Origin of the sequence: Pseudomonas oligotrophica (assembly GCF_021726475.1) — a bacterium.
Classification (GTDB): domain Bacteria; phylum Pseudomonadota; class Gammaproteobacteria; order Pseudomonadales; family Pseudomonadaceae; genus Stutzerimonas; species Stutzerimonas oligotrophica.
Map to the genome: position 1 here is coordinate 729,760 of NZ_JAKJRU010000001.1, position 55,755 is coordinate 785,514.

The window sequence follows — 55,755 nt, forward strand, 5'->3', positions numbered from 1 at the left end:
GCTCCGCCAATTGGCGCAGGAGCTGGGCGTGGCCGGCCAGGTGCGCTTTCTGGGGCAGGTGCCGCAGGGCCGGCGCTACTTCAAGGCCTTCGACCTGTTCGCCCTGACTTCCGACCGCGAGCCGTTCGGCATGGTGCTGCTGGAGGCCATGGCTGCTGGGGTGCCGGTGATTTGTTCGGATTGTGGCGGTGGGCGCGAGGTGGTAGAGGGCGTCGGCATTCTCTTTGCTCTGGGCGACGCTGCGGCGCTGGCCAGAGACCTGATGCACATGTCCGGTATGGGACCGGAGCAGCGCAGTCTGTGCGCGCAGCTGATGGTCCAGCGACTGGGCGAGATATTCTCCGATGCGGCGGTGCGCGCCCGTTTCTGGCAACTGGACATGGTTGCCTTTTTGTCAAGACCGGCCCTGGCCTGAGGGCCTGGCGGTTTCTGGTTCAAGGCTGTTTGGGAGTTTCCGGTCGCATGATTGCCCGGCTCAAGAATGAATATTGGAAGCGCTGGATCCGCCGGCATGGCTGCAAGGTGGCCAGTGGAATCATGGCCATGCGCAAGGGCAGCCGTCTCCATATCGAGGCCGGCGCCGAACTCGGGCATGTCCAGATGCTGTTCGGCGAACTGAGCATCGGCGCCCGGACCTACATGCGCAGCGGCGGCGAACTGCAGAATGTCGCCGCCATTGGGCGCTTCTGCTCCATCGGCTCGAATGTGGTGCTGGGCCAGGAGCGCAATACGCACCCGACCGGTTGGGTCAGCTCCCATCCGTTCCAGTATTCCGGAACCGCCTGGCATTACCAGGCAAGCTCTGCTCCGGCCCGTATCGGGCACGATGTCTGGATCGGGCGTGACGTCATGGTCATGGAAGGCGTAGAGATCGGTACCGGCTGTATCGTGGCGGCCCGCTCGGTGGTCACCAAGAGCCTGCCGCCCTATACGATCGCTGCAGGCGTTCCGGCCAGAGTCGTCGCGCAGAGGCATGGGGAATCCATAGCGCAACAGCTGCTGGAGGCGAGATGGTGGGATATTCCCGTCGCTGATCTGGTCCAGCTGCCGCTCAATAGCCCCGAGGCGTTTCTGCGAACACTCGGCGAGAGGAGCTTCAAGGCTAGGGGCGAACTTCCAACACTGTGCATAACCCGGGATGGCTGTCAGGTTCTATGAAGCTCCTATTTCTTGTCCAGGCCGAGCAGCGGGTCATCCTCGATCGCCTGTACGAAGGTGTCGCCAGCCATTGCGATTGCGATCTGCGCTGGCTGAGTCGCGATGATCAGGCGGATCTTCGCGGCTATTTCCGCCGTGAGGTGGATGTCACCCGTTACGATCGAATTTTGTTCTTTCTGCGCTTCAAGCAGGAGATTCGCCAGGTATCGTTCATCAGCAGCGTGCCGAACCTGGCGATCCTCGAGCACGACGCCTACCAGAACTACATTCCCTGCAAGTACACCGGCAAGTTCAGCCGGCACTATGCGAGGCTGCCTTGGGCGCGGGTGATTAGCTCGGGCTATACGGTCAGCGAGCGGCTGCGCCAGGAAGGTTTTGACGCCCACTTCGTGCCCAAGGGCTACGACCAGGCGCTGCTGCGTGATCTGGGGCTGGAGCGGGATATTGAACTGGCCTTTGTCGGCAGCACCAAGAGCGGCGCCTACAGCGGACGCAAGGCGCTGCTGGACGAACTTGGGGAAGTGGAAAACTTGCTTGTGACCCGCACCCAGTCTGGCGAGGACTACCTCAATACCTTGAATCGTATTCGCTTCTTCGTCAGTGCCGATGTGAACATGGGGGAATACATGATCAAGAATTTCGAGGCCATGGCCTGCGGCTGTGTGCTCTTCGCCTACGACCAAGGCGAGACGGAGAACCGCGCTCTAGGCTTCGTCGATATGCACAATCTGGTGCTCTATCGTACGGTGGCCGACATCCAGTCTAAATTGGCCATCCTGCGAGCCGATCCCAGGCGAGCTGCGGCCATCGCCGAGCGTGGGCGCGACCTTGTCACTGAACGATACAGTTTCGCGGTCTTGGGAAAGGCGATTGTCGAGGCGCTGGAGCCACCGCTGTCGAGCCGGCCCGCGTCCAGTTGGCTGGACCGGTTGCGCGCACGCCTGGGAGTTTGAATGGCCTCTCCTCGGATCTGCCTTGTCATTCCTTATTTCGGTCGCTGGCCTTTCTGGATGCCTTTTTTTCTGGAAAGTTGCCGTTATAACCCAAGTATCGATTGGCTGCTTTTGAGCGATTGTGGAGTGCCGGAAGATTGCCCTTCGAATGTTCATGTCCGCGAAATCAGTTTTTCATCTTATTGCTCACTGGTTTCGGCTCGTCTGAATATCGATTTTTCACCAAGTAGTCCCTACAAGCTCTGCGACCTAAAGCCTGCCCTTGGGTATATTCATGAGTCCGAGTTGGCTGGCTATGAGTTTTGGGGGTTTGGTGATATCGATCTGGTTTATGGAGACCTGAGACGATACTTCTCCGACCAACGCCTGCAACGCTATGATCTTTTGTCGACTCATGAGAGGCGGATTTCTGGGCATTTATGCTTGCTGCGCAACGATGCGCAAATGCGTAATGCTTTTATGCGTGTTCCTGATTGGCAAAGTAAGCTGGCTTTTGAGCTTCATCTGGCTTTCGATGAAAAAGCGTTCAGTCGCTTGTTCGTTCGAGGTAAAAACTGGCCGGGCCCGATTCGAAGCCTAAGAGATAAATTAAATACGCTCAGGCGCCGCAGCGAGTTCCTAGAGGCGTTCAGCACGCCCTATACTAGAATTCGATGGACCGACGGCAGCATGCAGTTTCCGCGGAGATGGATCTGGAGCAAGGGCAGCTTGCGCACGGATTTGGATGGTGAGCGTGAATTTCCATATTTTCATTTTATAACTTGGAAAAATACTCCGTGGGGGGGGCTTTCCGAGTCTGAACGTATTGGCTCGCCTGATTTGGCCCGGGAAGGCTGCTGGAGCATAAGCGAACAAGGCTTTCATCCATGCTGATTGAATAGGCAAGGGAGATGAGCAGTTGGAGAGGTGATGCTGGTTAATATAATGTGGTGTTCCGGGTCGGACTATACCTCTGTTCATAAGGTGCATGAGCAACTGCTTATTGCGGCTGGATATGAAGGTGGATACGAAGACTGGGTTCTTCAAGGCGACCCTTGCCGTGGCTTCCGTGCTTGGAATGTTCCACGGCGGGTGCTGAAGGGGCGAGGCTTCAGAAAGCTAGCGCAGTGGTGTTGGCGAAGACGAATCCTGCAAGAACTGCAAGCGGTTGATGCTCGAGTTCTCTTGATAGATGGTTTGGGTGTTGCGCGCTTTGTCCTGCCGTTGCTGAAACAGAGCAAGAAACTAAAGGCTGTTGTGCTGTTTCACGGAGAGGTTCGTATCCGCTCGACGGACAACGCCATGTTCTCGGGGGTTCCGGCTGATAGCCTGCGCTTGGCCGCCGTTTCACAAACGCTTGCCACTGTAATTGCTGAGGGCTCTCGCTTGCCAGTGGCGGTGCTACGTAGCGCGTTGGATCCCGAGCAGGTTGTCCAGCGCCTTCGAAGCCGATCTGCCGCGCGCAGTCGTTTGGGTCTTCCGTGCGACGCCGTAGTCTTTGGTGCGTTGGGTCGGTTGGTTACGGAAAAGGGATTCGATGTCCTGATCGAGGCTTTTGCCAAGATCGCATGCGAACAACCCCGATTGCAGTTGGTAATTCTGGGGGAAGGAGAGCAGCGGTCGCTGCTGGAACAGCGTATTGTCTCCCTTGGGTTGTCTGGGCGCGTGCATCTGCCCGGCTATCTGGAAGATGCAGCGACTCTATATTGCGCTTTTGATTGGATTTTTTTGCCTTCTCACCGCGAAGGCCTGGGGCTGGTTCTGCAAGAGGCGGTAATTTCCAAAGTGCCTGTCGTGGCAAGCAATCTAGTCGTGTTTCGCGAGCAACTCGGAAATTCAGCGACTTATGTCGAGCCAGGCAGTATAGGAGGCTGGCAGGAGGCTATTGAGTTATGTCTCTTGCAATCCCCTGAGCAGGTGGCCAAGCGGCAGGGGCAGGTTCTTGCTGCTCAACGCCGGTGGGAAGAGTATCAGCATGCCGCGCGTGAACTTTTATGGTGTCAATAGGGCCTGGCTGAATTCTGCAAAAGGAAAAGCGTCAGAGAAACCCTCTCGCTCCAGATAGCGATGAAAGTGACTGAGATTTCTCCGTCGTAATTGAGTGGGCAGTGCTCGACGATAGAACTTCATGTCCGCTATGTCGATTAGCCCAAGCTCCCCTGCTGGCGTTTTTATGATGTTCCCAAGGTGCAGCGACCGAAAATAAATACCTTGGGCGTAGAGATTGCGAATAAACGAGGTTAACTTTGGCATGACGTCAGCCCAGTTAAAGTTCGGTGCCTTCGATAATTGGAAAAGTGATTGTCCAGGCAGCGGCTTGTAGTGAACGGCTGTGAGCCCTGCTTGCTCCAAATCGAAAATGGCAATCGGCTCCAGCGTGGGAATCCCAAGTTCCTTGAGACGCTGCGCATTATTACAGAAGCTTTGGGAGTAGGGGCGAAGCAGCGCAGATGAAAGTAATCGCTTGCGGCGGAATATCTTAAGGAAAGTTCCATCGGCGAGCTGATAAACCTTTGGGCCATGGCCGTCCGCCTCAATTAGTCGGGCGCCTTTAAGCATATGGTCGAGTTGAAGCTGCACTAGTTTTTTGCGTTGCATAGTGGCGCGAACTTGATCATGGGGAGCGCATCATACTCCTTTTGCTTCGCGCCGTTGGAGCAAGCATGATCGCCATCCCAGCAGAGAGGGCTGAATGAATGTCAAGGCGAATACACGCATGATGAACGATCTGGCGAGCTTGCCGCGATGGCTGTGGTTGGGGCAGTTCTGGTTTCTCGCAATGCTTGCCTGGGCTCCCAGCAGCAAGCTGTATCAGCAAGGTTTGGTCGTGTTGCTATGGCTCCCTACCCTGGCGGCCGCATGGACCTGGAGAAAGCAATGGGCGCAGCGGTGGCGTTGCTGGCGTTCGGGAGGGGCGCTGATGATGGGCCTGATGCTCTGGGCTGCCCTTACCCTGTTATGGAGTGAGACGTCGCAACCCCTGCGGACGGTGAAACACCTGCTCTACATCGCATTGTTCTGGCTGTCATTCGTATTGCTTTATGGAGACGCCCGCCGAGAAAGATCGCTTTACTGGCTGTTCTGGCTTGCTGGATGGGGGTTGTCGTTGTCCGCGTTAGCGAGTTTGCTGGTTTTCTATGGTGAGCAGGGCAATCCACTGGATCATCGACTACGAGGTAATGGAGGGCTGGAACATCCGATTCTCGGAGGCTACGTGATAGGGGCGGCCCTGGTTTGGTTACTTGCATTGCTCCCAGAGCAGAGCCGAATGCGAGGGCTTACGCTGGTAGCGGTGTTACCCCTGCTCATCTTCGTCGCCATGACCCAAAGCCGGGGCGCCTACTTGGCTTTGGTAAGTGCGCTTGTTGTGCTCGTGCTGCTCGGTCGGACACGCGTCCTCGGCTACGCAGTGGTTGCAATAGTGCTAGCGGGCGCCTTGGGCTGGTGGGCGTTTGAACCTCTATTGATGGCGCGCGGTGCAAGCTACCGCCCGGAGATTCTGCTGTCTGCTGCGCAGATGGTTGTCGAAGCTCCTTGGGGTGTGGGTATTGGAGCCAACTATGACGTCAGGGTCGACACAGTCACTACAGTATTCCAGCACTCCCACAATTTGCCGCTGCATGTTGGAATCGAGCTTGGTTGGCCGGGAATGCTGATCTGGATGGCGTTGTGGTGTGCAGCGCTGCTCCGGGCGTGGAGGGCGCGACGACAGGCTGTTGGGCGGCTGGTATTTGTGCTGCTTGTCTATGCAGGTGTGGCTATGCAGTTCGATGCGGCAAGTCTCTGGGATACGCCTCGGGCGGAATGGTTCATCAGTTGGCTACCGCTTGCATTGGCATTCGCCATTTCGAGCCCCAAAGTGACTCCAGGTCGGTGTGATAGACTCCGCGACCCTTCAATGATTGGCGAAATCTCAAGATGAGTGCGAACGCATCTGTGCCAGAGCAGCCATCCAGCCTGAAAATCTACTTCCGGCTGCTCGGCTACGTAAAGCCATATGCCGGCCATTTCCTGATCAGCATCCTCGGCTTCCTGATCTTCGCCTCCACCCAGCCGATGCTGGGCTACATCCTCAAGTTCTTCGTCGACGGGCTCAACAACCCGGATGCCAGTTTCTTCGCCCAGGTTCCGCACCTGCAGGACGTTGCCTGGCTGGCCGAGCTGAAGCTCCTGCAGGCGGTGCCGTTGCTGATCGTGCTCATCGCGCTGATGCAGGGCATCGGTTCCTACCTGGGCAATTTCTTCCTGGCCAAGGTCTCGCTGGGGTTGGTGCATGACCTGCGGGTGGCGCTGTTCGACAACCTGCTGGTGTTGCCCAACCGCTACTTCGACAGCCACAACTCCGGTCACCTGATCTCGCGCATCACCTACAACGTGACCATGGTCACCGGCGCGGCGACGGATGCGATCAAGGTCGTGGTACGCGAGGGCATGACGGTGATCTTCCTGTTCTCCACGCTGCTGTGGATGAACTGGAAGCTGACCCTGGTGATGGTGGCGATCCTGCCGGTGATCGGGGTGATGGTTTCCAGCGCCAGCAAGAAATTCCGCAAGCAGAGCAAGAAGATCCAGGTCGCCATGGGCGACGTGACCCATGTGGCGTCCGAGACCATCCAGGGCTACCGGGTGGTACGCAGTTTCGGCGGCGAGTCCTACGAGCAGGGGCGCTTCCTCGCCGCCAGCCGCGAGAACACCGCCAAGCAGCTGCGCATGGTCAAGACCAACGCGGTCTACACGCCGACCCTGCAACTGGTCATCTACACGGCCATGGCGGTGCTGATGTTCCTCGTGCTGCTCATGCGCGGCGATGCCTCGGCCGGTGACCTGGTCGCCTACATCACCCTGGCCGGGTTGCTGCCCAAGCCGATCCGCCAGCTTTCGGAAGTCAGCTCGACGATCCAGAAGGGCGTCGCCGGTGCCGAGAGCATCTTCGAGCAGCTGGACGAGGCGCCCGAGGTGGACAGCGGCAGCCTCGAGCGCGAGCGGGTCAGCGGCCGGCTGGAGGTACGCGAGCTGAGCTTCGTCTACCCGGGCACCGACAAGCAGGTGCTGCATGAGGTCAGCTTCACCGCCGAGCCGGGGCAGATGGTCGCCCTGGTGGGCCGTTCCGGTAGCGGCAAGTCGACGCTGGCCAATCTCATTCCGCGTTTCTATCACCACGAGAGCGGGCAGATCCTGCTCGACGGCGAGGATGTCGAGGCCTACACGCTGCGTAACCTGCGCCGGCACATCGCCCTGGTGACCCAGCAGGTCACGCTGTTCAACGATACGGTGGCCAACAACATCGCCTATGGAGACCTCGCCGGTGCGCCGCTGGAAGACATCCAGCGTGCGGCGCGCGATGCCTATGCCGACGAGTTCATCCAGCAGATGCCGCAGGGCTACCAGACGCCGGTCGGAGAAAACGGCGTGCTGCTCTCGGGCGGCCAGCGCCAGCGCCTGGCGATCGCCCGTGCGCTGCTGAAGAACGCCCCGGTGCTGATACTCGACGAGGCCACCTCGGCGCTGGATACCGAGTCGGAGCGGCACATCCAGGCGGCGCTCGACGAGGTGATGAAGGGGCGGACGACCCTGGTGATCGCGCATCGGCTGTCGACCATCGAGAAGGCCGACCTGATCCTGGTGATGGAGCAGGGCCGCATCGTCGAGCGGGGTAGCCACGCCGAGCTGCTCGCCGCCAATGGCGCCTATGCCAGCCTGCATGCCAGGCAGTTCAAGGACGAGGGCGAGGCGTAGCGGCGGCGACCGGGAAGGATCTGTCGGCGGAGGCTGAGTCTTCCGCCCGCCGGCGCCCTCGGCCGCCATGCTATGATCCGCGGCGTTTTCCTGCCCGCCGGAGCCCCTCATGAAGCTGTCCATGCCCCGTTTCGACCGCGCCCCCGTCCTGGTGGTGGGTGACGTCATGCTCGATCGCTACTGGCATGGCGCGACCTCGCGCATCTCGCCGGAGGCGCCGGTGCCGGTGGTCAAGGTCGAGCAGATCGAGGACCGCCCCGGTGGCGCGGCCAACGTGGCGCTGAATATCGCCGCCCTCGGTGCCCCGGTGGCGCTGGTCGGCGTGACCGGCGAGGACGAGGCGCGCCAGAGCCTGGCCGACAGCCTGGCGGCGGCCGGCGTGCAGGCGCACTTCCAGCGCATCGAGCATCAGCCGACCATCGTCAAGCTGCGCGTGATGAGCCGCCACCAGCAGCTGCTGCGCATGGACTTCGAGGAGCCCTTCGAGACCGATGCGGCGGCGATTCTGGCCGAGGTCGAGGCGCTGCTCGCGGGCGTCAAGGTGCTGGTGCTGTCGGACTACGGCAAGGGCGCGCTGAAGAACCACCAGGCGCTGATCCAGGCGGCGCGCCAGCGCAACATCCCGGTGCTGGCCGACCCCAAGGGCAAGGACTTCGAGATCTACCGCGGCGCCTCGCTGATCACGCCGAACCTCGGCGAGTTCGAGGCGATCGTCGGGCATTGTGCCGATGAAGGCGAGCTGGTCGCCAAGGGCGCGGCGCTGATGCGCGAACTGGACCTCGGGGCGCTGCTGGTGACCCGCGGCGAACATGGCATGACCCTGCTGCGCCCCGGGCATTCGCCGCTGCACCTGCCGGCGCGCGCGCGCGAGGTGTTCGACGTCACCGGCGCCGGCGACACCGTGATTTCCACCCTGGCGGCGGCGCTGGCGGCGGGCGAGGAGCTGCCGCAGGCGGTGGCGCTGTCGAACCTGGCCGCCGGCATCGTGGTCGGCAAGCTGGGCACCGCGTGCATCAGCGCACCGGAGCTGCGGCGTGCGGTGCAGCGCGAGGCAGGTTCCGAGCGCGGCGTGATGACCGTCGAGCAGCTGCTGATGGCCGTTGAGGACGCGCGCGCCCAGGGCGAGAAGATCGTCTTCACCAATGGCTGCTTCGACATCCTGCATGCCGGCCACGTGACCTACCTCGAGCAGGCCCGCGCCCAGGGCGACCGCCTGATCGTCGCGGTCAACGACGACGCCTCGGTCGCCCGCCTCAAGGGCCCGGGGCGGCCGATCAATTCGGTGGACCGGCGCATGGCGGTGCTCGCCGGCCTGGGGGCGGTGGACTGGGTGGTGTGCTTCGCCGAGGACACCCCCGAGCGCCTGCTGGCCCAGGTGCGCCCGGACGTGCTGGTCAAGGGCGGCGACTATGGTGTCGACCAGGTGGTCGGTGCCGACCTCGTCCGTGCCCATGGCGGCGAGGTGCGTGTGCTCGGCCTGGTGGAGAACAGCTCCACCACGGCGATCGTCGACAAGATCCGCAAGGCCTGACCGACCGCGCCGCTGCGCGGCGCTGCCTCAGCCCCGCCGCGTATTGGCGGTGGGCTTCGCTGCCCACCAGTCGTTCCAGTGGATGCGCTCGTCGCGCACCAGCCAGCCATCGGCGCGGGCAAAACTCTCCGACAGCCAGAGATCGCCGGTGCCGACCGGCGCCAGCCGGCCGGCCCGCAACTGCAACAGCTCGTTCTCCGGTTCGCCCTGGTGCAGCGGGATCAGGTAGAGGTCAGGCCGTTCGCGATCGAGGCGCGCGACCAGCTGGCCTTTCTCCAGGCGTTCGTCGACGTGGTACAGGCTCAGCTGCGTCGCCCGCTCGGGGACTTCCAGGCACATGTCGTAGACCAGCTGCAGCGAGGCGGTGGGCAGGTGCACGTAGGCGCGCGGCCGCTCGACCAGCGGCTGGCTGCCGCAGCGCACCGGCCGCGCGGCGCCGGTCAGCGGCGAGAGGTGGAAGTGCTCGGTCTCCAGGTAGTCGAGCGAGCTGTCGTAGGGGGTCGGCAGCCAGGTATCGCCGAAGCGCCCGGCGAGCCAGCCCTCCGCCGTTTCCAGCAGGCATTCCTCGGCGATTTCCTGCACTGCGGTGAGCAACGGCAGGTTCAGCTCGTGGGCCGGTACGTAGCCGGAGATCAGCTTGAGCACCACGTCGCCGCGGTCCTCGCGTTGCTGGCGCACCAGCACCCAGAAGGCGCGCCCCTGCCAGCGCAGGGTCAGGCGCACCGAAACCCCGAGGTTGGCCAGTTCGCTGGCGAAGCGGGTCGGGTTGCCGACCTCGATCGGCCGGCGCCGCCGCAGCACCTCGCCGAAGTTCAGCGCGCGGCCGACGCTCTGGTAGCTGAGCCCCTCCGGGCTGGCCTCGACGAACAGCGGCAGCGTCTTGAACGCGGTGGGGTTCTTGCGGACCAGGGTCTGGGGCATCGGCGATTACCTCGTCGCGGGTGGCCGCCGGGCGGCGTCAGTCTTTGCTTCGATCCAGCACCGCGGCCGCGGTACCGACGTTGTGCGCCAGGTGTACCGGGTTGATGGTGCCGATGATGGCGCTGCTGGTGCCCGGATGGCCGAAGATCAGCTCGAAGCTCTTGCGCACCGGATCCTCCCCTGCCGCGAGGCAGACGTGGCCGCTGGCCAGGGCCTTCTTGATCAGGATGCCCTTGCCGTGGCGCGCCGCATAGTCGAGCACCGGCTTCTCGCCCTGTTCGTTGAGGTTGTAGGTGACCATGGCGCAGTCGCCGCTCTCCAGCGCCAGCAGGCCGCCTTCGACGGTCTTGCCGGAGAGCCCGTAGGCGAGGATCTTGCCCTCGCGCTTGAGCTCGGCAAGCGTTTCGTAGACGCCCTGCTGCAGGGCCTCGACATCGTGGCCGTCGGAATGAACCAGCACCACCTCGAGACGATCGGTCTGCAACCGGCGCAGGCTGCGTTCGACCGACTGGCGGGTATGCGCGGCGGAGAAGTCGAAGCGCGACTGGCCGTTGTCGAACTCCTCGCCGACCTTGCTGACGATCACCCAGGCGTCGCGCTGCCCGGCGAGCAGCGGGCCGAGGCGCTCCTCGCTGACGCCGTAGGCCGGCGCGGTATCGATCAGGTTGATGCCCAGCTCGCGGGCCTGGGCGAGCAGCGCACGGGCGGCGCTGTCGTCCGGAATGCGAAAGCCGCTGGGGTACTTGACGCCCTGGTCGCGACCGAGCTTGACCGTACCCAGGCCCAGCGGTGAAACCAGCAGGCCGGTGCTGCCCAGCGGGCGGTGGTGCGCGTGCAGGGTGGCGAGGGTCACAGCAGGCCCTCCCAGAACGGACCGGTCACCGCGGGCCGCGGCAGGTCCGGCAGCGGTGGATGCGTGGCCGGGCGGATGCCGTCGCGGGTCAGTGCTGCCTCGATGCGATCGGCGAAGTCGGGCGACAGCGCGAGCTTGGTCGGCCAGCCCACCAGCAGGCGACCCTGCTCGGCGAGGAAGGCGTTGTCCGGGCGCGCCAGGGCAGACTGGGCGGGTTCCGCGCGGTCGATGCGCAGGGTTGCCCACTTGGCCTCGGTCAAATCGATCCAGGGCACCAACTCGGCCAGCTCCTTTTTCGCCGCGGCGATCTGGCCCGCCTCGTCGCGCGCCACGCCGGCCGCCTCGGCCAGCTCGCCGCCGAGGTACCACAGCCACTGGCCATCGGCGGTGGGGTGGCTGGTGACGGTGATGCGCGGCTTCGGTCCGCCACCCAGGCAGTGGGCGTAGAGCGGCTTCAGGGTCGATGCCTTGACCAGCACCATGTGCAGCGGGCGACGTTGCATCGCCGGTTGCTGCAGGCCGAGCGCGGCGAGCAGTTCGGCGGTGCCGCCGCCGGCGCTGAAGACGATGCGCTGGGCACGGACCGCGCGGCCGTCGATGCGCAGGCCAGCCAGCTCGCCATGTTCGAGCAGCGGCTCGATCTGCCGGCCGGCCAGCAGGCTGTCGCCGGCCAGCTCGGCTAGCCGTGCGATCAGGCTGGGCACGTCCAGCACCAGCTCGGCCAGGCGGTAGACCTTGCCCTTGAAGCGGGGATGCTGCAGCGCCGGCGGCAGCTCGTCGCCCTTGACCTGGCCGACCCGCGAGCGCACCGCCTTGCTGGCGAAGAAGCTGGTGAGGTTGCCGGCCAAGGTGCCCGGTGACCATAGGTAATGGGCATCGGAGAGCAGCCGTACGCCGGTCAGGTCGAGCTCGCCAGCGCCTTCGAGCGCCTCACGCCACCGCCGCGGCATATCGGCGATCGCCTCGGAGGCGCCGGTCAGCGCACCCTGCAGTGCGTACTTGGTGCCGCCGTGGATGATCCCCTGGGATTTCACGCTCTGCCCGCCGCCCAGCGTGCCCTTGTCCACCAGCAGCGTGGAATAGCCCAGCCGGCGCAGGCGTGCGTTGAGCCAGAGGCCGGCGACACCGCCGCCGACGATGAGGATGTCAGTGCTGATGCCTTCGGGCATGGCCAAGCCTCGCAGTTGAACAGGCGGGGAGTATAAGGCCCGCGGCGCGCTGGGGCATAAGCCTGAACGCGCCTGGTGGCTGGCCCGGGGTAGCGCTGCGGCGCCGCGCCGCCCGGGTGCCGGCGCGACCATCGCTTGCAGCACGGCGCTTTCGCGTAAACTGCGCCGCCATGAACCGGACCCTCTATACCCTGCTGTTTCATCTCGGCCTGCCGCTGATCCTGCTGCGCCTGTTCTGGCGCGGGCGACGGGCGCCGGCCTATCGCCGCCGTATCGGCGAGCGCCTGGCCCTCGGCCTGCCACCGCTGCGCCCCGGCGGCATCTGGGTGCATGCGGTGTCGGTGGGTGAAAGCATCGCCGCGGCGCCGATGATCCGCGCGCTGATGGCGTGCTATCCCGAGTTGCCGATCACCGTGACCTGCATGACGCCGACCGGCTCCGAGCGCATTCGCGCACTGTTCGGCGACAGCGTGCAGCACTGCTACCTGCCTTACGACCTGCCTTGGGCGGCGGCGCGCTTTCTCGACCGCCTGCAGCCGAGGCTGGCAGTGGTGATGGAGACCGAGCTGTGGCCCAACCATATCCACCAGTGCGCCCGTCGCGGAGTGCCGGTGGCGCTGGCCAACGCGCGGTTGTCCGAACGCTCGGCGCGCGGTTATGGACGTTTCGCCGGGCTGACCGCGCCGATGCTGGCCGAGCTGGATCTGATCGCCGTGCAGACCGAGGCCGAAGCCGCGCGCTTCCGCCAGCTCGGTGCCCGCGCCGAGTGCGTCGAAGTGACCGGCTCGATCAAGTTCGACCTGAGCATCGACCCGGCGCTGCCGCCACGCGCCGCGCAACTGCGCGGCCAATGGCAGGCGCAGGATCGCCCGCTGTGGATCGCGGCGAGCACCCATCTCGGCGAGGACGAGATCGTCCTGGCGGCGCAGCGCAGGCTGCTGGCGAGCTATCCCGACGCGCTGCTGATCCTGGTGCCGCGACACCCGGAGCGCTTTGCCTCGGTATTCGAACGCTGTCGCCGCGAAGGGCTGGCTGCCGTGCGGCGCTCGACCGGCGAGGCCGTCCAGGCCACGACCCAGGTGCTGGTCGGCGACACCATGGGCGAGTTGCTGTTTCTCTATGCCCTGGCCGACGTGGCCTTCGTCGGCGGCAGCCTGGTGCCCAACGGCGGGCACAACCTGCTGGAGCCGGCGGCGCTGGGCAAGCCGGTGCTCAGCGGCCCGCACCTGTTCAACTTTCTCGAGATCGCCGCGCAACTGCGCGAGGCCGGCGCCCTGCGCGAAGTAGAGGATGCCGAGCAACTGGCGAGCGCGGTTGGCGAGCTCTGGCGCGATGTGGCTGCCGCACAAGGCATGCATGACGCCGGGCTGGGCGTGCTCAAGGCCAACCAGGGCGCGCTGCAGCGCCTGCTGGCAGAACTGGAGCGCTTGCTTGGCCGCTAGCGGCCTGGCGGTTGAACGAGCCTGTGAACGGCTGGGGTGCTCGGGGATGTCTGGTGGGCTGAAGCCCACCCACGCCTTGCGGCCCACCCTGCCGCACCAAGGCGTTGATTGCCGGTTCGGCTGGTAGGGTGGGCTTCAGCCCACTCAATCGCGGTTCAAGCGAACCACCGCAGGCCCTGCCTCAATAATCCACCCGCACCGGCTGGCCGACGCTCTGCGACAGGTCCGGTGGCAGGAAGTCGCGGTCCGGGTCGTAGTCGGGCTTGAGGTAGCCGGACAGTTCGGCAAGGTCGTCGGGGCTCAGGGTGCCGGCGGCCTGCTTCAGCCGCAGGGTGTCGAGGATGTAGTCGTAGCGGGCGTCGTTGTAGTTGCGCACTGCGGCATACAGCCGGCGCTGGGTGTCGAGCACGTCGACGATGTTGCGCGTGCCGACCTGGTAGCCGATCTCGGTGGCCTCCAGCGCGCTCTGGTTGGAGACGATCGACTGGCGCCGCGCCTGGACCTGCTCGATGTCGGTGTTCACTGCCCGGTGCAGGTTGCGGGTGGCCTCGACCACCTGGCGGCGCAGGCTTTCGCGCTGCTGCTCGGTCTGGTCCAAGCGATGGTAGGCCTCGCGGGTCTGCGAGCTGGTCAGGCCGCCGCTGTAGAGCGGGATGTTCAGCTGCAGGCCGATGCTGCGTTGCTCGACATCGCCGTTGTAGCGCGGGAAGTTCGGCAGGGCATCGGCCATGCCGCTGTTGCTGAAGCCCAGCGCATCGTTGTCGCCCCTGCGGTAGGAAGCCACCGCATCGAGGGTCGGGGCATGGCCGGCGCGGCGCTGGCGCAGGGTCTGCTCGGAGGCGTCCACCGCCTGGGCGGCGGCCAGCAGGTTGAGGTTCTGCCGGGTGGCGGTGTCGACCCAGGCGCCGGCATCGTTGGGCACCGGCGGCAGCACCGGCAGGCTGTGCTCGATGCCTTCGAGCGAGCGGTAGTCGCGGTTGGTCAGGGTGTACAGCGCCTGGAAGGCATCGTCCACCTGGCGCTGGGCGAGCATGCGGTTGGCCCGCGCGGTGTCATAGCCGGCCTGGGCCTCGAGCACGTCGGTACGATCCGACAGGCCGACGTCGAAGCGCTCGTTGGCCTGGTCCAGCTGGCGCTTGAACGCGGCCTCCTCGGCCTTGATGGTGGCCAGGTTGTCCTGCGCGCGCAGCACCGAGAAGTAGGCCTGGGCGCTCTGCAGGATCAGGTCCTGCTCGGCCAGCGAATACTGCAGCGCCGCCTGTTCGCTCAGCGCCTGGGCGGCCTTGAGCTGGAACCAGCGGTCGGCGCGGAACAGCGGCTGGCTGAGCACGGCCTGGTACAGCGTGCCGCTGCGCGAAAGGTTGTGATTGCCGAGGCTGGTGTCGACGTCCGTTTCGCTGTCGTTCAGCTCGGCACCGGCGCTGAGGTTGGGCAGCAGGCCGGCGCGGGCCTGTGGCACCACCTCCCGGCTGGCCTGGAACTGCGCGCGCGCCGCGGCGAGATCCGCGTTGTTGTTCACCGCCTGCTGGTAGACGCCGATCAGGTCGGTCCGGGCGGCCAGGGCCTGGTCGGCTTCGGCCGCGAGCGCTGCGCCGGCCAGGGTGGCCAGGGCGATAGCCAGGGGAAGTCTGCGCAGCATGGGTCCGTCCTCGGAGTCCGTCGTTGCGCGAAGGCTAAGCGCCGTGCCGGTGGGGGTCAAGGCGGCCGCGCGGGCGTTGTTTCGGCGCAGATCGCGGCCGAAAAATGACCCGTCGGTCGCCGACCTGACCGCCGGTCGATGGTGTTCGCCATCGCTCTCGTCTAGACTCGACGCGTTCTTGTCGGGGTGCCCAGCGTGGTGGGCTGAGATCGGACGATTCCGGATCCCGTTGAACCTGATCAGGTTAAGGCCTGCGTAGGGAACAAGATGTCCTCGCCCGCGGTTCCGGCGAGTCTCTGGCCGCCACCGCGGCATCCCGCTGCCTTGACCCACCGTGCTGCTCAGGTTCGCTCCGACATTCCCCAGGAGAAGCCGATGAGCGTGCAAAGCAACAAGAATCTGAGCGAAAGCGCCCAGGTCGACCAGCAGTCCATTCAACCCTTCCCGCGTTCGCAGAAGGTCTACGTGCAGGGTTCGCGGCCCGATATCCGCGTGCCGATGCGCGAGATCAGCCTGGACGTGACCCCCACCGCCTTCGGCGGCGAGATCAACGCGCCGGTGACCGTCTACGACACCTCCGGCCCCTACACCGACCCGAACGTCACCATCGACGTGCGCCAGGGCCTGGCCGACGTGCGCAGCGCCTGGATCGAGGAGCGTGGCGATACCGAGAAGCTGCCGGGGCTGTCCTCCGAGTTCGGCAACCGCCGGCTGAACGACGCCGAGCTGGCCGCCATGCGCTTCGCCCACGTGCGCAACCCGCGCCGGGCCAAGGCCGGGCAGAACGTCAGCCAGATGCACTACGCGAAGAAGGGCATCATCACCCCCGAGATGGAATACGTCGCCATCCGCGAGAACATGAAGCTCGCCGAAGCCCGCGAGGCCGGCCTGCTCGACGCCCAGCACCAGGGCCAGAGCTTCGGCGCGGCGATTCCCAAGGAGATCACCCCCGAGTTCGTGCGCCAGGAAATCGCCCGCGGCCGCGCCATCATCCCGGCCAACATCAACCACGTGGAGCTGGAGCCGATGATCATCGGCCGCAACTTCCTGGTGAAGATCAACGGCAACATCGGCAACTCGGCGCTGGGTTCCTCCATCGAGGAAGAAGTGGCCAAGCTGACCTGGGGCATCCGCTGGGGCTCGGACACGGTGATGGACCTGTCCACCGGCAAGCACATCCACGAAACCCGCGAGTGGATCATCCGCAACTCGCCGGTGCCGATCGGCACCGTGCCGATCTACCAGGCGCTGGAAAAGGTCGGTGGCATCGCCGAGGACCTGACCTGGGAGCTGTTCCGCGACACCCTGGTCGAGCAGGCCGAGCAGGGCGTGGACTACTTCACCATCCACGCCGGCGTCTTGCTGCGCTATGTGCCGCTGACCGCCAAGCGGGTCACCGGAATCGTCAGCCGCGGCGGCTCGATCATGGCCAAGTGGTGCCTGGCGCATCACCAGGAGAATTTCCTCTACACCCACTTCGAGGAAATCTGCGAAATCATGAAGGCCTACGACGTCAGCTTCTCGCTGGGCGACGGCCTGCGCCCGGGCTCGATCGCCGACGCCAACGACGCCGCGCAGTTCGGCGAGCTGGAAACCCTCGGCGAACTGACCAAGATCGCCTGGAAGCACGACGTGCAGACCATGATCGAAGGCCCCGGCCACGTGCCGATGCACATGATCAAGGAGAACATGGACAAGCAGCTCGAATGCTGCGACGAGGCGCCGTTCTACACCCTCGGCCCGCTGACCACCGACATCGCGCCCGGCTACGACCACATCACCAGCGGCATCGGCGCGGCGATGATCGGCTGGTTCGGCTGCGCCATGCTCTGCTACGTCACGCCGAAGGAGCACCTCGGCCTGCCGAACAAGGATGACGTGAAGACCGGCATCATCACCTACAAGATCGCTGCCCACGCCGCGGATCTTGCCAAGGGCCACCCGGGTGCGCAGATCCGCGATAACGCCCTGTCCAAGGCGCGCTTCGAGTTCCGCTGGGAAGACCAGTTCAACCTCGGCCTCGACCCGGACACCGCGCGTGCCTTCCACGACGAGACCCTGCCGAAGGAGTCGGCGAAGGTGGCGCACTTCTGCTCGATGTGCGGGCCGAAGTTCTGCTCGATGAAGATCACCCAGGAGGTGCGCGACTACGCCGCCGAGAACGGGCTGACCGAGGAGCAGAAGGCCATCGAGGCGGGCTTCAAGGAGCAGGCCGAGCGCTTCCGCGAGGAAGGTTCGGTGATCTACCGTCAGGTGTGACCGACCAGGTGCGACCGGCGAGGGGGCCTGGCCGATGCGCCAGGTCCCCTAAGCGTGGATGGGTTCTGCCATCCACGCGTGCATCAGCGGGGGCGGTTGCCGCAGGGCAGCCGCCCCCGCCCGCTTTCAGGGACGATAGCGCTCGCGCAGGATGCCCTCGAGCTGGTCGTAGCCGATGATCAGCTCGGGGTGCCCGTAGGAGTAGGGCGCGATGGCATAGACGTCGTACTTGAGCAGTACGCCGCTCTCGAGCAGGGCGACGTGGCCTGTCTCGCGAAACGGCCATTGCTCGAGGAACTGTGCATCGCGCGCCAGGCCGTTCTCGCCGAGCCAGCGCCAGTGGGCCTGCTCGGCCAGCCGCCAAAAGGCGCCTTCCTTGCCGGGCACCAGCATGTCCTGCAGCTCGACGGCGCGGTTCTGCTCGCGAGCGAAGTTGATGAAGCCGCGCCCCGGCATGCCGTGGGCACCGCCGGTGTAGAGATAGCTGGACAGCTCGACCACCAGCAGCCCGTCGTGCTGTTCGCGCAGCTTCGCCTGCAGGTAGCTGGCCCAACCGGGTTCGGCGCGGGCGAGGAACTCGGCCTGGTAGGCGTCGAGCGTGGCCGGCAGGCGGTCGTCCGGCGCGTTGAGGGTCATCTGGCGCAGCCGTCGGTCGACCAGTTCGTCGAGCGCCGGCAGCTCGAAGCGCTGCAGGTCGATGTTCACCAGCGGGCACTGTTCCCCCTCGCAGCCCGCCGGCCGTAGCTCGGTGACCTTGCGGGTCGGCTCCAGGCGCGGGTCGAGCCAGCCGTGCTGGCAGCCGGCGAGCAGCAGCGGCGCCAGCAGCAGGCCGGCGCGCAGGAACGGGGCGAGGGAGGGGGAACGCTTCATGGAATTGCCTATCGATACGGGTGCCGATTCGAGTGCCGGCAGCGGGTGAAGTTCGTCGCGGCGGTGACGGGTGGGGCGGCCGCCCGCCTTGTCGGGCCGAGGCTGCACATGCGCGGCAGGCACGCTAGCATGGCTGCGACGCTGTTACCCGAGCGGGGGCCTGCGTGGCGCCATTTCAACCAAAAGTGAGCAGTAATGAGCGAAACCTTCGAACCCGGCCCGGATGATGTCCAGATCCTCCGGCGAGAGCAATGCTTCAGCGGGTTCTACCGCCTGGAGCGCCTGCACCTGCGCCACCGGCTGTTCGCCGGCGGCATGGGCGCCGAGCTGAGCCGCGAGCTGTTCGTGCGGCACGATGCCGTCTGCGTGCTGCCCTACGACCCGCAGGCCGATGCCGTGGTGCTGATCGAGCAGTTCCGCGTCGGCGCCCTGGGCAAGGCCGGCAATCCCTGGCTGATCGAACTGGTGGCCGGGCTGATCGACAAGGACGAGCAGCCCGAGGACGTGGCGCGCCGCGAGGCGATGGAGGAGGCCGGGCTGACCCTCGGCGAGCTGTGGCCGGTGACGCGCTACTTCCCCTCGCCCGGCGGCAGCGACGAGCAGGTCCACCTCTATGTGGCGCGTTGCGACAGCGCCACGGCCGGCGGCGTGTTCGGCCTGCCCGAGGAGGGCGAGGACATTCGCGTGCATGTCTGGTCGCTCGAACGCGCCCTGCAGGCGGTGCGCGACGGGCGCATCGACAACGCGGCGAGCATCATCGCCCTGCAGTGGCTGGCGCTCAATCGCGACGAGGTGAGGGGGGCATGGTCATGAGGTTGCTGCGCGAGCGCTACCGGGTCGACCTGCTCGAGCTGCAGGCCGCCTGCGAGGCCAACTACCTGCGCCTGATGCGCCTGCTGCCGGGCATGCGCGCGGGCAGCGAGCCACGCCGCATCGCCCTCAGCCAGGGCGAGCTGTCGCTCGGCGTGCTGGTGCTCGAGGTGCTCGAGAGCTGCCCCTATACCACCACGGTGCAGGTCAGCCAGGAGCACTGCCTGAGCTGGTTGCCGGTGCCGAAGATGGAGGTGCGCGTCTACCACGATGCGCGCATGGCCGAGGTGGTGCGCGCGGAAAACGCCCGGCGCTTTCGCAGCATCTACACCTACCCCAACGCGCAGATGCACCAGCCGGACGAGAAGAGCCAGCTGAACCTGTTCCTCGGCGAATGGCTGAGCCACTGCCTGGCCTGCGGCCACGAGCTGGCACCGGTGGTCTAGAGGCCCGCCGGCCGGGCAGCGCGCGGTTCTGTGACCGAGGCACCAAACCCGTGGTTTACCCTGCACCGGGCTGGCCACCATAATTTCAGGCGATTCCGTTCGAGGAGAAGGGTCTTGCCGGGCGCACCCCTTGAAAACACCGAAGTGTCGGCGCTGCTGGTGCAGATCACCGACAGCCATCTGTTCGCCGAGGCGGACGGCCGGCTGCTGGGCCTCGATACGCGCGACAGCCTGAGCAAGGTCATCGACCTGGTGCTGGCCGAGCAACCGGCCATCGACCTGGTGCTGGCCACCGGCGATCTCTCGCAGGACGGCTCCGTCGCCTCCTACCAGTGCTTCCGCGAGCAGTCGGCACGCCTTGGCGCGCCCGCCCGCTGGTGCCCGGGCAACCACGACGAGCTGCCGGCGATGCGCGAAGTGGCCGAGCCGGCGCGGCTGCTGGAGCCGCTGGTCGAGGCCGGGCCCTGGCGCGTGCTGCTGCTCGACACGCTGGTGCCTGGCGCCGTGTTCGGTCGGCTGGCCGATGCGCAGCTGGCGCTTCTTGACGCGACCCTGGCGCAGGCGCCCGAGCGCCACCACCTGATCTGCCTGCATCACCACCCGGTGTCCATCGGCAGCCGCTGGATGGATCGCATCGGACTGCACAATGCCGACGCCCTGTTCGAGGTGCTCGACCGCCATGCCAACGTGCGGGCGCTGCTCTGGGGGCACATCCACCAGGAGTTCGACGGCTGGCGCGCCGGCGTCCGGCTGCTGGCCTCGCCCTCGACCGGCGTGCAGTTCGCCCCCGGCAGCGAAGACTTCCAGGTCGATACCCGCGCCCCCGGTTACCGCTGGCTGCGGCTGCTCGCCGATGGCCGTCTCGAGACCGGCGTGTCGCGCGTCAGCGGCATCGACTTCGAGGTCGACTACAGCGTCAAGGGCTACTGAGCGCGACGTACCGCCGGCCGCCGCGCCAGGCGTCCGGCTTGCGACAGGCGGGCCGGGCCTTGTAGCCTTCCCTGTCCACTTCGGCCCACGATCCCAATGACCCGCGCCCAACCTGCCGTCCTCTACATCCACGGTCTGAACAGCTCGCCGCGTTCGCAGAAGGCCAGCCAGCTGGCGGCGGCCATGCAGCGCCTGGGTCTTGGCCAGCAGCTGCGCGTGCCGGCGCTGCACCACCATCCGCGCCAGGCGATCGTCCAGCTCGAGCAGGCGATCGCCGAGCTCGGCCGACCGCTTCTGGTCGGCAGTTCCCTCGGCGGCTACTATGCGACCCACCTGGCCGAGCGCCACGGCCTCAAGGCGCTGCTGATCAATCCGGCGGTGCTGCCGCATCGCCTGTTCGACGGCTACCTGGGCCCGCAGACCAATCTCTACAGCGGCGAGGTCTGGGAGCTGACGCATGATCATGTCGCCGCGCTGGCCGAGCTGGAGACCGCGCCGCCGGCCGACCCGGCGCGCTACCAGGTCTGGCTGCAGACGGGTGACGAGACCCTCGACTACCGCCGCGCCGCGGATTTCTACAAGGGCTGCGCGCTGCGCATCCAGGCCGGCGGCGACCACGGCTTCCAGGGCTTCGCCGAGCGACTGCCGGCGCTGCTGGCCTTCGCCGGGGTTGCGCCGGAGCGCTGGCTCGGCACCGATTTTTCCGATTCGTAAGGACCGTAGAAGACCCCATGTCCTACAACGCAGAAGCCATTGAAGTCCTCTCCGGGCTCGATCCGGTGCGCAAGCGCCCGGGCATGTACACCGACACCGCACGGCCCAACCACCTGGCGCAGGAAGTCATCGACAACAGCGTCGACGAGGCGCTGGCCGGCCATGCGCGCTCGGTACAGGTGATCCTGCACGCGGACAACTCGCTGGAGGTGATCGACGACGGCCGTGGCATGCCGGTGGACATCCACCCCGAGGAGGGCGTCTCCGGGGTCGAGCTGATCCTCACCAAGCTGCATGCCGGCGGCAAGTTCTCCAACAAGAACTACCAGTTCTCCGGCGGCCTGCACGGCGTCGGTATCTCGGTGGTCAACGCGCTGTCGACGCGGGTGGTGGTCAGCGTCAGGCGCGACGGTAGCGAATACCGCATGAGCTTCGCCGACGGCTTCAAGGCCAGCGAGCTGGAGGTCGTCGGCAGCGTCGGCCGGCGCAACACCGGGACCAGCGTGCATTTCTGGCCGGACGCCAAGTATTTCGATTCGCCGAAGTTCTCCGTCAGCCGCCTCAAGCACGTGCTCAAGGCCAAGGCCGTGCTCTGCCCGGGGCTGGCGGTCAGCTTCGAGGACAAGGCCAGCGGCGAGCGCGTCGAGTGGCATTACGAGGACGGCCTGCGCTCCTACCTTACCGATGCGGTCAGCGAGTTCGCCCGCCTGCCTGACGAGCCCTTCACCGGCAGCCTGTCCGGCACCCGCGAGGCGGTCGACTGGGCGCTGCTGTGGCTGCCCGAGGGCGGCGACGCGGTGCAGGAAAGCTATGTCAACCTGATTCCCACGGCGCAGGGCGGCACCCACGTCAATGGCCTGCGCCAGGGCCTGCTGGACGCCATGCGCGAGTTTTGCGAGTTCCGCAACCTGCTGCCGCGCGGCGTCAAGCTGGCGCCAGAGGACGTCTGGGAGCGCATCGCCTTCGTCCTCTCGATGAAGATGCAGGAACCGCAGTTCTCCGGCCAGACCAAGGAACGGCTGTCCTCGCGCGAGGCCGCGGCCTTCGTCTCCGGCGTGGTCAAGGACGCCTTCAGCCTCTGGCTCAATGCCCACCCCGAGCTCGGCCTGCAGCTCGCCGAACTGGCCATCAGCAACGCCGGGCGGCGGCTCAAGGCCGGCAAGAAGGTCGAGCGCAAGAAGATCACCCAGGGCCCGGCGCTGCCCGGCAAGCTGGCCGACTGCGCCGGCCAGGACCCGATGCGCGCCGAGCTGTTCCTGGTCGAGGGCGACTCGGCCGGCGGCAGCGCAAAGCAGGCGCGCGACAAGGAGTTCCAGGCGATCATGCCGCTGCGCGGCAAGATCCTGAACACCTGGGAAGTCGACGGCGGCGAGGTGCTGGCCAGCCAGGAGGTGCACGATATCGCCGTGGCCATCGGCGTCGACCCCGGCGCCCACGACCTCGGCCAGCTGCGCTACGGCAAGATCTGCATCCTCGCCGACGCCGACTCCGACGGCCTGCACATCGCCACGCTGCTCTGCGCGCTGTTCGTGCGCCACTTCCGCCCGTTGGTCGAGGCCGGGCACGTCTATGTCGCGATGCCGCCGCTGTACCGCGTCGACCTGGGCAAGGAAATCTACTACGCCCTCGACGAGGCCGAGCGCGACGGCATCCTCGAGCGGCTGGCCGCGGAGAAGAAGCGCGGCAAGCCGCAGGTCACCCGCTTCAAGGGCCTCGGCGAGATGAACCCGCTGCAGCTGCGCGAGACCACCATGGACCCGAACACCCGCCGGCTGGTGCAACTGACCCTCGACGATTTCGACGGCACCCGCGAGATCATGGACATGCTGCTGGCCAAGAAGCGCGCCGGCGACCGCAAGAACTGGCTGGAAAGCAAGGGCAACCTGGCCGAGGTGCTGGCCTGATGCGCGGCTGGCTGATCGCCATGGGACTGGCCTGCGCGCCCTGGCTGGCGCAGGCGCAAACCGCCGAGCTGCAACTGGTCGCGGAACAGGCGGTCGAGGGCATGGCGGCGGGCAACCTGTCCGGCCTGGCCTGGTGCGGCGACGGCCTGTGGGCGGTGTCCGACCGCGAGGACGACCGGCTCTACCGGCTGGATACCCGCGGCACGCCCTGGCGCGCCGAGGCCGAGCAGTTCGAGCTGCCGGCGGTCAACGACAGCGGGCTGCCCTGGGGCATGCGCATGCGCGTGCTGGCCAGTGCCGCGGTGCGCGGCGGCGAGATGGACTTCGAAGGCCTGGCCTGCGATGCGCTGGGCAACCGCTACCTGGCCAGCGAGGCGCATGCCGGCGTGCTGCAGCTGACCCCGGCCGGCTCGGCAAAATGGTTGGTACTGCCCGAGGCGCTGGTGCGCCAGGCGCGGGCCAGCGGCATGCTGCTGACCTTCAATGCGATGTTCGAAGGCATCGCTGTGGACCCCGAGGCGAAGGGCCTGTGGCTGGCCGCCGAGCGCGAGCGCCGCGGCTTGCTGGTGCTGCATCGCAAGCAGAACAGCTTCCACTGCAGCGGCGGTTGCGTGCTGCTGGCCGAGGGCGGCAGCGAGTTGCCGCCGCCGGCGCTGGGCAGCGCGCCACTGCCGCGCAGCTTCACCGACCTGGCCTACCATGACGGCGCGCTGTACAGCCTGGAGCCCAATGCCCATCGCATCTGCCGGCGCAACCTCGGCAGTGGCACCAGCGAGCGCTGCTGGTCCTACGCGGCCACCGCGCTGGCCGAGACACGCCGCTATGCCACGCCATTCGGCAATGCCGAGGCGCTGTCGGTGGATGCCGAGGGCGCCTGGGTCGGCGTGGACAACAATGGCCAGGCCCGCGCCGATGGCGAGCAGCGCCCGGTGGTCTGGCGCTTCGCCGCGCCGCCCGGCGGCTGGGGAGCCCGGCCTTGACGCAGAGCGTGGGGCGGCGGGCCGGGCGGGTCATGCTGGTGCTGGCCTGGGGCGCGGGGCTGTTCCTGGCCACGCGCTTTTTTGCCGACTGGGAGGACAACCGCTTCAACCCCAACCGCGAGCCGCTCTCGCGCGTCGAGGGCGGGCACGTCGAGGTGCAGCTGGCCGGCAATGCCAGTGGCCACTTCGTCGCCGACGGGCGCATCAACGGTGAACGCGTGACCTTCCTGCTCGACACCGGCGCGACCGATGTCGCGGTGCCGATCGAACTGGCCAAGCGCCTGGGCCTGGAGCGTGGTGCGCCGGTCATGCTGCAGACCGCCAACGGCCCGAGCACCGGCTACCGCACGCGCCTGGCGCGGCTGGAACTCGGCGACATCGTCCTGCACAACGTGCGCGCCATCGTCGCGCCGGGCTTTCTCAGCGAGCAGATCCTGCTCGGCATGAGCGCCCTGAAACAACTCGAATTCACCCAGCGCGCCGGCACCCTGGTGCTGCGCCAACCTGCCACGGATCGACCATGAGCGAATCCCTCTTGAGCCTGGAAGGCGTGGAGCGCCGCTCCCTCGCCGAGTTCACCGAACAGGCCTACCTCAACTACTCCATGTACGTGATCATGGATCGCGCGCTGCCGCATATCGGCGACGGCCTGAAGCCGGTGCAGCGACGCATCGTCTACGCCATGAGCGAACTGGGGCTGTCGGCCGACGCCAAGCACAAGAAGTCGGCGCGTACCGTCGGCGACGTGCTCGGCAAGTTCCACCCGCACGGCGACAGCGCCTGCTACGAGGCCATGGTGCTGATGGCGCAGCCGTTCAGCTACCGCTACACGCTGGTCGACGGCCAGGGCAACTGGGGCGCGCCGGACGATCCCAAGTCATTCGCCGCGATGCGCTACACCGAGGCGCGCCTGTCGCGCTATTCCGAGGTGCTGCTGTCCGAGCTCGGCCAGGGCACGGTGGACTGGGTGCCGAACTTCGATGGCACCCTCGAGGAGCCGGCAACGCTGCCGGCGCGGCTGCCCAACCTGTTGCTGAACGGCACCACCGGCATCGCCGTGGGCATGGCCACCGACGTGCCGCCGCACAACCTGCGCGAAGTGGCCGCCGCCTGCGTGCGCCTGCTCGACGAGCCGAACGCCAGCGTCGAGCAGCTGTGCGAGCACATCCTCGGGCCGGATTTCCCCACCGAGGCGGAAGTCGTCACGCCGCGCGCCGACCTGCTGAAGATGTACGAGAGCGGCCGTGGCTCGGTGCGCATGCGCGCGGTTTATCGCGTCGAGGATGGCGACGTGGTGGTCACTGCGCTGCCGCACCAGGTCTCCGGCGCCAAGGTGCTCGAGCAGATCGCCGCGCAGATGCAGGCCAAGAAGCTGCCGATGGTCGCCGACCTGCGCGACGAGTCCGATCACGAGAATCCCTGCCGCATCGTCATCATCCCGCGCTCGAACCGGGTCAATGCCGACGAGCTGATGCAGCACCTGTTCGCCACCACCGACCTGGAAAGCTCCTACCGGGTCAACACCAACGTCATCGGTCTCGATGGCCGGCCGCAGGTGAAGAACCTCAAGGTCCTGCTCGCCGAATGGCTGACCTATCGCGTCGGCACCGTGCGCCGCCGCCTGCAGTACCGCCTGGACAAGGTCGAGAAGCGCCTGCACCTGTTGGAAGGCCTGCTGGTCGCCTTCCTCAACCTCGACGAGGTGATCCACATCATCCGCACCGAGGACCAGCCCAAGCCGGTGCTGATGGCGCGCTTCGAACTCTCCGAGCTGCAGGCCGACTACATCCTCGACACCCGCCTGCGCCAGCTGGCGCGGCTCGAGGAAATGAAGATCCGCGGTGAGCAGGACGAGCTGGCCAAGGAGCGCGAGCGCCTGCTGGCGCTGCTCTGCAGTGACGCCAAGCTGAAAAGGCTGGTGCGCAAGGAACTGCTCGAGGACGCCGAGACCTATGGCGATGCCCGGCGCTCGCCGATCGTCGAGCGTGCCGAGGCGCGTGCCCTGTCGGAAAACGAGCTGCTGCCGTCCGAGCCGGTCACCGTGGTGATCTCCGAGAAGGGCTGGGCGCGCTGCGCCAAGGGCCACGACATCGATGCGACCGGGCTCTCCTACAAGGCCGGCGACGGCTTCAAGGCCGCCGCCGCCGGGCGCTCGAACCAGTACGCGGTATTCATCGACAGCAGCGGGCGCAGCTACTCGCTGGCCGCCCACTCGCTGCCCTCCGCGCGTGGCCAGGGCGAGCCGCTCACCGGCCGCCTGACGCCGCCGCCGGGGGCGAGCTTCGAATGCGTGCTGCTGCCCGACGACGAGGCGCTCTACGTGCTCGCTTCGGACGCCGGCTACGGCTTCGTGGTCAAGGGCGACGACCTGCAGGCCAAGAACAAGGCCGGCAAGGCGCTGCTTTCGCTGCCCAGTGGTGCGCGGGTGCTGGCGCCGCGGCCGCTGGCCAGCCGCGACGAGGACTGGCTGGCCGCGGTGACCACCGAGGGCCGCCTGCTGGTGTTCCCGGTGCGCGACCTGCCGCAGCTGGCCAAGGGCAAGGGCAACAAGATCATCGGCATCCCCGGCGAGCGCGTGGCCAGCCGCGAGGAATACCTGGTCGACCTGGCGGTGCTGCCGGCCGGCGCCACCCTGGTGCTGCAAGCCGGTAAGCGCACCCTCTCGCTCAGGGCCGAGGACCTCGAGCACTACAAGGGCGAGCGCGGCCGGCGGGGCAACAAGTTGCCGCGCGGTTTCCAGCGCGTCGAGACGCTGCGGGTGGAAGTCTGACGCAATCTGAGCAAAATTCGCGCTGGAACCCGGGCCGCGATTAACGGAAGATAGCCGCCTTCCGAGCACCGACCCGGCCGCGGGCGGCCGGATGGGAATCCTGGCCGGTTCTCTGTCCGGCGAGCGTGGCCCTGATCGTCATGAAGGTAATGAACAACGTGCTGCGTTTTCCCCTCGTTCTGCTGCTGGCCTGTACCGGCCTGGTGGGTTGTGTCGCCCAGCAGCCCCTGCCGTTGTATCGGCTCGATAACGGCGTCGTCGAAATTCCCGAGCAGCAAGGCGAGGCCGCCGTGCTGCTGGGCCCGGTGAGCCTGGCCGACTACCTGCAGCGCGATGCGCTGCTGCAGCGCCTGCCCGACGGCAGCATCGCCGCCGATCCGCAGCAGGCACGCTGGGCCGGCAGCCTCAAGGAGGATGTCGACCAGTTGCTGTTGCGCCAGCTGGCCACCCAGCTCAAGACGCAGAAGGTTGAAGCCGCGCCGGCCGGCGAAGGCTTCGCGCCGGATGTACAGATCGAGCTGGCCATCACCCGGCTGGATTCCGGCCCGCAGCATCCGGCGGTGCTGGAGGCGCAGTGGCGCCTGATCGACGCCCAGGGCAAGCGCCAGGGCAGCCGCCTGGTGCGCCTGCAGGAAGAGCACCAGGGCAGTGTCAGCGACCAGGTCCAGGCGCAGAGCCGGCTGTTGCAGCGCCTGAGCACCCTGCTGGCGCAGGCCGTGGAGCCGGTGCTGCTGGCGCGCAAGGCACCCAAGCCCCAGGCCAAGGCGCCGGCCCGGCGCAACGAGTCCGATGGGCCGCGGCTGAAGGCGATCGAGCCGCTGCGTACCGATCTGGAAGTGTTCCGCTTCTAATTCCGCGACGCGACTGAAAAGGCCCGACCGGCGAACCCGGTCGGGCCTTTTCGTTTTCGCTGAGGACTGCTTGTATCCGTCAGGCGGTGCGGCTGCGCAGCTCGTGCATGCGCGCCAGCTGGCGCTCGATCAGCGAAGGGTAAGGGTCGAGCAGCCGCTCGACGCAGCAGGCGCCTTCGGGGCTGGCGATCGGACGGATGCGGGCGCGCTGGCGGATCAGCGGGTCGTCGCCGATCTCGCGCTCCAGCAGGACCAGGTTGCGGCTGTACTGCGCCATCTCCAGCGCGGCCTGGGCCGCGTCGCTGAGCAGCAGCTCGCCCTGGCTGAGCTCGACCAGGTCGTCGCCGAGGGTCAGGCCCAGCTGCAGCTGCAGGGTCATGCCGCTGTCGGCCACCTCGATCTGCAGCGCGTGGCCGAGGGCGCGCATCAGCTCGCCGCAGCACACCGCGTGGGTCAGGTAGTTCTGCTCGTCGTCCTGGCTGTGGAACAGCATCAGGCTGCTGCCGTCGTTGAGCGTGTGCAGCTCGGCCTGGTACAGCGTGGCGGCCTGCTGCAGGCAGTCACGGTAGCGTTGCAGCAGGTCGGTCAGCCGCTCGCGGGGCAGGCGCCGGAGCTGCTCCTGGGCGCCGAGCTGGATGGCCAGCACCGCGCTGCGCGAGGGCGCGGCCGCAGGCGTGGGCGGCGTGGGCAGCGGTTCGGCGAAGGCCTCGGGCTCCTCGGCGAAGGGGTCGAAGTCGTCGTCCGCGCAGAGCCGGCCACGGGCGTCCAGCGGCGGCTCGTCGTCGTCTTCCTCGGGTGCGTACGGCAGCGCCGAGCGTGGTGCCGGTGTGCTTCGTGGCGGCGCTGGCCGCGGTTCGGCTTCTACGGCCTCGGGGTAGTCGTCGAGCAGGTCGCCGAGGTCGATTTCCGGTTCCGGCTCGGGTTTCTCCGGGACCAGGCGCGCCTGCAGCTGGCGCGCCAGGTCGCCGATCTCGTCCTGGCGGCCGGCGCCCGGCGCGGGGTCGTCCGGGTCGCGCAGCCACAGGCGCAGCTGCATCAGCGGCAGCGACAGCTGGCGCCCCAGGCGCATGCTCAGGGTCAGCGCCAGGGCCAGCAGGATCAGGCTGAGCAGGCCCATGCTCTGCAGGCTGATGGTCATCGGCTGCTGGAACTGCTGCATGTCCAGGCTGATGCGCAGGTGCCCGGCGATCACTTCCTGGAAGCTGATCGGCGTCGAATAGAGCCCGCGGTCGTCGCCCAGCAGGCCGTGCTGCGGGCGCGAACCCGACTCGGCGAGGACCCGGTTGTCGACGCTGTAGATCGCCGCATGGGCCACCAGCGGATTCTTCACCAGATTGCTGAGCAGTACGTTGAGGCTGAGGATGTCGTTGGCCACCAGCAGGTCGGTGGCCGAGGCGGCGGTCTGCGTCACCAGGCTCTGGCCGAGGGCGTCGGCCTGCTGTTCCATGGCGTGCTTGAACTGCATGCCGATGACCCAGGAGTAGATCACCAGCGCCAGGGCGACCAGCAGCAGCGTATGGCTGGCGATGCGCAGCACCAGCGGCACCCGGTGCTGGCGGATGGCGCGGTAGATGAGCAGGAAGAAATTGTCGGGCTTGACGGATGCGGGCCGGTTCACTGGAGCGCGGCTCTTCTCGAAGGGGAATTGCCGCGCAGTATAGGGAAAGGCCGCTGGGCGTTGAAGGTCTGCGGCCGGCCGCTGACGAAAAGTCATTTCGGCTGATGTGGCGCGGGGCGCTGCACTGCCGGCGGCCGGGGCGCGCCGGCGGGGCTTGATGTAGAATGCCGGCCTGCCTGCCGGGGCCGGCCGCGCGTCATCGCAAGCGCCGCTCGCGCCCGGCCGGGCACCACCATCCGCGCCGCGCGCCCGCCTGGTTGCGCGCGACGCACGAGAACCTCCAACCGACCCGAGGGGAGCTGCGCCTTGCGCGATATCGTCCTGATCAACATCACCGGCGAAGACCGTCCCGGCCTGACCGCCGCCATCACCGGCGTGCTCGCCCAGGGTGGCGTGACCATCCTCGACATCGGCCAGGCGGTCATCCATGACACCCTGTCGTTCGGCATCCTGGTCGACATCCCGGCCACCGAGGCCGCCTCGGCCGTGCTCAAGGACGTGCTGTTCACCGCCTACAAGCACGACCAGCAGGTGCGCTTCACCCCTGTCTCCGAAGACGACTACGGCCAGTGGGTCGCCGGCCAGGGCAAGGCGCGGCACATCGTCACCCTGTTGACGCGCAAGGTCACCGCCGAGCAGCTGCACCGGGTCAGCTCCATCACCGCCAAGTACGGCCTGAACATCGACCACATCGATCGCCTGTCGGGGCGCCGGCCGCTGGATGTGCCCGAGGAGAGCGGCAAGGGCTGCATCGAGTTTTCCGTGCGCGGCGAGCCGGCCGACACCGCGGCGCTGCGCGCCGAGTTCCTCAGCGTGGCGCAGGAGCTGAACGTCGACATCGCCTTCCAGCGCGACTCGGTATACCGACGCAACCGCCGCCTGGCGGTGTTCGACATGGACTCGACGCTGATCGAGGCGGAAGTCATCGACGAGCTGGCCAAGGCCGCCGGGGTCGGCGAGAAGGTTTCCGCGATCACCGAGCGGGCGATGCGCGGCGAACTGGATTTCCGCGCCAGCTTCAAGGAGCGCCTGGCGCTGCTCGAGGGCCTGCCGGAGACGGTGCTGGCCGAGATCGGCGCGAGCCTGCGCCTGACCGAGGGTGCCGAGGTGCTGTTCGCCGAGCTCAAGCGCCTGGGCTACAAGACCGCGATCCTCTCCGGCGGCTTCAGCTATTTCGCCAGGCAACTGCAGGCGAGGCTGGGCATCGATTATGTCTACGCCAACGAGCTGCAGATCGAGAACGGCAAGCTCACCGGGGTCGCCATCGAGCCGATCGTCGACGCCCAGCGCAAGGCCGACCTGCTGCGCGAGCTGGCCGAGCGCGAAGGGCTGTGCCTGGAGCAGACCATCGCCGTGGGCGACGGTGCCAACGACCTGCCGATGCTCGGCCTGGCCGGGCTGGGCGTGGCCTTCCGCGCCAAGCCGCTGGTCAAGCAGTCGGCCAAGCAGGCGATCTCCACCCTGGGCCTGGACGGCATCCTCTACCTGCTCGGCTTCCGCGAGCGCGACGGCGCCGAATAGCGGCCACGCACCTATTGGCGGAACAACGAAGCCCCGGGCCGGCCCTGCCGCCCCGGGGCTTGTGCTTGCCGCTCTGCGTTCAGGGCTTGATCGCGACCTTGAGCACGCCGTCGCGCTGGTGGGCGAAGAGGTCGTAGGCGGCCTCGATGTCGTCCAGGGCGAAGCGGTGGGTCACCAGCGGGCCGAGGTCGACCCGCCCCGATTCGACCACCTTGATCAGCCGGCGCATGCGTTCCTTGCCGCCCGGGCACAGCGAGGTGACGATCTTGTTGTCGCCCAGGCCCGCGTGGAAAGCGCCCAGCGGGATGCTCAGGTCGCTGGAATAGACGCCCAGGCTGGACAGGGTGCCGCCGGGCTTGAGTACCCGAAGCGCGCTTTCGAAGGTGCTCTGCAGGCCGAGGGCCTCGATCGAGGCGTCCACACCGCGGCCGCCGGTGAGCTTGAGGATCTCGTCCACCACGTCGACGTTGCGGAAGTTCAGCGTGACGTCGGCGCCCATCTTGCGGGCGATCTCCAGCCGCGCATCGACGCCGTCCACCGCGATGATGGTGCCGGCGCCGCGCAGCCGGGCGCCGGCGGTGGCGCACAGGCCGATCGGGCCCTGGGCGAAGACCGCGACGATGTCGCCGATCTTGATGCTCGCCGCCTCGGCGCCGGCGAAGCCGGTGGACATGATGTCCGGGCACATCAGCACCTGCTCGTCGCTCAGGCCGTCCGGCACCGGCGCCAGGTTGGCCTGGGCGTCGGGCACCAGCACGTATTCGGCCTGGGTGCCGTCGATGCTGTTGCCGAAGCGCCAGCCGCCCATGGGCTTGTAGCCGTGGCAGCTGCAGCCGCCATCCTGGGACGGGAAGCCGTCCTGGCAGGCGTAGGAAGTGAAGCTCGGGCAGATGGCGCCGGCGATGGCGCGCTGGCCTTCGCGGTAGCCTTTCACGTTGCTGCCGAGCTTCTCGATGATGCCGACCGGCTCGTGGCCGATGGTCAGCCCCGCGGCGACCGGGTACTCGCCCTTGAGGATGTGCACGTCGGTGCCGCAGATGGTGGTGGTGGTGATGCGCAGCAGCGCATCGTTCGGGCCGACCTCCGGGATCGGCTTGTCCTGCAGTTCGATGCGACCCGGTTCGACGAACACGGCGGCTTTCATCATGGCCATGGTGCTGCTCCTTCTGCGTGGCGAAAGATCAGCACACTCTAGTCGAGCCGGATGACGCCTGGCTGACCCTGGTCAAGGCTGGCGAGCATCGCCCGCCGGTCAGGTTTCGTCGGAGGAGAAGTCGTAGTTCATCGACTGGCTGGGGCCCTGCAGGTAGTGGCCCTGGATGTAGCTGACGCCGGCCTGCCAGAGGGTCGCCAGCACGGTGGCGCTCTCGACGAACGGCACGATGGTCTGGCGCTTCTGCTCATGCAGCTCGGCCAGGAGCGCCTTGAGCGCATCCTGGTTCTCCTGCTCGCTGAGGTCCTGGGTGTAGGAGCCGTCGACCTTGATGAACGGCGCGTCCAGATGGCGCAGCGTGTTGAACGGGTTGAGCGCGCAGCCGAAGTTGCCGATGGCCATGCGGCAGCCGAGCTCGCCCAGCCCCTGGTTGAGTGTCTTGGCAGCGGCGAGGTAGGCGATGGCGTCCGGCTCGGACAGCTCGAAGACCAGCGCATCGGCCGGCAGGCGCGCGGCCTTGAGGACCACGCCGAGCCAGGCCAGCAGGCCCGGGTCCTGCAGGCTGGCACTGGAGAGGTGCAGGAACAGGCGGGTGCGATGGCCCTTGGCGCGGTGTTCGGCCAGCAGCTTGATGGAGTTGAGGATCACCCAGCGATCGATCTTCGCCGCCAGGCCGGCCTGGTTGGCCGCCTGGATGAACTCCGCGGCCGGGACTTCCTGCTGCTGCGCGTCGAGCAGGCGCAGCAGCACCTCGTAATGCTCGTGGCTGTCGCCGCGCAGGCTGATGATCGGCTGGAACAGCAGGCGGAAGCTGTTGGTGTCCAGGGCATGGCGAACCATGGCCAGGAGGTTGCCACGGCTGGCCTGGGCGGCCAGCTCGTCGGCGGGATCGAAGATCTTCAGCGCATTGCCGTCCAGCTCGTCGGCGCAGCGGTGGGCGCGCTCGATGGCCTGCTGGGTACGCGCGGTCTTCTCGTCGAGTGCGGCGACGCCAATGCTCAGCGAGGTCTGCACGGTGCGCCCGGACACCTCGAACAGCTGGGCGTCGACACGGGCGAGCAGGGCGCGCAGCAGCGGCTCGATCTGCTGCGGCAGCTGGCCCTCGTGCAGCGCGGTGAAGACGTCGTCGGCGAAGCGGCCCAACTGCACGTCGGCGCCGAAATGCGCGCGCAGCAGGTCGGCCAGCTCGCGCAGCAGCAGGTCCACGTCGCCCAGGCCGATCTCGGCCTGCAGGGCGGCGAAGCGATCGATGCGGATGTAGGCCAGGCTGGCCTGCTGGCCGGCCTTGACCGCGCGCTCCACGGCAGCGTCGAGCAGTTCGACGAAACGGTTGCGGTTGTGCAGGCCGGTGACCGGGTCCTGGTTGCTGATCTCGCGCAGCTTCTGCAGCTCGGCGCTGTCCTGCTCGGCGCGAATCACCACCTGGATGCATGGCTCGCCGTCGTAGCTGGCCGGCGAGAAGTGCATGCGTGCCTTGAAGCTCTCGCCGCTGAGCTTGTTGCCGCTGCAGGTCAGCTCGGCGCTGCCCTCCAGGCTCTGGTAGTTCTTCAGGAACGTGCGGAACTGCACCTGGTCGCAGGCGCTGATCAGGTCGATCATCGGCATGCCTTCGAGCTCCTCGCTGTCGGCATAGCCGAACAGTTCGAGGTAGGCGCGGTTGGCATAGATGTGCATGCCGTCGTGGACATAGGCGATGGCGTCCACCGAGCTGTCGAGCAGCAGCTGGCAGCGCTTCTCGGCTTCGCGCAGCGCCAGCTCGGCGGTGCGTCGGGCGCGGCGCTCGTCGAGGTTGGCCAGCTCGCGGTTGGCCGCCAGCAGCAGCCATTCGTCCTCGCCGCGGGGCAGGGCGTCCTGGGCGCCGATCAGCAGCGCCTCGGTGATGGCCTCGGCGTCGTTGCCTTCGGTCAGCTGGATGATCGGGATGTCCCGCGCCTGGCGACGCACCGCGGCGATTGCCTCGCCGGGGTCGAGATTCACGCTCTGCGGGGCGCAGATCAGCAGGTCCCAGGTCTGTTGCAGCGCTTGCGCCAGGTCGTCGCTGGAGGTCAGGCGGTGCACCCGGGTGGCCTGGCCGGCATTGCGGAACAGGCTGACCAGGCGCTCGGCCTCGTTCTGCGAGTCTTCGAGAATCAGCAGGCGGACGGTTTTCTTCTGCAGGGCCATGGCGACAGCTTGAAAGCACACCGGAGCGGTGCGGGAAGGGCGGAAACAACGCGAACCGGCAATCTACAGCGACTTCCAGAGTGAGTCAAAATCCACCTCGGCGCTGGCCGCGGCAGTGCCCCAGGGTGTGACCGAAGTCTCTGCGGCGCGCGCCACCTCGCCGATCGGGTGGTATTCGAACTGGTTGTAGTTGCCGGTGTGTGCCTGGCGCCTGGCGAGAATCGCGCGGCACTCCTCGCCTTCCTGGTTGAGCATCACCTTGTGCCCCTGCCGGAACGGCAGCAGCGGGACGATCAGGCTGCTCGCCTGGGAGATCGCGCCGATCTCCGGCACCAGCAGCGCACGCAGGTACTCGCTGCCCTGGTCGGCCTTGCGCAGCAGGCGCACGCCGCAGGGCTGGGCATTCGGGGCGATCAGCTCGATGCCCATCTGCGTACCGCCGCCGCGCACCTGGCGGATCCAGCGCACCGTGGCGACGCGCCAGGGCTGCCTCTGGCCCTCGCGCAGGCCGAGCAGTTCGCCGGCCTGCAGTTGCGCCGGCACCTCGGCCGGCCAGGCCAGGCAGTAGCCGCCCGGGCTCTGGTTGACCAGCTGCACGGCGAAGCAGGGGAAGTCGGCGCCGGCGTTCGGCTCGGTGGGCTGCGCCATCGCCTCGCCCGGCTGCGCGGGACGGACGAACTCGATGCGCTCGTGCGGCAGCGGCATCGCGGCACTGCTGCTGCGGGCGTCGAAGGCCTTGGCCCAGACATCGGCCGCGCTGTTGTCCAGCGCGAACACCGCCCGGCTGGTGCGCTCGTGGTGCTCCAGCACCTGGTTGAACGGGCGCTGGCCGGCGAGGTGGTAGTGCAGTGCCGTCATGCCCAGGCACACCTCGAGCTGCCCGCTGGCCAGTCGGCGCTGGAAGCTGCGGTCGGACACTGCGCCCCAGGCGCCGGCCAGATGGCGCAGCAGGTCGTCGCTCAGCTCGACCCGTCCGGGCAACGGCGAGCGGTCGCGCAGCTCGGCGGGCAGTTGCAGGTGTTCCTCGATGGCCTTGACCAGCGCACCGGGATCGATGCCGAGCAGGTTCGGCAACGCCCCGGCGGCGAACAGCGAGCGGTAGCGCGGCGCGGCGTCGGTCTGCGGCGAGAACACGAACAGGCTGGCCGGATGCGTGGCCGGGCGCAGCAGCACCAGCGGGCTCCAGCTCTCCAGCGCCGCGGCCAGGGGCGCGATGTGCTGCTGACGCACCTGGTTGCAGCGCGCGCTGCCGAACAGCAGGGCGGCCAGGTAGCACTGCTCGACCGTCAGCGCATCGCCATGGCGGGCCAGCGGGTCGCGCACCGGCATGCTCTGCAAGGCGTGCTCGCCGGCCAGCTGGTAGAGCAGGTGCAGCTCGCGCCAGAGCCCTTCGCTGGCCGGGCTGTAGAGCTGGGTCGAGCGCAGCAGCAGGGCGGCGAGCGAATGGGTGGCGCGCTGCAGGGCGGCGGTCAGCAGTTGCGGGTGATCGAGCGCCGGCCGCGAGAGGGCGCGGCTGACGATCAGCTTGTAGCCGGCGGCGAGGTGGTTCTGCAGGGCCTGGCACAGGCCGGCGACCTTGCGCGGCCGTTCGCCGAGCACGATCGGCTGGTTGAGGTAGTGCCGCTCCAGGTGACGGCAGACGAAGTGCACCTCCGGGCGCAGCAACTCGAGCAGTTGCAGGCGCTGCTCCGACGACGCCTGCAGCCGGTTCAGCTCGACCAGTGCCTGGTACAGCTGGCGGGCGCTCTCGCCGAGATTGGCCTTGGGCAGGCCGGCCAGCCAGTCGCGCAGCGCCGGCGGGCTGGCCTCGCAGAACGAGAGCGCCTGCCGGTCCGGTGCCGGCACACGTAACTGGAGGTGGGGACTGGTGGTTTGCAACCGGCAACTCCGCGCAGGACCGTGCATCGGCCCCACTCTAACAGCTGGACGCTGGAGTGGCAGGTCAAAATGATGGCTTTTCGCCGCTATCCGATGGCCGGCGGTTGCTCGCCGTGCAGGCGGGGCCGGCCGGCGCCGACCCCGTGGGGCTTCAGGCGGCGCCGTGCGCCTGGCCGAGGGACTCGCCCATGCAGACGGGGCTGAGCGGGCCGAGCTGTTCGGCCCAGCGGACCTGCTCCGGGCCGAACAGCAGGATCACCGTCGAGCCGAGCTTGAAGCGGCCCATCTCGGCGCCCTTGTCCAGCTGGATCGGGGTGCGCGCGGCCTCGTCGTAGCGGGTGGTCCTGAGGGTGCGCTTGGGCGGCGTGACCAGCCCGGCCCAGACCGTCTCGATGCTGGCGACGATCATCGCGCCGACCAGCACCATGGCCATCGGCCCGCGCTCGGTATCGAAGATGCAGACGACCCGCTCGTTGCGCGCGAACAGCTCCGGCACGCCCTGGGCGGTAACGGTGTTGACCGAGAAGATGCGCCCGGGCACGTAGACCATCTCGCGCAGGGTGCCGGCCAGCGGCATGTGCACGCGGTGGTAGTCCTTGGGCGACAGGTAGACGGTGGCGAAGTCGCCGCCCATGAAGGGCGCGGCGCGCTCGTGGTCACCGCCGAGCAGCTCGGTCACGCTGTAGCTATGGCCCTTGGCCTGGAAGATGCGGCCCTGTTCGATGCGGCCGAGCTGGCTGATGGCGCCGTCGCAGGGGTTGAGGATGGCGCCGGGGGTCGGGTCCAGCGGGCGGGCGCCCTCCTTCAGGGCGCGGGTGAAGAAGGCGTTGAAGTGCTCGTACGCCGTCGGCTCCTCGACCTGCGCCTCGTGCATCTGCACCTGGAAGTGGCGCACGAACCACTTGATGAAGGTGTTCTTCACCCAGGGCAGCCGGCATTCGGCGAGGCAGCCGGCCAGCCGCGAAATCAGGTGGTGCGGCAGCACGTACTGGCTGAGGACGAACAGGCGATCTTTCATTGAGGACCTTTTCATGACTGGATCGGGGTGTCGGGCAGGTTGCCCCATTCGCTCCACGAGCCGGCATAGCCCTTGACCCGCGGGTAGCCCAGCGCCTTGGCGATGAGGTAGGTCAGGCCGGAGCGGTGGTGCGTCTGGCAGTGGGTGATGATTTCCTTCTCCGGCACGATGCCCAGCGCTTGCAGTTGCTCGGCGATGTCCTGGCGGATGCGTAGCGCGCGGGCCGGGTCCATGGCTGCGGTCCACTCGAAGTTGACGGCGCCGGGGATGTGGCCGCCGCGGGCGGCGAGCACCTTCTCGCCGCGGTATTCGGCCGGCGAGCGGGCATCCCAGATGACCAGGTCATCGGCGCCGAGGCGGCTCTCGAGGTATTCGCGGGTGGCGGTCGGCGCCGGGTCGAGCTCCAGCGGCACCGGGCCGCCGGCCGCCGGCATCGGCTCGCGCGACAGCGGCAGCTGCGCCGCCAGCCAGGCGTGCAGGCCGCCGTCGAGGTAGTGGTAGCGGTGATGGCCGATGACGTCGAGCAGCCAGATGAAGCGCCCGGCCCAGCCGCCGCCCTCGTCGTCGTAGACCACGTAGACCGCGTCGCGGCGGTGGCCGAGACGGCCGAACAATGCCTCGAGCTGCGCCTTGGGCGGCAGCAGGCCGGGGGTTGGCGGCTGCGCCAGCTGGGTCTGCTTCGGGTCGACGAAGTGGGCGCCGGGCAGGTGGCCCTCGGCGTAGCGCGCCGCGCTGGTCAGGTCGACGAGGATCAGCTCCGGCGCGTTGAGGCGCTGGGCCAGGTCGGCAGGTTCGATCACCAGCGGCAGGTTGGAGAAGGCGGACACGATGGGCCTCGGTGCAACGGACGAAAGGCGAAGTCTAGCGAAAACTTCAGCCAGTGCGCTTGGCGAAATGGCCGATCGCGCGCTCGATGCACTGCACCGTCTTCTCGAATGCCTGCAGGGTCGCATCGGCGATGGGCGCGCCGTCCTGGTCGACGACCAGCAGCATCGCCGGGCGGCCGGCGCCGAGCGAGCGCAGCAGCAGGTGTTCGCTGGCGAACAGCGACTTCAGCGAGCCCGGCAGCAGCGCCGAGTAGCTGGCCAGGTTGTCCGGCCGCAGGCGCAGCAGCGCGGGTTTCTCCAGCAGCCGGCGCAGCACCTGGCTCTGTTCCGGGGCCAGCACCAGCCGCGCCGCGGCATCCGGCAGGCCGGCGCTCTGCTGCGCCACCAGGCGCTGCTGGCGGCGGTCGACGAGCAGCAGCAGCACGCGTTGCAGGCCCAGGCTGTGGGTGGCCAGGCAGGCGGCCTGGGTCAGCTGCAGCACGTTGGCGAAGGGACTCGGCTCGGCCAGCAGCAGGCGGCACTGCTCGCGCCAGACCGCCAGGGCCTGGGCGTCGGGCGGCGCGGCACGGCTCTGGCGCTGCTGGAAACGGCTCTGCCAGGGCCACAGCAGGCCCTGGGCCGGGTGCCAGAGCTCGGTCGGGCCGAATGCCCGCGCGCTTTCCACGGCGTGCTGGTGCACCAGTTGCTGCACCTCGCCGAGCGGCAGCTGCAGGTAGAGCCCGGCCAGGCGCTGCCAGCGCAGGCTGTGCACGTCGCCCCAGCTGTGATGGGCCGCCAGCGCCAGGCCGTTGGCCAGAACGATGGTATTCGACGGCAGCGTCAGCCAGCGGCGCAGGTCCGGATCGGCATCGAGCAGCTGCTGCTGGTGCAGCGGATGCTCGTTGTCGCGGGCGATGCGCAGCGCCTTGATCAGCAGCCGGCGGTTGCCGCCCAGCAGCCGGTAGCCCTGGACGATCCATTCGGGCAGGTGCCAGTGCCGCGCCAGCGCCAGGCAGAGCTCCTGCAGCGGCACGCCAAGCAGCTCCTGCTCCAGCCGGCGGGCCGGTTCGCGGCGCACCAGCAGGCGTTGCTCCCAGGCCTCGAGCAGCTGCGGGTAGGCGGTGAGCAGGACCCACACCGGGGCCAGGAACAGCAGGCTGCCCCAGTGAATCTCCTGCCACAGGCGCGCCAGGCGGCCGGCGAACAGGCCGTTGGCCTGCTGGCTGGCATGCCGGCTGATGAGCACCATCTGGCGCAGCGCGCGCGGCATCTCCTGTGGTTCCCGGGCCGGGATGCGTGCGAGCAGTTCCTCGGCACGGCGCAGGCCGATACGGCTCAGCGCGCTTTCCAGGCTGTCCACCGGATTGACACCGGCGCTGCTGCGGTTGGCCTCGCGGATGAAGGTCAGCGCCAGCACCGGGCTGGCGTGGATCTCGTCGGCGATCTGGCGCATCGACAGGCTGCTGTCGCGCAGCGCCGCGCCAACCCGCGCGTGGGGGCCGGCGAAGGCCGGCAGCTGGACGTCGTCGAGCGCCCGGATCCAGGCGGGGATGCTGCGCGGAAGCGAAGGAGCTGTGGTCATGGTGCCAGGCTGGCTTTTTGTCGGGGTGGTCTTTAGTCTCGCGCAAAATTTCCGATAACCCGAACAATTCTTTGGCAACCCCGCGGCGTCGGGGCACTGCCGGCGTCCGACGGGCCGCCTTGCCGCGGCTTCGCTGTCATTCAACTGGGTTCGTATGGTCAAGATTCTCGGTATTTTCGTGGTCCTCGGCAGTGTGCTCGGCGGCTTTTTGCTGTCCGGCGGCAAGCTCGCCGCGCTGGTGCATCCCTTCGAGCTGATGATCATCGGCGGCGCCGCGCTGGGCGGCTTCCTGCAGGCCAACCCGGCGTCCACCACCAAGGTCGTCTTCCAGAAGTCGCTGAAGATGTTCGGCAACCGCTTCACCCAGGCCTACTACCTGGAAGTGCTCGGGCTGCTCTACGCGGTGCTCAACAAGAGCCGTCGCGAAGGCATGATGGCCATCGAGGCCGACCTCGAGGATCCGGCGGCCAGCGCGGTGTTCTCCCGCTACCCGGGCGTGCTCAAGGACGAGCGCATGACCGCTTTCATCTGCGATTACCTGCGCATCATGTCGTCGGGCAACATGGCGCCCCACGAGCTCGAGGGGCTGTTCGACATGGAACTGGCGAGCCTCAAGGAGGAGCTCGAGCACCCCGCGCACGCGGTGGGCAAGGTCGCCGACGGCCTGCCGGCGATGGGTATCGTCGCCGCGGTGCTGGGCATCGTCATCACCATGTCCGTGCTCGCCGAAGCCAACAACGCGGAGATCGGCGAGAAGGTCGCCACCGCGCTGGTCGGTACCTTCCTCGGTATCCTCGCCTCCTACGGCTTCTTCGGTCCGCTGTCCGGCGCGCTGGAGCACGATGCCAAGGAAGAGCTCAACCTCTACGAGGCGATCAAGGCGACGCTGGTGGCCTCGGCCTCGGGTATGCCGCCCTCGCTGGCCGCCGAGTTCGGCCGCAAGGTCCTGTTCCAGGCGCACCGCCCGAGCTTCGCCGAGCTCGAGCAAGCCATGCGCGGCAACTAAGGCGCGGACATGGACAACAACCAGCCGATCATCGTCAAGCGGGTCAGGAAGACCGCCGGCGGCCACCATGGCGGCGCCTGGAAGATCGCCTTCGCCGACTTCGCCACGGCGATGATGGCGTTCTTCCTGGTGATGTGGCTGATGAGCTCGGCCACCCCCGAGCAGAAGCGCGCCATTTCCGGCTACTTCCAGGACCCCATCGGTTTCACCGAGAGCGCCAGCCCGCACGCGATCGACCTCGGCGGCACGCCGACGCCCTCGCCGGAGCGCACGCTTAACCCGGAGATCCAGTCGGCGGCCAGCCAGGCCGACGAGCGGGTCGATGCGGACCAGGCCGAGGACCTGGCCGAGCAGATCGAGCGTGAACGCCTGGAGCTGCTGCTGCAGGAGCTGCAGAACAAGGTGGACGAGAATCCGGAGCTGGAGCGCTTCAAGGACCAGATCCTGTTCGAGATCACCCGCGACGGCCTGCGCATCCAGATCATGGATGCCGAGAACCGGCCGATGTTCGCCCTCGGCAGCGCCGAGCTGCAGCCCTATTTCGAGGACATCCTGCTGGCCATGGCCGAGACCATCGCCGCCGTGCCGAACAAGATCAGCGTCAGCGGGCATACCGATGCCAAGCCCTATTCGGGGCGCAGCGGCATCGGCAACTGGGAGCTGTCGGCGAGCCGTGCCAACGCCGCTCGGCGCACGCTGGTCACCGGAGGCTACCCGCAGGCGCAGATCGCCCGGGTGGTGGGCTATGCCTCCTCGGCGCTGTTCGACCGCGAGGATCCGCTCAACCCGATCAACCGGCGCATCGATATCCTCGTGCTGACCCGCAAGGCGCAGCGCAACATCGAGGGCGAGCAGGCGCCCGCTGCCGAGCCGGAGCAGGCCGCTACGCCGACGCCAGCGCCAGCCGAGGCCAGGCCGGCCGATGCCCCGCTGCAGGCGCCGGCGCTGCGCGAGCGGCTGAACATCTTCGAGGACGGCGCGCTGCGCTTCGACCAGCCCGAGGCGGACTGAGCAGCCGCGGTCAGTAGTCGGTTTCGGGCAGGCTGGCGAGGATGTGCCGGTAGCTGGCCAGGCGTTGCGGCTGGATGCGCCCGTCGGCCAGCGCGCCGAGCAGTGCACAGCCCGGCTCGCGGTCGTGCCGGCAGTCGCGGAAGCGGCAATGGCCGAGCAGCTCGCGGAATTCGATGAAGCCGGCCTCGACGTCGTCGCGGCTGACATGGCCGAGGCCGAATTCGCGGATGCCGGGCGAGTCGATCAGGTCGCCGCCGGCGGGAAAGTGGAACAGCCGTGCGGTGGTGGTGGTGTGGGTGCCCTTGCCGGTCTGCTCCGACAGCGCGCCGACGCGGGTATCCACCTCCGGCAGCAGGCTGTTGACCAGCGAGCTCTTGCCCACCCCGGACTGCCCGACGAACACGCTGATGCGCCCGTCCAGGCGTGCGCGCAACGCGTCCATGCCGGCGCCGTCGTGCGCCGAGACTTCCAGCAACGGATAGCCGAGCTGACGGTAGACCGCCAGCAGCGCCTCGATCCGCGTCTGGTTCAGCGCGTCGATCAGGTCGGCCTTGTTGAGCAGCAGCAGCGGGGCGATCCCGGCGTGCTCGGCGGCGATCAGGTAGCGGTCGATGAGGTTGGCGTGGGGCTCGGGCAGCGGCGCGAAGACGATCACGATCTGCTCGACGTTGGCCGCCACCGGCTTGAGCTGGCCGCGCATGTCCGGCCGACACAGCTCCGAATGCCGCGGCAGCTGGGCGACGATGACGCCGATGCCCTGGTTGCCCGGGCGCCAGACCACGCGGTCGCCGGTGACCAGCGCCGGCAGGTTGGCACGCAGGTGGCAGCGCAGTACCTCCCCGGCGTGTTCGCCATCCAGCGCCTCGACCTCGACCTGCACGCCGAAGTGGGCGATCACCAGGCCGTGCTGTTCGGGGCCCAGGTCGCCGCCCTCGAGTTCTTCGAGCGCACGCGACTCGCGGCGGGCCGCACGCGCGGCACGTTCTTCCTGGATTTTCTCGATACGCCAGCTTTGCCGGCGACTGAGTTGGCGTTTGGCCATCGATGCTGCACTGCGACTTGGGAAATTGGCCCGGGAGTCTAGCACGCCGCCGGCACTCGCCTCGCCGCGGCGCTGGAGTAGACTGGCCGCCCTTGCCGAGGTCCGCCCATGCTCGCCGGATTGCGCCACCGCCTGCCCGTGCTCGTCGCCCTGTTCGCCCAGTTGGCCGCGCTGGCGCTCGCCTGGCTGCTGCTGCAGCTGGCGCTTGCCGCCGGCCTGCGCCCGGGCCTGCTGCCGGTAGCCGTGCTGCAGGGCCTGCTGGCGGCTCTGCTGGGTCGGCGCCTGGGCCTGTCGCCCTGGTGGCTGCCGATCAATCTCTGCTTCGTGCCGGCCTTGCTGCTGGTGCAGGGGCAGGCATTGCCGCCGTGGCTGCCGCTGGCCGGCTTCGTCGTGCTGCTGCTGTTGAACTGGAACGCGATCGGCGAGCGGGTGCCGCTCTACCTCACCGGGCGCGCCGCCGAGCAGCGGCTGCTGCAGCAGTTGCGCGTGCTGCCGGCGGGGTTCGTCTTCGTCGACCTGGGCTGCGGGCTGGGCGGCACCCTGGCCCGGCTGGCGCGGGCCTGCCCCGAGGGACGCTTCGTCGGCGTCGAGACCGCGCCGCTGAGTTGCCTGCTGGCCTGGCTGCGCTGCCTGGCGCGGGGCAATTGCCAGGTGCGCCTGCGCAGCCTGTGGCGCGAGGAGCTGGGCGGCTACGACCTGGTCTACTGCTTCCTCTCGCCGGCGCCGATGCCGGCGCTCTGGGCCAAGGCCTGCCGCGAGATGCGCGGCGATGCGCTGCTGGTCAGCAACAGTTTCGCCGTGCCGGGCGTTGCCGCCGAGCAGCAGTGGCCGCTGGATGACTGGCGCCAGTCCTGCCTGCTGGTCTACCGCCCCGGCGCGCAGCGGCCTGACGGCCCTGTCGCGAGCGGCTAAACTGCGCGCCAAAGCCAAGGAGTCCCCCATGCAGAATCCGCAGAACCTGATCTGGATCGACCTCGAGATGACCGGCCTGGACCCGGACAACGACGTGATCATCGAGATGGCCACCATCGTCACCGACAGCCAGCTCAACGTGCTCGCCGAAGGGCCGGTGATCGCCGTGCACCAGGGCGACGAGGTGCTGGCACGCATGGATGAGTGGAACACCCGCCAGCACGGCGGCTCCGGGTTGACCCAGCGGGTGCGCGAGAGCAAGGTCTCCACCGCCGAGGCCGAGCGCCTGACCCTGGCCTTCCTCGAACAGTGGGTGCCCAAGGGCAAGTCGCCGATCTGCGGCAACAGCATCTGCCAGGACCGGCGCTTCCTCTACCGGCAGATGCCGGCGCTGGAAGCCTACTTCCACTACCGCAACCTGGACGTCTCGACGCTCAAGGAACTGGCCGCGCGCTGGGCGCCGCAGATCATGGACGGCTTCAAGAAGAGCAGCACGCACCTGGCGCTGGACGACATCCGCGACTCCATCGCCGAGCTGCGCCACTACCGCGAGCATTTCATCAAGGTCTGACGGGCTGCCGCCAGCCATCAGCCGCAGGCAAGCGCCCGCGGCGCGGGCCTGCCGTCTGGGGGCCTACTTGCCGAGCTTCCTCAGCTCGTCGCACTCGACGATGCGGGTGCCTTCGCCATCCTCCAGTGCCAGGCGCCAGAGCGCGCGGGCCAGGCTGCAGGCCTCGATGCCGTGGTACTTGCCGGGCAGCAGCTGCGACAGCGGGGCGGCCAGGCGCTCGCCCAGGCGCGGCTCGAGGCGCTGGCCGAGCAGCTGCGCCGGCCGGGCGATGGTCAGCTGCGGCCAGCCCTGCGCCTCGAGCGCGGCTTCCATCTCGCCCTTGACCCGGCAGTAGAACAGCGCGCTGTCGACATCCGCGCCGAGCGAGCTCAGCACCAATAGGTGGCGCGCGCCCAGCTCTTGCGCGCGGCGGGCGAAGGCCACCACCAGGTCGCGGTCGACGGCGCGGAAGGCGTCCTCGCTGCCGGCCTGCTTGAGGGTGCTGCCCAGGCAGCAGAAGGCGGTGTCCACCGGGCCCTGCAGCTGCGGCAGCAGCGCGGCCAGCTCGCCGACCGGGTTGTCCAGCCGCGGATGCTCGGCCAGCGGCCGGCGCGACGGTGCCAGGACGCGGCCGACCGTGGGCTCGTTGAGCAGGCGGTCGAGCAGGTGTTCGCCAGTCAAACCCGTGGCGCCGGCGAGCAGGATGTGCTGGGGCGTCAAATGCATTGCGAGTACTCCTTGTGGCGATCAGTCGTCGACCCGGCCCTGTTCGGCACGCAGTGCCCGCCATTCGGCGAGCACCGCCTCCGGCGCCCAGATCTGCGGTTGCGACGCTTCATAGTCGTCGGCCGTTTCCCATTGGGCAACCTGCGCCTGCGCAAGTGCGAACGCCTTGGCAAGGTCGTCGGTACGTTGCAGTGCCTGCTCGAACAGGGCGCGGCCGAAATAGGTGAAGTCGCTCTGCTCCGAGCAGCCGAACGACACCCGGTCGGCGCGCGCGGCGGTCATGACCAGAATATTGGCGTTTTTCAGCGGCTCGATGAAGCCGCCCGAATAGCAGGCCGAGATCACCACCACGCTGTGGCGTGCGGACAGCGGGCGCATCAGCTCGCCCAGCTCGTCGGCGTCGAGGTCGAGCAGTGACAGCCGCGGCTGCGCCAGCACCAGGCGATGCGCGGCGGTGCCGTGGCTGGTGAGGTAGAGGAAGACCAGGTCTTCCGGGCCGCTGCGCTCGGCCAGCGCCTGGATCGCCCGGGCCAGGTTCTCGCGCGTGGCCAGCGGGCGCTCGGCGAGCTGGTCGCGATGGTTGACCAGGCTGAGCCGGCCGCGCGCGGCGAAGCGCTCGCCCAGCAGCCGGTCGACGTACTCGGCTTCGCGGCGGAACACGCTCTGGCGCCCGTCGCCGGCCAGGGTCAGGGCATACAGCTCGCGTGCCGGCGTCGAGGCGGGCAGGGCGGCGATGGCCTGTTCCAGCAACCGGCCCTGCTCGAGCAGGGCAAGCTCCAGCGGATCGGCCAGGCGCTGGCCGGTTTCGTCGCGCAGGCGCTGGCCGTCCCGCCAGAGGCCCGCCTGGCGGCTGCCGTCGGCCAGGGTCAACTCGCCGTGGCCGGCGAAGTGGCCGTCACGGAACTCGCCGAGATAGACGCTGCCGTCGGCTCGCTGCAGGCGCCCGCGGCCGTGGTAGCGGCCGTTGCGGAATGGACCGCGGTAGTGGCTGCCGTCGGCGGCCAGGTGCTGGCCTTCACCGTTCAGCTCGCCGTTGTCGAAGCGGCCGATCCAGACCTCGCCGCCGGCTTCGTAGCGCCCCTGGCCGTGGAACTGGTCGTCGGCGAACTCGCCGCTGTACTGCGCGCCGGCGGCATCGACGAAGGTGCCCGGCCCGTTCAGCAGGCCGTCGCGGAACTGCCCGCTGAAGCGCCCGCCGGCGTCCTCGCGCACGCCCGGGCCGCTGGGCTGGCCGGCGACAAACTGGCCCTCGTAGCGGCTGCCGTCGGCGTACTCGAGCACGCCCCGGCCGTGGTAGAGGTCATCGCGGAATTCGCCGACGTAGCTCGCCGCGCCCTCGCTGAAGCGGCCGCTGCCGTGCATGTGGCCGCGGCGGAACTGCCCCTCGTAGACGCCGCCACTGGCGAAGCGCAGGCGCCCCTGGCCGTCGAACAGGCCGTCGCGGAAGTCGCCTTCGTAGCGCTCGCCACTGGCCGCCTGCCAGATCCCGGCGCCGTGCCGGCGGCCGGCCTGGAAGCCGCCTTCGTAGAAGCTGCCGTCGGGGTAGTCCAGGCGCCCGGCGCCCTGCAGCCGGCCGTCGACCAGTTCGCCGCGGTAGCGACCGCCATCGGGTAGCACGCCGTCGGCCGGCAGCAGGGGTTCGCCGTCACCGCAGGCGGCGAGCAGCAGGGCAAGCGAGACGGGAAGGAAGCGGCGCATGGCGGGTCCGGACAACGGCGTGGCCAGAGTATGCCGCAAAGCGCCGGGCACGCCAGCGCTGGTGTGGCGACCTCAGAGGATGCACAGCGCCAGGGTCTCGGCGACCAGCGCAGGCTTGTCCGCGCCTTCGATCTCCAGCACCGCGCGGCTCTTGAGCAGCCACTGGCCGGGGTTCTTCTCCTGGGCGTCGAGCAGGGTCAGCGCCAGGCGCACCCGCGAGCCGACCCGCACCGGCTGGAGGAAGCGCAGGCTGTCCAGGCCGTAGTTGACGCCCATGCGGGTGCCGGCCGGCGTCACCAGCAGGCCGTCCATGAGCATCGGCAGCAACGACAGGGAGAGGAAGCCATGGGCGATGGTGCCGCCGAACGGCGTCTGGCGCGCGCGCTCGGGGTCGACATGGATGAACTGGTGGTCGCCGGTGCACTCGGCGAAGCGGTCGACCCGCTGCTGGTCGATGGTCAGCCAGTCGGAGTGACCCAGATCCTGGCCGATGTGGTCCTTGAGCTGTTCGATCGGTACCTGCGGCATGTGACCTCCTGCGTGTTGTCGTTGTCCGGCTAGATCAGCACGCCGCCCGGCCGCCGACAACTCGCATGGCCGCCGCGAATGCCGCTGCATCAGCCTGCGGGCAGGCCGATGTTCCTGCCGGTCGCCGCCGGCGGCTTATACTCGACGCATCTTGTGGAGGTTCATTTCTATGCTGCTGCGCGGCCTGACCTGGCTGGTGCTGTTCCAGTTGCTCGGCACCGTCATCAACGTATTGCTGCTGCCGATGCTGCCCGGGCCGATCATCGGCATGGTGCTGCTGTTCGTCGCCCTGCTGGTGCGCGGCAGCGCCAGCGATTCGATCCAGCTGGCGGCCAGCAGCCTGCTGCGCTACCTGCCGCTGCTGCTGGTGCCGCCGGCGGTGGGGGTGATGGTCTACACCGAGGCGATCCTCGAGGATTTCTGGGCCATCGTCGGCGCGCTGGTGATTTCCCTGGTGCTATCGCTGGTGTTCACCGGCTGGCTGATGCAGCTGCTGATCCGCCGGCAGAAGCGCAACAAGGAGAAGGCATGACGATCTTGCAATGGCACGCCGCCTGGCAGGCGCTGATCCACCACCCGCTGTTCGGCGTCGGCATCACCCTGGCGGCCTTCCAGCTGGCCTTCGCCGCCTACGAGAAGACCCGCTGGGTATTCCTCCAGCCGGTGCTGCTGTCGGCGCTGATGGTGATCGGCATCCTGCTGCTGTGCGGGCTGTCCTACCCGGACTACTCCGCCAGCTCGCGGCTGCTCACGGTGCTGCTCGGCCCGGCCACCGTCGCCCTGGCGGTGCCGCTGTACCTGAACATGCGGCGCATCCGCGAGCTGTTCGTGCCGATCGTGGTGACCCTGCTGCTGGCCGGGTCGCTGGCCACCGCCCTGGGCATGGCGCTGGCCTGGGCGTTCGGCGCCGAGCGGATGATCCTGATGACCCTGGCGCCCAAGTCGGTGACCTCGCCGATCGCCATGCTGGTGGCCGAGCAGATCGGCGGGGTGGTCGCGCTGGCGGCGGTGTTCGTGATGATCACCGGGGTGCTCGGCGCCATCCTCGGCCCGGAACTGTTGCGCCGCTTTGGTGTTCAGCATCCTGCGGCCCGCGGCATGGCGCTCGGGCTGACCGCCCATGCGGTGGGCACCGCCCAGGCGCTGCAGGAAGGCGACGAGTGTGGTGCGTTCGCCGCGCTGGCGATGAGCCTGATGGGCGTGCTGACCGCCGTGCTGCTGCCGCTGGTGGTGTCCCTGCTGTTGTGACGGAGCCCGTATGAACCTGCCGCTGTTCCCGCTCGATACCGTGCTGTTCCCGGGGTGCATGCTCGATTTGCAGCTGTTCGAACCGCGTTACCTGGACATGGTCAGCGCCTGCCTGAAGGCCGGCCACGGCTTCGGTGTGGTCGGCATCCTCGAGGGCACGGAAGTCGGCCCGGCGCCGACGGCCCATGCGATGGTCGGCTGCGAGGCGCTGATCCGCGACTGGCAGCAGCGCCCCAACGGCCTGCTCGGCATCCGTGTCGAGGGCGCGCGGCGCTTCGCCGTGCAGGCCACCGAGGTGCGCCGCGACCAGCTGCTGGTCGCCGCGGTGGACTGGCGCGACGAGCCGCCGCCGCGGGCGCTGGACGAGGCCCACGAGGACCTGCTGGTGCTGCTGCAGGCGCTCGGCCAGCACCCGATGGTCAAGGCGCTGGGCATGCCCGGCGAGATCCGCGGCCAGGCCGAACTGGCCAACCAGCTGGCCTACCTGCTGCCGTTCGACGGCCAGCAGAAGATCGAACTGCTCGACCTCGACGAGCCCGGCGAGCGCCTGGCGCTGATCCAGCAGTGGCTCGAGCGCCTGCAGGGCGAGGGCGCGAACTAGCTCCGGCGCGCTGCCGTCGAGCGGCTAGCCCGGTTCCAGCGGCAGGTAGTGGTACAGCTGCAGCGCGGTCGGCAGGCCCCAGGCGGCGAAGGCGCCGAGCAGGCCGAGGCAGGCCGGCAGGACCAGCCACCAGACCCGCGCATCGAGCGCCGCCAGCGGGCGACGCCACTGCAGCAGGGTCAGGCTGCTGGCGCAGACCGTCGCCGCCAGCAGCGCGCCGGCGAGCACGTCGGTGCTCCAGTGCACGCCCAGGTAGACCCGCGACAGGGCGATCGCGGTCGCCGGCAGGCAGGCCAGCAGCAGCCAGGTCAGGCGCAGGCGAGGCGGCTGCTCGCGGCCGGCGAGCACGCCCAGGACCAGGAAGAAGGCGAACGCCGCCGAGCTGTGCCCGCTGGGAAAGCTGAAGCTGGCCAGCGGCTCGCTCAGCACCTCCGGGCGCACGCGGGCGAAGGCCACCTTCAGCGCGCCGTTGGCCAGGGCGGTGCCGAGCAGGGTGGCGATGGCGAAGGCGGCGGCGCGCCACTGGCGCAGCGCCAGCAGCAACCCGCCGAGCAGCACCGCGGCCCATAGCTGGGTGTGGAAGTCGCCGGCGCGGGTGATCAGCACCATGACGCGGTCCATCGGCGGGCTGCGCTCGCCCTGCACCACGGCCAGCAGGCCCTCGTCGAAGATCTTCAGGTAGGGCCAGCCGAAGAACAGTCCCATCAGCATCGCCAGGCTGGCGGCGGCGGCCAGCGCGGTGATCCAGCGAAACTGCCGCAGGCTGCCCTGCACGATCAGGCCGATCACCAGCAGCGTGCCGCCGGCGACGAGCGCCGCCTCGCCCCAGAAGCCCTCGGCCAGCGGCAGGCGCAGCGCGGCGCCGGCGGTCCAGCCGGGCATCAGGTAGGCCATCGACCAGCCCGCCGCGGCGACCAGGCTGACCAGCAGGAAACGGCCGAACGGCATGTCCAGCATGCCGGCGGTCATCGGCAGCATCGGTCGCAGCGGGCCGATGAAGCGGCCGACCAGCAGGCTGGCGACGCCGTAGCGGGCGAAATAGGCCTCGGCGCCGGCCAGCCATTCCGGGTGCCGGCGCAACCCGGGCAGGCCACGAATGCCGCGGTGGTAGCGCCGGCCCAGGGCGTAGGACAGCAGGTCGCCGAGCAGGCCGCCGATGAAGCCCAGCAGCAGCGTTTCGCCCAGGGTCAGCACGCCGTTGCCGGCGAGCACGGCGATGCCCAGCACCAGCACGGTTCCGGGGACCAGCAGGCCGACCACGGCCAGGCATTCCAGGCAGGCGACCACCACCAGCGCCAGCCCCAGCCATTGCGGGTTGGCGCCCAGCCAGGCGGTGAGCGGTTCGAGCCACTGGCTCATGAAAGGCTCCTGCAGTTGCGAGATAGCTTCGACAGCCCGCTGCGGTGCGCGGTTGCGTACCACGATGATAACGGCCGCGCGCCGGGCGGGGGCACGGCTTGCGCCGCCGGCGGCCCTTCGGTCGACGCCGCTGGGCGCCGGCGGCGCGCCTGGCTATAATCAGCCGCTTTCCCTTCAGTCAGGCCAGCCACACCATGACCGAGTCCGTGCTCGACTACATGATCCGCCTGGGCCGCGCCGCGCGCGAGGCCTCGCGGGTGCTCGCGCGCGCCAGCACCGCGCAGAAGAACCGTGCCCTGCAGGCCGCCGCCGCGGCGCTCGATGCGGCCCGTGCCGAGCTGGTCGCCGCCAACGAACTGGACCTGGCCAATGGGCGAGCCAGCGGCCTGGACGCGGCGATGCTCGATCGCCTGGCGCTGACGCCCAAGGTGATCGACGGCATGATCGAGGGCCTGCGCCAGGTCGCCGCGCTGCCCGATCCGATCGGCGCGATCCGCGACATGCGCTACATGCCGTCGGGCATCCAGGTCGGCAAGATGCGCGTGCCGCTGGGCGTGGTCGGGATCATCTACGAGTCGCGGCCCAACGTGACCATCGACGCCGCCAGCCTGTGCCTGAAGTCGGGCAACGCGACCATCCTGCGCGGCGGTTCCGAGGCGATCCATTCCAACCAGGCGATCGCCCGCTGCATCCAGCTCGGCCTCGCCGAGGCCGGCCTGCCGGCGGCCTGCGTGCAGGTGGTCGAGACCACCGACCGCGCCGCCGTCGGTGCGCTGATCGCCATGCCCGAGTTCGTCGACGTGATCGTCCCGCGCGGCGGCAAGGGCCTGATCGAGCGCATCAGCCGCGACGCCCGGGTGCCGGTGATCAAGCACCTGGACGGCATCTGCCACGTCTACATCGATGTGGCGGCCGATCCGGAGAAGGCCATCCGCATCGCCGACAACGCCAAGACCCAGCGCTTCGCGCCGTGCAACACCATGGAGACCTTGCTGGTGCACCAGGGCATCGCCGAACAGGTGCTGCCGGCGCTGGCCGCGATCTATCGCGACAAGGGCGTCGAGCTGCGCGGTTGCCAGCGGACCCGCGCCCTGCTGGGCGAGGGCGTGCTGGCGGCGAGCGAAGAAGATTGGTCCACCGAGTACAATGCGCCGATCCTGTCGATCCGCCTGGTCGACTCGCTGGACGAGGCCATCGCGCACATCAACCGCTACGGCTCGCAGCACACCGACGCCATCGTCACCGAGAACTTCACCGACGCGCGGCGCTTCCTCACCGAGGTGGACTCCAGTTCGGTGATGGTCAACGCCTCGACCCGTTTCGCCGACGGCTTCGAGTACGGCCTGGGCGCGGAGATCGGCATCTCCACCGACAAGCTGCACGCCCGCGGGCCGGTCGGCCTGGAAGGCCTGACCAGCGAGAAGTACGTGGTCTTCGGCGACGGGCACATTCGAACCTGATGGTCGCAGGCAGCGGCGCCCGGCGCATCGGCATACTGGGCGGCACCTTCGATCCGGTGCACATCGGGCACCTGCGGGGTGCGCTGGAAGTGGCCGAGATGTTCGATCTCGACGAGCTGCGGTTGATCCCCAATGCGCGCCCGCCGCACCGGGAAACGCCCAGCTGCTCGGCCGAGGACCGCCTGGCGATGGTGCGCCTGGCGGTCGCCGACCTGCCGCCGCTGGCGGTCGATGCGCGGGAACTGGAGCGCGAGCGCCCGTCCTACACCATCGATACGCTGATCTCGCTGCGCCACGAGCTGGGCGCCGATGACCAGTTGCTGCTGATCGTCGGCTGGGATGCCTTCTGCGGGCTGCCCACCTGGCATCGCTGGGAGGAGCTGCTCGAGCATTGCCATATCCTGGTGCTGCAGCGGCCGGACGCCGGCAGCGAGGCGCCGCAAGTGCTGCGCGACCTGGTGGCGGCGCGCAGCGTGCCGGACCCGCAGGCCCTGGCCGGCGCGGCCGGGCAGATCGCCTTCGTCTGGCAGACACCGCTGGAGGTGTCTGCCACGCAGATTCGCCAATTGCTGGCCAGCGGCAAGTCGGTACGCTTTCTCGTACCCGATGCCGTCCTGGCTTATATCAACGCGCACGGGCTGTACCGGGCGTCGAACTGAGGTTGTTTTTCCCTATGCAGAATGAAGCACTGGTCCAGCTGGCGGTCGCCGCGCTGGAAGATCTGAAAGGCCAGGACATCGTGATCATCGATGTACGCGGCAAGACCAGCGTCACCGACTACATGGTGATCGCCAGCGGTACCTCCAGCCGCCAGGTCAAGGCGCTGGCCGAGAACGTGCTGGAGAAGGTCAAGGAACAGGGCGTGCGCCCGCTGGGCAGCGAAGGCCTGGACGGCGGCGAATGGGCGCTGCTGGACCTGGGCGACGTGGTGGTCCACGTGATGCAGGTGCCGACCCGCCAGTTCTACGACCTCGAACGCCTCTGGCAGGGCGCCGAGCAGAGCCGCGCCCAGCACGGCCCGGCCGCGGAGTAAGGCGTGCGCATCAGGCTCGTGGCGGTCGGCTCGAAGATGCCGCGCTGGGTGGAGGAGGGCTGGCAGGAATACGCCCGGCGCCTGCCCGCCGAGCTGCCGCTGGAGCTGGTGGAGATCCCGCTCAACACCCGCGGCAAGAACGCCGACGTGGCGCGCCTGATTCGCCAGGAAGGCGAGGCGATGCTGGCCCGCGTGCAACCGGGCGAGCGCATCGTCACCCTCGAGGTGCACGGCAAGCCCTGGAGCACCGAGCAGCTGGCCGCCGAGCTGGAGCGCTGGCGGCTGGATGCGCGCAACGTCAACCTGATGGTCGGCGGCCCCGAGGGGCTGGCGCCCGAGGTCTGCGCGCGCAGCGAGCAACGCTGGTCGCTGTCGCCGCTGACCCTGCCGCACCCGCTGGTCAGGATCCTCGTGGGCGAGCAGATCTACCGGGCCTGGACGCTGCTGTCCGGCCATCCCTATCACAAGTAGTCCGCCGATACGCCTGACATGCCCCAGCCGATTCAGCTCAAGGATCACGAAAAAGACGCACTGCTGGTCCGCCGGCGGGTGCTGGTCGGCGCGATCGTGGTGCTGCTGCTGTCCGGCGTGCTGGTGGCGCGGATGTATTTCCTCCAGGTCATCCAGTACGAGCATCATTCCACGCTCTCGGAAAACAACCGGGTACACGTGCAGCCGATCCCGCCGAGCCGCGGGCTGATCTACGACCGCAACGGCCGGGTGATTGCCGACAACCGGCCAAGCTTCAGCCTGACCGTGACCCGCGAGCGCGCCGGCGAGTGGCGCGAGGTGCTCGACCGGGTGGTCGGGGTGCTCGAACTCAGCGCCGAGGAGCGCGAGCTGTTCGAGAAGCGCGTGCTGCAGGGCCGCCGGCCGTTCGAGCCGGTGCCGATCATGTACGAGCTGACCGAGGAGCAGATCGCGCGGATCGCGGTGAACCAGTTCCGTCTGCCGGGCATCGAGGTCGCCGCGCAGCTGGTCCGCCACTATCCGCAGGGCGCGCACTTCGCGCACTCGGTGGGCTACGTCGGGCGCATCAACGAGAAGGAGCTGCAGAGTCTCGACCCGGTGAACTACTCCGGCACCCACCACATCGGCAAGACCGGCATCGAGAAGTTCTACGAGGACGTGCTGCATGGCCAGGTCGGCTACGAGGAAGTCGAGACCAACGCCCGCGGCCGGGTACTGCGCGTGCTCAAGCGCACCGACCCGATCCCCGGCAAGGACATCACCCTGACCCTCGACCTGCGCCTGCAGGAGGCTGCCGAGGCGGCGCTGGCCGGGCGCCGCGGTGCGATCGTCGCGCTGCTGCCGAAGACCGGCGAGGTGGTGGCGATGGTCAGCCAGCCGAGCTTCGACCCGAACCTGTTCGTCACCGGGATCAGCTTCAAGGACTACGGCGAGCTGCGCGATTCCATCGACCGGCCGCTGTACAACCGCGTGCTGCGCGGGCTCTACCCGCCGGGTTCGACGATCAAGCCGATGATGGCCATCGCCGGGCTGGATGCCGGCGTCATCACCCCGACCAGCCGCGTGTTCGACCCGGGCTACTACCAGCTGCCCAACGTCAAGCACAAGTACCGCAACTGGAACCGCGGCGGCGACGGCTCGGTGGACCTGGAGCTGGCGATCATGCGTTCCAACGACACCTACTTCTACGACATGGCACACAAGCTCGGCGTCGATCGCATGCATGACTACATGTCGCGCTTCGGCCTCGGCCAGCGCGTGGCGCTGGACATGTACGAGGAAACCGCCGGGCTGATGCCCTCGCGCGACTGGAAACGCGCGCGCTATCGCCAGCCCTGGTACCCGGGCGAGACGGTGATCCTCGGCATCGGCCAGGGCTACATGCAGGCCACGCCGCTGCAGCTGGCCCAGGCCACGGCGCTGATGGCCACCCGTGGCAAGTGGATCCGCCCGCACCTGGCCAAGCGCATCGGCAGCGAGCTGCCGGTCGATCCGGAGCCGATGCCGGACATCGAGCTGCGCGACCCGAAGTTCTGGGACTATTCCATCCGCGGCATGGAGCAGGTGCTGCACGGCGCGCGCGGCACGGCAAAGAAGGTCGGTGATACCGCCGCCTACCGCATCGCCGGCAAGAGCGGCACGGCGCAGGTGGTGGCTATCAAGCAGGGCGAGAAGTACGACAGCGCCCGCCTGGCCGAGCGGCACCGCGATCACGCGCTGTTCGTCGCCTTCGCCCCGGTGCACGCCCCGGAAATCGCCGTGGCGGTGATGGTCGAGAATGGCGAGTCCGGCTCCGGCGTGGCCGCGCCGGTGGCCAAGGCGGTGCTCGATGCCTGGCTGCTCGACGAGAACGGCCAGCTCAAGGCCGAGCATGCCCCGGCGGCGAAGGCGGACGGCGAACGATCATGAACGGCAACTTCGACCGCAACCTATCCCACGAAGACGTGCTGCGCCGGCGCGCCAGCCTGTTGCAGCGCCTGCATGTCGACGGCCTGCTGCTGTTGCTGCTGCTGACCCTGGCCGCCGCCAGCCTGTTCATCCTCTACTCGGCCAGCGGCAAGAACCTCGACCTGCTGGTCAAGCAGGCCAGCTCGTTCGGCCTTGGCCTCGGCGCCATGCTGGTGATCGCCCAGTTCGAGCCGCGCTTCATGGCGCGCTGGGTGCCGCTGGGCTACCTGGTGGTGGTCGGCCTGCTGCTGGCGGTGGAGTTCATGGGCCACACGGCGATGGGCGCGACGCGCTGGATCAACATCCCCGGGCTGATCCGCTTCCAGCCGTCCGAGTTCATGAAGATCATCATGCCGATGACCATCGCCTGGTACCTGTCGTCGCGGCCATTGCCGCCGCGCTTCAAGCACACGGTGATCAGCCTGGCGCTGATCGTGGTGCCCTTCGTGCTGATCCTCAAGCAGCCGGACCTCGGCACCTCGCTGCTGATCCTCGCCTCCGGGGCCTTC

The 55,755-nt window shown here is 68.1% G+C and carries 51 protein-coding genes and 1 riboswitch (2 of these 52 cut by a window edge); of the genes, 33 read left to right on the top strand and 18 right to left on the bottom strand.

All coding sequences use genetic code 11. From position 1 onward, the window contains the following. The 5 genes in view from L3N39_RS03300 to L3N39_RS03320 are tightly spaced (at most 47 nt apart) and all read left to right on the top strand, a layout consistent with a single transcriptional unit that may run on beyond the window. Positions 1-415: the 3' end of a glycosyltransferase gene (locus L3N39_RS03300; RefSeq protein ID WP_237255768.1), read on the top strand. It extends 737 nt beyond the left edge of the window; only the last 415 of its 1,152 coding nucleotides appear in the window; its start codon lies off the left edge, out of view; the stop codon is at positions 413-415. A 47-nt stretch (positions 416-462) separates the two neighbouring features. After that, positions 463-1,158 (top strand): CatB-related O-acetyltransferase, encoded by a 696-nt coding sequence (locus L3N39_RS03305; RefSeq protein ID WP_237255769.1) that lies wholly within the window; start codon positions 463-465, stop codon positions 1,156-1,158. Then, positions 1,155-2,111: a glycosyltransferase family protein gene (locus L3N39_RS03310; protein WP_237255770.1), complete on the top strand. Its 957-nt coding sequence runs from the start codon at positions 1,155-1,157 to the stop codon at positions 2,109-2,111. The genes L3N39_RS03305 and L3N39_RS03310 overlap by 4 nt, the downstream gene beginning before the upstream one ends. Next, on the top strand, positions 2,112-2,984 hold the full coding sequence (locus tag L3N39_RS03315; RefSeq protein ID WP_237255771.1) for a DUF6625 family protein: 873 nt from the start codon (positions 2,112-2,114) through the stop codon (positions 2,982-2,984). Positions 2,985-3,020: 36 nt separating this feature from the next. Beyond that, positions 3,021-4,097, top strand: a complete 1,077-nt coding sequence (locus L3N39_RS03320; RefSeq protein ID WP_237255772.1) for a glycosyltransferase — start codon at positions 3,021-3,023, stop codon at positions 4,095-4,097. On the opposite strand, the gene L3N39_RS03325 is transcribed toward L3N39_RS03320, so the two are convergent. Further along, positions 4,083-4,688, bottom strand: a complete 606-nt coding sequence (locus L3N39_RS03325) for a toluene tolerance protein (protein ID WP_237255773.1) — start codon at positions 4,686-4,688, stop codon at positions 4,083-4,085. The genes L3N39_RS03320 and L3N39_RS03325 overlap by 15 nt on opposite strands. A gap of 118 nt (positions 4,689-4,806) precedes the next feature. Here L3N39_RS03325 and L3N39_RS03330 point away from each other — a divergent pair, with 118 nt between their 5' ends. The 3 genes from L3N39_RS03330 (at position 4,807) to hldE (ending at position 9,357) form a co-directional block, all read left to right on the top strand. Then, positions 4,807-6,012: an O-antigen ligase family protein gene (locus L3N39_RS03330; protein WP_237255774.1), complete on the top strand. Its 1,206-nt coding sequence runs from the start codon at positions 4,807-4,809 to the stop codon at positions 6,010-6,012. Beyond that, on the top strand, positions 6,009-7,826 hold the full coding sequence (gene msbA, locus L3N39_RS03335; RefSeq protein WP_237255775.1) for a lipid A export permease/ATP-binding protein MsbA: 1,818 nt from the start codon (positions 6,009-6,011) through the stop codon (positions 7,824-7,826). Before L3N39_RS03330 ends, msbA begins: the two co-directional genes overlap by 4 nt. Positions 7,827-7,935: 109 nt before the next feature. Next, positions 7,936-9,357, top strand: coding sequence for a bifunctional D-glycero-beta-D-manno-heptose-7-phosphate kinase/D-glycero-beta-D-manno-heptose 1-phosphate adenylyltransferase HldE (gene hldE / locus L3N39_RS03340; RefSeq protein ID WP_237255776.1), 1,422 nt, complete (start codon positions 7,936-7,938; stop codon positions 9,355-9,357). Positions 9,358-9,384: 27 nt separating this feature from the next. Here hldE and L3N39_RS03345 read toward each other — a convergent pair whose 3' ends face one another. The 3 genes from L3N39_RS03345 to L3N39_RS03355 are packed head-to-tail and all read right to left on the bottom strand — an operon-like array spanning position 9,385 to position 12,300. Beyond that, positions 9,385-10,278, bottom strand: coding sequence for a metal ABC transporter ATPase (locus tag L3N39_RS03345; RefSeq protein ID WP_237255777.1), 894 nt, complete (start codon positions 10,276-10,278; stop codon positions 9,385-9,387). A 37-nt stretch (positions 10,279-10,315) separates the two neighbouring features. After that, the gene (locus L3N39_RS03350; RefSeq protein WP_237255778.1) at positions 10,316-11,131 is read right to left on the bottom strand and encodes an aldo/keto reductase; all 816 of its coding nucleotides are present in this window, start codon (positions 11,129-11,131) and stop codon (positions 10,316-10,318) included. Continuing rightward, positions 11,128-12,300 (bottom strand): NAD(P)/FAD-dependent oxidoreductase, encoded by a 1,173-nt coding sequence (locus L3N39_RS03355; protein WP_237255779.1) that lies wholly within the window; start codon positions 12,298-12,300, stop codon positions 11,128-11,130. Before L3N39_RS03355 ends, L3N39_RS03350 begins: the two co-directional genes overlap by 4 nt. A 170-nt stretch (positions 12,301-12,470) precedes the next feature. Between L3N39_RS03355 and waaA the strand changes: the two genes are divergently transcribed. Next, positions 12,471-13,742, top strand: coding sequence for a lipid IV(A) 3-deoxy-D-manno-octulosonic acid transferase (gene waaA, locus L3N39_RS03360; protein ID WP_237255780.1), 1,272 nt, complete (start codon positions 12,471-12,473; stop codon positions 13,740-13,742). A gap of 181 nt (positions 13,743-13,923) precedes the next feature. Here waaA and L3N39_RS03365 read toward each other — a convergent pair whose 3' ends face one another. Then, positions 13,924-15,381 (bottom strand): TolC family outer membrane protein, encoded by a 1,458-nt coding sequence (locus L3N39_RS03365; RefSeq protein WP_237255781.1) that lies wholly within the window; start codon positions 15,379-15,381, stop codon positions 13,924-13,926. A gap of 172 nt (positions 15,382-15,553) precedes the next feature. Continuing rightward, positions 15,554-15,660: riboswitch (TPP riboswitch) on the top strand. Positions 15,661-15,756: 96 nt separating this feature from the next. Here L3N39_RS03365 and thiC point away from each other — a divergent pair. Continuing rightward, positions 15,757-17,640: a phosphomethylpyrimidine synthase ThiC gene (thiC, locus tag L3N39_RS03370; protein WP_237255782.1), complete on the top strand. Its 1,884-nt coding sequence runs from the start codon at positions 15,757-15,759 to the stop codon at positions 17,638-17,640. Between the two features lie 126 nt (positions 17,641-17,766). Here thiC and L3N39_RS03375 read toward each other — a convergent pair whose 3' ends face one another. Beyond that, positions 17,767-18,510 carry an RsiV family protein gene (locus L3N39_RS03375; protein WP_237255783.1) on the bottom strand — a complete coding sequence of 248 codons (744 nt, stop codon included), beginning with the start codon at positions 18,508-18,510 and terminating at the stop codon, positions 17,767-17,769. A gap of 195 nt (positions 18,511-18,705) precedes the next feature. On the opposite strand from L3N39_RS03375, the gene L3N39_RS03380 reads away from it, so the two are divergent. The 9 genes from L3N39_RS03380 to L3N39_RS03420 all read left to right on the top strand — a co-directional run bounded on the left by L3N39_RS03380 (position 18,706) and on the right by L3N39_RS03420 (position 27,915). Next, complete coding sequence (locus tag L3N39_RS03380; RefSeq protein WP_237255784.1) at positions 18,706-19,323, top strand: NUDIX domain-containing protein; 618 nt, start codon at positions 18,706-18,708, stop codon at positions 19,321-19,323. Continuing rightward, positions 19,320-19,766 (top strand): DUF1249 domain-containing protein, encoded by a 447-nt coding sequence (locus L3N39_RS03385; RefSeq protein WP_237255954.1) that lies wholly within the window; start codon positions 19,320-19,322, stop codon positions 19,764-19,766. The genes L3N39_RS03380 and L3N39_RS03385 overlap by 4 nt, the downstream gene beginning before the upstream one ends. Before the next feature lie 114 nt (positions 19,767-19,880). After that, positions 19,881-20,696 carry a 3',5'-cyclic-AMP phosphodiesterase gene (gene cpdA, locus L3N39_RS03390; RefSeq protein ID WP_237255785.1) on the top strand — a complete coding sequence of 272 codons (816 nt, stop codon included), beginning with the start codon at positions 19,881-19,883 and terminating at the stop codon, positions 20,694-20,696. A gap of 96 nt (positions 20,697-20,792) precedes the next feature. Continuing rightward, the gene (locus L3N39_RS03395; protein ID WP_237255786.1) at positions 20,793-21,410 is read left to right on the top strand and encodes a YqiA/YcfP family alpha/beta fold hydrolase; all 618 of its coding nucleotides are present in this window, start codon (positions 20,793-20,795) and stop codon (positions 21,408-21,410) included. Between the two features lie 17 nt (positions 21,411-21,427). Further along, on the top strand, positions 21,428-23,314 hold the full coding sequence (parE, locus tag L3N39_RS03400) for a DNA topoisomerase IV subunit B (protein WP_237255787.1): 1,887 nt from the start codon (positions 21,428-21,430) through the stop codon (positions 23,312-23,314). Then, positions 23,311-24,294 (top strand): esterase-like activity of phytase family protein, encoded by a 984-nt coding sequence (locus L3N39_RS03405; protein ID WP_431977995.1) that lies wholly within the window; start codon positions 23,311-23,313, stop codon positions 24,292-24,294. The genes parE and L3N39_RS03405 overlap by 4 nt, the downstream gene beginning before the upstream one ends. Next, positions 24,291-24,818, top strand: coding sequence for a retropepsin-like aspartic protease family protein (locus tag L3N39_RS03410; protein ID WP_237255788.1), 528 nt, complete (start codon positions 24,291-24,293; stop codon positions 24,816-24,818). The genes L3N39_RS03405 and L3N39_RS03410 overlap by 4 nt, the downstream gene beginning before the upstream one ends. After that, the gene (parC, locus tag L3N39_RS03415; protein ID WP_237255789.1) at positions 24,815-27,064 is read left to right on the top strand and encodes a DNA topoisomerase IV subunit A; all 2,250 of its coding nucleotides are present in this window, start codon (positions 24,815-24,817) and stop codon (positions 27,062-27,064) included. Before L3N39_RS03410 ends, parC begins: the two co-directional genes overlap by 4 nt. A gap of 149 nt (positions 27,065-27,213) precedes the next feature. Then, a complete protein-coding gene (locus L3N39_RS03420) occupies positions 27,214-27,915 on the top strand; it encodes a PqiC family protein (RefSeq protein ID WP_237255956.1) in 702 nt (233 codons plus the stop codon). Between the two features lie 79 nt (positions 27,916-27,994). Here L3N39_RS03420 and L3N39_RS03425 read toward each other — a convergent pair whose 3' ends face one another. Continuing rightward, positions 27,995-29,533 (bottom strand): AhpA/YtjB family protein, encoded by a 1,539-nt coding sequence (locus L3N39_RS03425; protein WP_237255790.1) that lies wholly within the window; start codon positions 29,531-29,533, stop codon positions 27,995-27,997. A gap of 306 nt (positions 29,534-29,839) precedes the next feature. Here L3N39_RS03425 and serB point away from each other — a divergent pair, with 306 nt between their 5' ends. After that, positions 29,840-31,054: a phosphoserine phosphatase SerB gene (gene serB / locus L3N39_RS03430; RefSeq protein ID WP_237255791.1), complete on the top strand. Its 1,215-nt coding sequence runs from the start codon at positions 29,840-29,842 to the stop codon at positions 31,052-31,054. 79 nt (positions 31,055-31,133) lie between these two features. On the opposite strand, the gene L3N39_RS03435 is transcribed toward serB, so the two are convergent. From L3N39_RS03435 to L3N39_RS03460, 6 genes are all read right to left on the bottom strand, one after another. Further along, entirely contained in the window at positions 31,134-32,207 is a 1,074-nt protein-coding gene (locus L3N39_RS03435) for an NAD(P)-dependent alcohol dehydrogenase (protein ID WP_237255792.1), read from the bottom strand. Positions 32,208-32,306: 99 nt separating this feature from the next. After that, positions 32,307-34,370, bottom strand: coding sequence for a GGDEF/EAL domain-containing response regulator (locus L3N39_RS03440; RefSeq protein WP_237255793.1), 2,064 nt, complete (start codon positions 34,368-34,370; stop codon positions 32,307-32,309). Between the two features lie 63 nt (positions 34,371-34,433). Beyond that, the gene (locus L3N39_RS03445) at positions 34,434-36,248 is read right to left on the bottom strand and encodes a molecular chaperone (RefSeq protein WP_237255794.1); all 1,815 of its coding nucleotides are present in this window, start codon (positions 36,246-36,248) and stop codon (positions 34,434-34,436) included. A 151-nt stretch (positions 36,249-36,399) separates the two neighbouring features. Beyond that, a complete protein-coding gene (gene asd / locus L3N39_RS03450) occupies positions 36,400-37,266 on the bottom strand; it encodes an archaetidylserine decarboxylase (RefSeq protein ID WP_237255795.1) in 867 nt (288 codons plus the stop codon). Between the two features lie 11 nt (positions 37,267-37,277). Next, positions 37,278-38,093, bottom strand: coding sequence for a rhodanese-like domain-containing protein (locus L3N39_RS03455; RefSeq protein ID WP_237255796.1), 816 nt, complete (start codon positions 38,091-38,093; stop codon positions 37,278-37,280). Between the two features lie 46 nt (positions 38,094-38,139). Further along, complete coding sequence (locus L3N39_RS03460) at positions 38,140-39,654, bottom strand: HDOD domain-containing protein (RefSeq protein WP_237255797.1); 1,515 nt, start codon at positions 39,652-39,654, stop codon at positions 38,140-38,142. A 154-nt stretch (positions 39,655-39,808) separates the two neighbouring features. Here L3N39_RS03460 and motA point away from each other — a divergent pair, with 154 nt between their 5' ends. Together motA and motB are read left to right on the top strand one after the other, a co-directional pair. Further along, complete coding sequence (gene motA / locus L3N39_RS03465) at positions 39,809-40,660, top strand: flagellar motor stator protein MotA (RefSeq protein WP_237255798.1); 852 nt, start codon at positions 39,809-39,811, stop codon at positions 40,658-40,660. Between the two features lie 9 nt (positions 40,661-40,669). After that, positions 40,670-41,671, top strand: a complete 1,002-nt coding sequence (gene motB / locus L3N39_RS03470) for a flagellar motor protein MotB (RefSeq protein WP_237255799.1) — start codon at positions 40,670-40,672, stop codon at positions 41,669-41,671. A gap of 10 nt (positions 41,672-41,681) precedes the next feature. Here motB and rsgA read toward each other — a convergent pair whose 3' ends face one another. Continuing rightward, complete coding sequence (gene rsgA, locus L3N39_RS03475) at positions 41,682-42,713, bottom strand: small ribosomal subunit biogenesis GTPase RsgA (RefSeq protein WP_237255800.1); 1,032 nt, start codon at positions 42,711-42,713, stop codon at positions 41,682-41,684. Positions 42,714-42,821: 108 nt separating this feature from the next. On the opposite strand from rsgA, the gene L3N39_RS03480 reads away from it, so the two are divergent. Together L3N39_RS03480 and orn are read left to right on the top strand one after the other, a co-directional pair. Continuing rightward, positions 42,822-43,625 (top strand): class I SAM-dependent methyltransferase, encoded by an 804-nt coding sequence (locus tag L3N39_RS03480; RefSeq protein WP_237255801.1) that lies wholly within the window; start codon positions 42,822-42,824, stop codon positions 43,623-43,625. A gap of 28 nt (positions 43,626-43,653) precedes the next feature. Then, positions 43,654-44,196 carry an oligoribonuclease gene (gene orn, locus L3N39_RS03485; protein ID WP_237255802.1) on the top strand — a complete coding sequence of 181 codons (543 nt, stop codon included), beginning with the start codon at positions 43,654-43,656 and terminating at the stop codon, positions 44,194-44,196. Between the two features lie 63 nt (positions 44,197-44,259). On the opposite strand, the gene L3N39_RS03490 is transcribed toward orn, so the two are convergent. The 3 genes from L3N39_RS03490 to L3N39_RS03500 form a co-directional block, all read right to left on the bottom strand. Beyond that, positions 44,260-44,901 (bottom strand): NAD(P)H-binding protein, encoded by a 642-nt coding sequence (locus L3N39_RS03490; protein ID WP_237255803.1) that lies wholly within the window; start codon positions 44,899-44,901, stop codon positions 44,260-44,262. A gap of 21 nt (positions 44,902-44,922) precedes the next feature. Further along, positions 44,923-46,599 carry a C13 family peptidase gene (locus tag L3N39_RS03495; RefSeq protein ID WP_237255804.1) on the bottom strand — a complete coding sequence of 559 codons (1,677 nt, stop codon included), beginning with the start codon at positions 46,597-46,599 and terminating at the stop codon, positions 44,923-44,925. Between the two features lie 72 nt (positions 46,600-46,671). Next, positions 46,672-47,127, bottom strand: a complete 456-nt coding sequence (locus L3N39_RS03500; protein ID WP_237255805.1) for a MaoC family dehydratase — start codon at positions 47,125-47,127, stop codon at positions 46,672-46,674. Between the two features lie 169 nt (positions 47,128-47,296). Here L3N39_RS03500 and L3N39_RS03505 point away from each other — a divergent pair, with 169 nt between their 5' ends. From L3N39_RS03505 to L3N39_RS03515, 3 genes are read left to right on the top strand one after another with little or no spacing between them, the layout of a single operon-like run. Continuing rightward, on the top strand, positions 47,297-47,659 hold the full coding sequence (locus L3N39_RS03505) for a CidA/LrgA family protein (protein ID WP_237255806.1): 363 nt from the start codon (positions 47,297-47,299) through the stop codon (positions 47,657-47,659). Between the two features lie 5 nt (positions 47,660-47,664). Continuing rightward, on the top strand, positions 47,665-48,375 hold the full coding sequence (locus tag L3N39_RS03510) for an LrgB family protein (RefSeq protein WP_237255957.1): 711 nt from the start codon (positions 47,665-47,667) through the stop codon (positions 48,373-48,375). Positions 48,376-48,385: 10 nt separating this feature from the next. Further along, entirely contained in the window at positions 48,386-48,976 is a 591-nt protein-coding gene (locus L3N39_RS03515; protein WP_237255807.1) for an LON peptidase substrate-binding domain-containing protein, read from the top strand. A 24-nt stretch (positions 48,977-49,000) separates the two neighbouring features. Here the strand turns inward: L3N39_RS03515 and L3N39_RS03520 are convergent, their stop codons facing one another. Beyond that, complete coding sequence (locus tag L3N39_RS03520; protein ID WP_237255808.1) at positions 49,001-50,335, bottom strand: bifunctional DedA family/phosphatase PAP2 family protein; 1,335 nt, start codon at positions 50,333-50,335, stop codon at positions 49,001-49,003. Positions 50,336-50,529: 194 nt separating this feature from the next. Between L3N39_RS03520 and L3N39_RS03525 the strand changes: the two genes are divergently transcribed. The 6 genes in view from L3N39_RS03525 to rodA are tightly spaced (at most 38 nt apart) and all read left to right on the top strand, a layout consistent with a single transcriptional unit that may run on beyond the window. Continuing rightward, positions 50,530-51,795 carry a glutamate-5-semialdehyde dehydrogenase gene (locus L3N39_RS03525; protein ID WP_237255809.1) on the top strand — a complete coding sequence of 422 codons (1,266 nt, stop codon included), beginning with the start codon at positions 50,530-50,532 and terminating at the stop codon, positions 51,793-51,795. Continuing rightward, positions 51,795-52,454, top strand: coding sequence for a nicotinate-nucleotide adenylyltransferase (gene nadD, locus L3N39_RS03530; RefSeq protein WP_237255810.1), 660 nt, complete (start codon positions 51,795-51,797; stop codon positions 52,452-52,454). Before L3N39_RS03525 ends, nadD begins: the two co-directional genes overlap by 1 nt. A 14-nt stretch (positions 52,455-52,468) precedes the next feature. Beyond that, complete coding sequence (rsfS, locus tag L3N39_RS03535) at positions 52,469-52,828, top strand: ribosome silencing factor (RefSeq protein WP_237255811.1); 360 nt, start codon at positions 52,469-52,471, stop codon at positions 52,826-52,828. 3 nt (positions 52,829-52,831) lie between these two features. After that, positions 52,832-53,299: a 23S rRNA (pseudouridine(1915)-N(3))-methyltransferase RlmH gene (rlmH, locus tag L3N39_RS03540; RefSeq protein ID WP_237255812.1), complete on the top strand. Its 468-nt coding sequence runs from the start codon at positions 52,832-52,834 to the stop codon at positions 53,297-53,299. Positions 53,300-53,317: 18 nt separating this feature from the next. After that, on the top strand, positions 53,318-55,207 hold the full coding sequence (gene mrdA, locus L3N39_RS03545) for a penicillin-binding protein 2 (RefSeq protein WP_237255813.1): 1,890 nt from the start codon (positions 53,318-53,320) through the stop codon (positions 55,205-55,207). 38 nt (positions 55,208-55,245) lie between these two features. Beyond that, positions 55,246-55,755 carry the 5' end (the start) of a rod shape-determining protein RodA gene (gene rodA / locus L3N39_RS03550; RefSeq protein ID WP_237255958.1) on the top strand. 594 nt of this gene lie beyond the right edge of the window, so 510 of the gene's 1,104 nt are visible here — the first part of the coding sequence; the start codon lies at positions 55,246-55,248; the stop codon falls past the right edge of the window.

What these genes read in the sequence shown, in the direction of transcription:
- L3N39_RS03345 (WP_237255777.1), bottom strand. Translation starts at nt 10,278, where the DNA reads ATGCCCCAGACCCTGGTCCGCAAGAACCCCACCGCGTTCAAGACGCTG.
- L3N39_RS03435 (WP_237255792.1), bottom strand. Translation starts at nt 32,207, where the DNA reads ATGGCCATGATGAAAGCCGCCGTGTTCGTCGAACCGGGTCGCATCGAA.
- L3N39_RS03480 (WP_237255801.1), top strand. Translation starts at nt 42,822, where the DNA reads ATGCTCGCCGGATTGCGCCACCGCCTGCCCGTGCTCGTCGCCCTGTTC.
- nadD (WP_237255810.1), top strand. Translation starts at nt 51,795, where the DNA reads ATGGTCGCAGGCAGCGGCGCCCGGCGCATCGGCATACTGGGCGGCACC.
- L3N39_RS03460 (WP_237255797.1), bottom strand. Translation starts at nt 39,654, where the DNA reads ATGACCACAGCTCCTTCGCTTCCGCGCAGCATCCCCGCCTGGATCCGG.
- L3N39_RS03420 (WP_237255956.1), top strand. Translation starts at nt 27,214, where the DNA reads ATGAACAACGTGCTGCGTTTTCCCCTCGTTCTGCTGCTGGCCTGTACC.
- L3N39_RS03395 (WP_237255786.1), top strand. Translation starts at nt 20,793, where the DNA reads ATGACCCGCGCCCAACCTGCCGTCCTCTACATCCACGGTCTGAACAGC.
- L3N39_RS03520 (WP_237255808.1), bottom strand. Translation starts at nt 50,335, where the DNA reads ATGAGCCAGTGGCTCGAACCGCTCACCGCCTGGCTGGGCGCCAACCCG.
- rsfS (WP_237255811.1), top strand. Translation starts at nt 52,469, where the DNA reads ATGCAGAATGAAGCACTGGTCCAGCTGGCGGTCGCCGCGCTGGAAGAT.
- L3N39_RS03495 (WP_237255804.1), bottom strand. Translation starts at nt 46,599, where the DNA reads ATGCGCCGCTTCCTTCCCGTCTCGCTTGCCCTGCTGCTCGCCGCCTGC.
- L3N39_RS03490 (WP_237255803.1), bottom strand. Translation starts at nt 44,901, where the DNA reads ATGCATTTGACGCCCCAGCACATCCTGCTCGCCGGCGCCACGGGTTTG.
- thiC (WP_237255782.1), top strand. Translation starts at nt 15,757, where the DNA reads ATGAGCGTGCAAAGCAACAAGAATCTGAGCGAAAGCGCCCAGGTCGAC.
- rsgA (WP_237255800.1), bottom strand. Translation starts at nt 42,713, where the DNA reads ATGGCCAAACGCCAACTCAGTCGCCGGCAAAGCTGGCGTATCGAGAAA.
- msbA (WP_237255775.1), top strand. Translation starts at nt 6,009, where the DNA reads ATGAGTGCGAACGCATCTGTGCCAGAGCAGCCATCCAGCCTGAAAATC.
- L3N39_RS03310 (WP_237255770.1), top strand. Translation starts at nt 1,155, where the DNA reads ATGAAGCTCCTATTTCTTGTCCAGGCCGAGCAGCGGGTCATCCTCGAT.
- L3N39_RS03525 (WP_237255809.1), top strand. Translation starts at nt 50,530, where the DNA reads ATGACCGAGTCCGTGCTCGACTACATGATCCGCCTGGGCCGCGCCGCG.
- asd (WP_237255795.1), bottom strand. Translation starts at nt 37,266, where the DNA reads ATGAAAGATCGCCTGTTCGTCCTCAGCCAGTACGTGCTGCCGCACCAC.
- motA (WP_237255798.1), top strand. Translation starts at nt 39,809, where the DNA reads ATGGTCAAGATTCTCGGTATTTTCGTGGTCCTCGGCAGTGTGCTCGGC.
- L3N39_RS03320 (WP_237255772.1), top strand. Translation starts at nt 3,021, where the DNA reads ATGCTGGTTAATATAATGTGGTGTTCCGGGTCGGACTATACCTCTGTT.
- L3N39_RS03385 (WP_237255954.1), top strand. Translation starts at nt 19,320, where the DNA reads ATGAGGTTGCTGCGCGAGCGCTACCGGGTCGACCTGCTCGAGCTGCAG.
- L3N39_RS03325 (WP_237255773.1), bottom strand. Translation starts at nt 4,688, where the DNA reads ATGCAACGCAAAAAACTAGTGCAGCTTCAACTCGACCATATGCTTAAA.
- L3N39_RS03505 (WP_237255806.1), top strand. Translation starts at nt 47,297, where the DNA reads ATGCTGCTGCGCGGCCTGACCTGGCTGGTGCTGTTCCAGTTGCTCGGC.
- L3N39_RS03305 (WP_237255769.1), top strand. Translation starts at nt 463, where the DNA reads ATGATTGCCCGGCTCAAGAATGAATATTGGAAGCGCTGGATCCGCCGG.
- mrdA (WP_237255813.1), top strand. Translation starts at nt 53,318, where the DNA reads ATGCCCCAGCCGATTCAGCTCAAGGATCACGAAAAAGACGCACTGCTG.
- hldE (WP_237255776.1), top strand. Translation starts at nt 7,936, where the DNA reads ATGAAGCTGTCCATGCCCCGTTTCGACCGCGCCCCCGTCCTGGTGGTG.
- L3N39_RS03330 (WP_237255774.1), top strand. Translation starts at nt 4,807, where the DNA reads ATGATGAACGATCTGGCGAGCTTGCCGCGATGGCTGTGGTTGGGGCAG.
- motB (WP_237255799.1), top strand. Translation starts at nt 40,670, where the DNA reads ATGGACAACAACCAGCCGATCATCGTCAAGCGGGTCAGGAAGACCGCC.
- L3N39_RS03315 (WP_237255771.1), top strand. Translation starts at nt 2,112, where the DNA reads ATGGCCTCTCCTCGGATCTGCCTTGTCATTCCTTATTTCGGTCGCTGG.
- L3N39_RS03515 (WP_237255807.1), top strand. Translation starts at nt 48,386, where the DNA reads ATGAACCTGCCGCTGTTCCCGCTCGATACCGTGCTGTTCCCGGGGTGC.
- L3N39_RS03365 (WP_237255781.1), bottom strand. Translation starts at nt 15,381, where the DNA reads ATGCTGCGCAGACTTCCCCTGGCTATCGCCCTGGCCACCCTGGCCGGC.
- L3N39_RS03355 (WP_237255779.1), bottom strand. Translation starts at nt 12,300, where the DNA reads ATGCCCGAAGGCATCAGCACTGACATCCTCATCGTCGGCGGCGGTGTC.
- parE (WP_237255787.1), top strand. Translation starts at nt 21,428, where the DNA reads ATGTCCTACAACGCAGAAGCCATTGAAGTCCTCTCCGGGCTCGATCCG.
- parC (WP_237255789.1), top strand. Translation starts at nt 24,815, where the DNA reads ATGAGCGAATCCCTCTTGAGCCTGGAAGGCGTGGAGCGCCGCTCCCTC.
- orn (WP_237255802.1), top strand. Translation starts at nt 43,654, where the DNA reads ATGCAGAATCCGCAGAACCTGATCTGGATCGACCTCGAGATGACCGGC.
- waaA (WP_237255780.1), top strand. Translation starts at nt 12,471, where the DNA reads ATGAACCGGACCCTCTATACCCTGCTGTTTCATCTCGGCCTGCCGCTG.
- L3N39_RS03500 (WP_237255805.1), bottom strand. Translation starts at nt 47,127, where the DNA reads ATGCCGCAGGTACCGATCGAACAGCTCAAGGACCACATCGGCCAGGAT.
- L3N39_RS03380 (WP_237255784.1), top strand. Translation starts at nt 18,706, where the DNA reads ATGAGCGAAACCTTCGAACCCGGCCCGGATGATGTCCAGATCCTCCGG.
- L3N39_RS03375 (WP_237255783.1), bottom strand. Translation starts at nt 18,510, where the DNA reads ATGAAGCGTTCCCCCTCCCTCGCCCCGTTCCTGCGCGCCGGCCTGCTG.
- L3N39_RS03440 (WP_237255793.1), bottom strand. Translation starts at nt 34,370, where the DNA reads ATGGCCCTGCAGAAGAAAACCGTCCGCCTGCTGATTCTCGAAGACTCG.